Genomic DNA, 57,671 nt, shown 5'->3' with positions numbered 1-57,671 from the left:
TATGTTGAGTTTGACGTTATGTTAAGCGCGGATGGCGAACCTTTTGTTTTCCATGATGAAAGCCTTAAGCGAACCACCAATGGTAAAGGGGAGTTGGGTCGAGTCGAGGCAGAGTATTTACAATCGCTCGATGCAGGCCGCTGGTTTTCCAGCAATTATTCTGGCGAAAAGATTCCGCATTTTCGTGATGTATTGCAATGGTTAACGTTTACTGATGTCAAAGCCAATATTGAAATAAAACCTTATCCTGGCAGTGCTGAGCAAACAACGGCTGTTGTTCTCGCTCATATCCATCGCTACTGGCCCCGCGGTAAACCCTTACCGCTGGTATCCAGTTTTGAATTGTCCGCATTGAGTCTATGCCGTACACTCGCTCCGGAAATGCCTTTGGGTTTACTTTTAGATGAGTGGGATAAAAACTGGTTAAAAAAAGCCAAAGACCTGCAATGTTATTCCGTGCATGTTAATAAACGAGCCCTTAGCGCTGCTCGAGTCAAGCAGATTAAAGAGCAAGGTTATGTCTTGTTTGTTTATACGGTGAATCGCAAAAAGGTGGCAAACAAGCTTTTCGATTGGGGTGTTGATGCGGTGTTTAGTGATTATCCTGATCTCTTGTCATGCCGCTAGATTTCTTACGAAGCTCTACTGCAGTGTTGTATTGCTTCGTTGGCAGCGTGTTCGAATCGTCATGGGCTCATAGGTCAATGCCGGTTATGCGCTCTATTTTCCCCTGCCCAACGCCTAAGGCAGTGCGTTTCAAAAGACGTTTATTAAGTCTCTTCTCCGTATTATTTTTTTTAATTCCCTTTAGTAGTTCAGCAAAAACCGACCTGGTGATGTGGTACTCACTTGCCGGGCATTTGGGTGCTGAAGTGAAGCGTTTGGCAACGGATTTTAATCATAGCCAAAATGATTACACGGTAAAGCTGGTTTACAAAGGAGAATACATCGAGGCGATAACAAGTTTTGCGGCGGCTTTTCGCGCTAAACAACCGCCTGCCATCGTACAAGTTTTTGAGGTGGGTACCGCGACCATGCTTTATCCATCAGGCATTATCAAGCCTGTGGATGAGCTGATGCAGGAACAAGGGTTTAATCTGCCCAAAGACCATTTTCTACCGGCGTTGCGTGCTTTTTACAGTGAAGAAAACCGCTTGCTGGCGATGCCATTTAATACCTCTATTCCGGTTATATTCTACAATGCGGACGCTTTGGCGAAAGCGGGCTATTCCGTGTTTCCAGAGACTTGGGAAGAGATGGAAGTTCTGGCTGCGGCATTAAGGAAGGCTGGTTATGCCTGTGCTTATACAACCGCGTATCCTGCCTGGGTACAAATAGAATCCTTTTCTGCTATTCATGGTTTGCCAATGCTTGATGCAGAACGAGCGGTAGTGAGTTATAACAATCCAGCGATTATCAGGCATCTTGAGCGATTAAAGAAATGGCAGCAAAAGCATTATTTTGAATATGGGGGGCGTACCAGTGACGCAACCGTTTTATTTACCAGTGGCAGATGTCCTTTATTCAGCCAGTCATCGGGTGCTTATAATAGTTTATCCGAATTGGTCAGTTTTCGTTTGGGGGTAGCTGCACTACCACTGGATACACAAGTCAGTTCAAGACGCTACAATAATGTGACAGGAGGGGCTGCTTTGTGGGCAGTTGCAGGCCAGAAAGCAGATGTTTATCGGGGGATTGCTGCATTTTTTTCTTATATTGCCCAACCTAATGTACAGCAGCACTGGCATCAAGAAACGGGTTATTTACCGTTGGGAATTAGTGGTGTTTATGCCGGGTTGGCACAAGAAAGCCAACATCCTGTGCTTAGGCTTGCCCAGGCTGATTTAATGGGGCAACAGGCTAAACAGGCAAGAGTTAATTTTGGTCCCCAGAATCAAATTCGGGCCATTAATGATGAGGCCTTGGAAGCCATCTTTTCTGGCATAAAAACCCCTGCTGAAGCGGTTCGAGACGCTGAAAAACACGCTAATTACGCGCTGATGCGCTTTGTACGTATTACGAAGGAATAACGCTCGCTCTTGTCAGCCTCAATGTGCTTCAACGAGAACAAGCGTTGGTTGCAAATTAAAAACTAGGCTTGTAGTAAGCCGGATTATCAGGAAAAATTTCACCTGTTTCCATTTGTTCCTCAAGTGTCGGGAGGGGTAGTGGATAATTGAGGGCGTGTTTTCTTTCATTAATAGCTTGCCTCAGTGTTTGTTGGTCTTGCTGAAGGCTGTTTTGTATCTCTGCAAGATAGTCATTAATAAATTTAACCTGCGTTGGTGTCAGTTTTTCGTTCTTAAACTGCAAGAGAATATTACGCTCCAAACTAACATGGAGTTGTACATAGTTAGTCCATGTTCGCTCTATTCCTCGCATAATAATCTCCCTGCGCGGATCGTAGTGCCCTACGGAGGCTAAAAATTTTTCAAAGAAAGGCACAATTGCGGTGTTCCAAAGATTATTGAATGACGCAAAATGTTGTTCAAATAATTCGTTTTTCATGGAGGTAACTCGGCAATTGGAAGGGGGCAGATAATAACAAAAATCAAAAAAAGATCAAATTGGCATTTATTTGATTATCATTTTAGTCTTCAGGATGTCTGCCTAGTGGGGGGAATTCGAGTTTTTATTCAAAACTGATACTATGATAGATGGCATTGTCAGGAAAAATTTGATTAGCCTCGATCTGTTCTTCAAGAATCGGCATAGGTAGTGGTGGATTATTGAGTTGTCTTTTTCTTGCTTGCACAATTTGGTTAAAGGTCTGTTTATCGTCTGTAAGACTTTTTTTCATGAAAGTAACCAGTTCATTATAGCGTGCTTTTTGTTGAGGACTTAATTCATCTTCTACCACTTTTAATTCCGTATAAATTTTTTCTGCTAGAGTTCGATGGAGATAAGCATAGTGAGTCCATCCTTGCTCTACATATCTAAAAATCATAGGACTGCGTGGATCGCAGGTTTTAATATAGTCCAGGAAATTATTGTAGTAAGGAACGATTATTTTATTCCATTCGTTTGCGCATTCATCAAATTTTTGGTCGAATAATTCATCACTGTACATCGCTGGTTTTCCGTTACTAATGAAAAAAGCGCCTATGGTAACAAGAAATAAAAAAAGTGCACATGTATTTTATTGGTTAAAAATAGTTGGTGAGAGTTTTTGATTGGCAGTGGCTTAGAGATTGTTTGCAGGTCGTTTGCCCAGCTAAAATGGCAATCTTATTGAAGGCATTGTCCTGGAGCAGGAGGAGGAAATAATGCGCAATTATTTATGGAAAATTAAAAAAATCATTTTATCAATGCTGGGTCATAAAACGGTTGGCGCAAGGGCTTTGGTTATTAATGACGACAAGGTGTTGTTAGTTAAACATAGTTATACGCCTGGCTGGTATACCATTGGCGGCGCAGTGGAAAAAGGGGAAACACCGGTAGAAGCGGTTCAACGAGAACTTCTTGAAGAGGCAGGCGTGAAGTGTTTAACGTTGCCCAAATTATTCAGTGTTTACCATAATCATCGAGAAAGAAGAGATGACTATGTCGTGTTTTATCTCGTCGATAAATTTGAAAAAGAAAGGGTTAGTTCGGCCGAAATTTTGGATGCGCAATGGTTTGAACTACAGGCACTTCCGCACGACATTTCGCCTGCTACGCAGCGTAGAATTGACGAATATATTGGGACTCGCAAAGTGGACGAGCGCTGGTAAGTTTAGATTGTTGGCTTTCCGGCGCAGGATCACCTCGTCCTTTTCCAGGAAAGGACACCAAGTCTGTCCCGTGCCCAACCCAGCTCTTAACCATTTTCGATTACTTTCTTAACACTCTGTTAATAATTTACAGTTTATAATGCTCCCTTATTCGTAGAAACACGATAGGAAAGCTGTATGCCTATTACCGTCACTATTCCTCGTCCTCCTGTTACTATTCTCGTTTTGAGAGGGGATGGTATTAAAGGAGTGGGTTATGTGGGTGCCTTACAAGTTCTCAACGAAAAAAATGTAATACCCAATTTAACGACTGTGGCCGGAAGTTCGGCCGGTGCGATCACCGCGATGCTGATAGCACTGGGATATAGTCAGCAAGAAATTGAAGATGAGTTGAAGACCCTGGATTTCAGTCGATTCATGGATCATCCTAATACCTTTCTTAATCGTGTTACCGGGGGTGTTTTTTCTGGATTGAAAGGGCTTTTGGGCTACAAACACGGGTTTTATCAGGGAGAAATATTACGCCAGTGGTTGGAAGAGAAAGTAGAAGCAAAACTCGGTAAAAAGAACGCCACTTTCCAGGATCTGCAAAATGCAATTAAAACTAATCAGGAAGAACAAAATTTAAAGAGAAATCAGTTTAAAGAATTAATTGTTACCGGAACCAATTTGCAAACTGAAAAAACGGATATCTTTTCTGCGGCGACAACACCTGACTTGCCCATCGCCCACGCAGTACGAATTTCCTCGTCGATTCCTGCTTTTTTTGAAACAGTTTATATTAATAAGAAAACCGGTCAGGTTGAGCACGACATGACTGCTGAAAAAGCAAAAGATCCCAACTATGTCCCTTATGTGGATGGTGGGCTATTAGATAATTTTCCTATCGAATACTTGTCCGATGAGCGATATGCTTCCTTATATGAAATAAATAATGGCATTAATCCCAGTGTTTTGGGGTTACGGATTGATAGTTCTTTTGAAACCAATGCTATTTGGAACAAAACTTCGAAAAAATCCCAGGAATGGGATTTGTGGCGCTGGTTGCAGGCTGTTATCTCAAGTCCAATGGAAGATACGCACAAATTGGATAAATATGGGTTTCAGATTATTTCAAGTAATGATCTGAATATTAGTGGTACTGATTTTGCGCTGAGTAAAGAAGGCAAAGAACGCTTGATTCAAAAAGCAAAAGAAGCGACTGCCGCCTATTATGACAATTATATTGAAGGCTGTGCATATGAAATACTGACTTTCAAGACCAAAGAAGAGCTGGAATATCACTATAATGCTGCGAAAAATGAATTAACCTATCTTGAAGGCTTAAAATCATTTCGCTCTCTGAAACCAGATGAAGAACGAAGAGCCAGCTATTTAAACGACATTTTAATCCCTGCTTATAACAAAACACGGGATACGTTGATTGATTCTGCAAAAGAAGCGTCTTCACAAGACATAGCCCCTTTTGGAAAAGAGCAACCTTTTGTGCCAGAGACTCCCAAGGCTGCAGCTGTGTCGCTAAAGCAACTCCCCACTTTTTTCCAACCTCTTCAAGCCAAAGCAGTACCGCTTGTTGAACTGGAGAGAATCGAGGTTGTGTCCGCAGCGCCAGCGGCGTAGGTCGGGCCAGAAGCCTACTCTCCAGGATGTCTAAACCCGTTTTCAGTTTGGCTCGGGAGTAAATACCTTGATTACGCTACGCTGCATCAAGGCTACTGACTACTGACTGGTTGATGGGTAGCTTGGGTGCAAGCCGCAGGCTGTAACCCGGGATTTTCCACTGTTCCAACAAAAGCCGCATAAACGCACTTAAATCCGTTCTTTCCCGCGAGTAATATTGATCACAATAGTAGCCTTGATGCAGCGTAGCGTAATCAAGGTATTTATTTAGTTTAATTCTTTAATTAATATTCTCCAATCCAACCCATCAAAGGAAGATAGCATGGTGAATTATCGGAGAAGTTTCATTCCCGGAGGCACTTTTTTCTTTACGGTGACACTGAGAAATAGAAAATCATGCCTCTTGGTAGATCACATTAATTTATTGAAAGACGCCGTTCAAACGGTTAAAGCGCAACATCCTTTTCTGACCAAAGCTTATGTGGTTTTACCTGACCATCTTCATGTAATTTGGCAGTTGCCACCAGGGGATTCGGATTACTCTCAACGGTGGAAAAAAATTAAAGCTCTGTTTTCAAAATCAATCCATAAATCGGCTTTACCCTTAATGAGAACAAGACACAATGAGTATTGTCTTTGGCAACGCCGGTTTTGGGAGCATGCAATTAACGATGAAACAGATTTTGAAAATCACGTCAATTATATTCATTACAATCCCATTAAACATGGCTTAGTGGAGTCTTTGCATCATTGGCCTTATTCTTCGTTTCATCATTATGTACGTAGTGGGCGATTATCTAAAAATTGGGCTAACTCGATCCCTGAGCCAATAGAGAAGTTTGGGTTTGGGGAATAAATACCTTGATTACACTACGCTGCATCAAGGCTACTGACTACTGACTGGTTGATGGGTAGCCTGGGTGCAAGCCGCAGGCTGTAACCCGGGATTTCTACTATTACCATAGTAAATACCTTGATTACGCTATGCTCCATCAAGGCTACTGACTACTGACTGTTTGATAGGTAGCCTGGGTGCAAGCCGCAGGCTGTAACCCGGGATTTCCACTATTACAATAGTAAATCCCTTGATTACGCTACGCTGCATCAAGGCTACTGAACTACTGACTGTTTGATGGGTAGCCTGGGTGCAAGCCGCAGGCTGTAACCCGGGATTTTCCACTATTACCATAGTAAATCCCTTGATTACGCTACGCTGCATCAAGGCTACTGACTACTGACTGGTTGATGAGTAGCCTGGGTGCAAGCCGCAGGCTGTAACCCGGGATTTTCCCCTATTACCATAGTAAATCCCTTGATTACGCTACGCTGCATCAAGGCTACTGACTACTGACTGGTTGATAGGTAGCCTGGGTGCAAGCCGCAGGCTGTAACCCGGGATTTACTACTATTACAATAGAGGCTGCATAAACGCACTTAAATCCGGTCTTTCCCGCATGCGATATTGATAAACAGCATAAAAGGCAATGACGTTCTTCAAGTAATTGCGTGTTTCATGCCAGGGAAGGGTTTCAATCCAGATATCGATTTGTTTGGGTGGATGGTTCCTAAGCCAATAATTCACTCGGCTAGGACCGGCATTATAGGCTGCCGCGATTAACACGGGATGTCTATTAAAACGATTGGCTAATTGTTTTAAATAGGCAACACCAATGTTGATATTTTTTTGAAATAAAAACAGCTGATCTTTATCGCCATAAGCAATTTTTTCGCGTTTTGCTACCACCTTTGCGGTAGCAGGCATCACTTGCATTAGACCACGGGCACCCGCTGGTGAAATGACATCCCGACGAAAACCGCTTTCCTGCCGAATAATGGCATAGATAAATTCACGGGGAATTTGGTAATTTTTAGCATATTGGCTAATAGTGGGTTGATACGCCAAGGGGAAGCGTAACACCAATTGATTATTTAACTCGTCAGTATTGCTTAAATAAACTGATTTACCATGCCACTGCAAATTAGTTGCGATCCAATATATCAGGGCACTCTTATCCTCTTTGGGGAGTTCGCTCATAAAATCATTGAGGAGCCTCGCGGCTTGTAACTCCTGTTTGGATTGATAGAGGTATTTAATATTATCTGTAATGGGTTGGTAGGGTTTTAAGATAGCCATATTGGATATTGGCGGCTCATTTTCAAAGCTTGGAGCCTGATTTAACCGCAGGCTGGCAAGGAAACCATAGTAATTCCTTGATTTTGCAACTGACTTATAGAGCGCTTGGGCTTGATCTTTTTTCCCTCTGGCCTCCAGGGCGCGGGCCAACCAGTATTGCCAGCAAGGTTTATCTTTATCAGGAGAATGATTGATTAGGTACTCGACTTTAGACCATTGCTGGCGCTTAAGCGCGTAACGGATTTGCCAATCAAGCAGAACGTCGTTGTAATAAGCCGGGTTTATTTTGTTAAACCAGTATTGCGTATCTTCATGATTACGCATCGCTTTATAAAGTGCCAAATGCGCAAGAAAGGCTTGTTGTTGCGGTTTGGTCAATAATTTTTTAGTTTTGATATGTTGCCAATATTTAATGGCTTGATCCATGTTAATGGATACCAGCCTCTTTAAACCATAAAGATAGAAATAATCGTGCAACTCACCAATCTCAAGCTGAGTAATACGGGACGGACTCTGGTAAATAGCGGCCAGTAATTGTTCGTCTTTGAGACGAGGCTGTTTATATTGTTTAAGTAAATAGCGGGCTAAAGGCAGATTGCGCTTGTCGAGTGCCAGGATAATTCGCTGAGTAATCAGTGTTTCATCAAAACGGTCGCTTTTCACCAGCAGGTTAAATAGCTCATTGCAAGCAGAGGGTTGAGAACTTCCTGATAGCCATAAAGGCTTGGCTGCTTCCAGAGCCTCTTGGGTTTTTCCTTCATAATAGGTTGCCAGGAGGTTATAACACTGCAGATTAATATCGTTTGAGTTTTGATAATGCTTAATGTAATTGGGCCAATCTTTTTGATGGGCTAAATGGTATAGCCATCTTTCACGTAATCTTTTGGCCAGCGGCGTATCGCTGTCAATAAACGCATAAAAATCGGGACCCGGCTGTACAGGCAAGTTTTGGCTCCACTGTGTATAAGCCATAAACCGGTTTAAATACGCCTCACCCGATAAAGCATGAATCATCGCTGATGAATACATCAGGACTAAAAAAAATAATACTTTTTTCATAAGCTCTCAGTTACCACAATTGAGGATCCCTTCAAATGGTCCGATCCCTGTTGAGTTGCCTTATTGCTACAACCCAAGTTAAGAGAATATAAACGTTGCTATAGAATCATTATAGTTAAATTGATGCTAACTGAGTACGCATGGCTGTAATCGTTGTTGCATAATCACCACTGGAGAATATAGCAGAACCAGCCACAAATTGGGTAGCTCCCGCTTGTGCTATACGGGCAATATTTTCTGTGCTGACGCCGCCATCAACACAAATAGGGAGCGTGGGATAGTGCTGTTTTATCAGACTGATTTTATTAATTATTTCCGGAATCAAGGTTTGTCCGCCAAAACCAGGATTAACGGTCATGACCAGAATAAAATCGAGGCGATGGATACACCAGGCCAGGCAATCCAGTGATGTCGCTGGATTGAGTACCAGACCTGCCTCACAACCTTGCTGCTGGATAAGTTGCAAGCTGCGATCGAGATGGATTGTCGCATCAGGATGAATACTAATTCGTTTGGCACCCGCTTTGGCAAATTGGACAATCAGATCGTCAACCGGTTTTGCCATCAAGTGCACATCAATCGGAACACTGGGAAAACGATGATGCAATGCCTGGCAAATAGGGGGGCCAAAGGTAAGATTAGGGACGTAATGGTTATCCATGACATCAAAATGAATCATATCGGCACCGGCCTGCATGACTGCAGTGACTTCTTCGCCAAAACGTGTCATATCGGCTGAAAGCAACGAGGGTGCAATAAGGTAGGTCATTATAGGCCCTAAACGAAATAGAAGACATTATAGTAGGCATTCAATGGTGAGTTGAATGCCCGCCAGACTAGGACCCTAAGCTTCACTGAACGTGTAGTTAAAAAACAAATTCAGCGTATGAACCTGGAACCGTGTGTCAAATGCACTGATGGTTCTTGTCGACATATAACGATAGTCGAGTCCGAAAGACGTCTCATCACTGTAGAAATAACTTAAACCAAGAATGATTTGCCCAACAGGGGTATTGGTACTTGTTTTCCCGCCCGTGATGAAAAATTCATTGGATGGTTGGGTTACTGTAGGGTTAGCGATACCGTAGAAATTAAGTTGACTTGAAATATGTGCATAACCGATCCCTAAACCAATGTAAGGGACAAAACTTGGATCATCATCTTCGTCGTAAATGTCATAGTAGCCATTAATCATCGCGCCACCGAAACTCGTATTGCCTTTAATTTGTATTCCGGGTGTCCCGCCAGAGGTAGCAAAAGGAGCCAGTGAGTTCACAACAAAAGCATTGAAGGGAACGAAATGTCGTTTAAAGGACAAGCCATCGACAGTCAGTCTGGTAACAGGGTTGTAATCGAAAAATAATTCCCCTTCAACGCGGAAATAACAGATCCGATAGCCAATCTGACCACCGCCGCCACCACCAATACTGTAAGCGAGTTGTGTGCCTGCGAGATCAGAAACGACTCCCCTTGGACGAGGATGCGTGCCGGCATTGATTCTGGGAGCATAAGACACTATCCCCGTTGCACCAGCGTACCAACCTTCAGCCGGAACTGCTGAAAACACAGACCAACTAGCCAGCAATAAACCGGCGAAGCCAATATGACGTAATTGTTTCATGTGCGCTATCCTTATTTATAACTGCTTTGATCAAAGCGGTATGTGACTCCAATGCTGGCTATGTGGATCTGGACGACTTTACCAAGGTGATCGGCACGATCAGTTCCAACATAACGGTAGGCAATGTCAGCAGAATAATTTTCAGCAAAATTATACATTAGGCCGGCAGTAGCCTGATAAGCAAAAACATTATCCGAGCGTTTGAAACGGGTTCTAAAAGGGGCTTCACTGTCCAGTTCAGATTGAACCCAGCCGTAACCTAAACCAGCACCTAGAAAGGGTGCGATACTAGGAACCATTTCTGGGAAATCATAATAGACATTGGCCATGCCTAAAGCCGCATTGAATTGCCCATCAATGCCGAGCTGTCTTATACCCATCACTTGAAAATGGCCAAGATCGGCACGAACATAAGTAAACTCGGCTTCATAACGTAACGGAGTGCTTTTAAAGCCAACGCGGCCACCTGCATTATAACCGCCATTGTAGGAGGCGCGTGTACGAGTCCAGCCATAATAGCTATTGCTGATATTATCGGGTACATAGCTGTAGCCACCGAAAACGCTTGAATACCAGCCATCAACAGGCGCCGCTGCTGCTGCAAGGCCGGAAGCCAGTAATGCGGCAGAAAAAAGTGCAATTCTCATGACATACCTTGTTATTTTTATTATTTATATTTAAAGCAATCCAATGTTAGCGATTTGCGTTTATTTTGCAAGCAACTTTTGCTGCTTGTATTACCTCATTGATGAGTTAAGATGATAGATGCCTATGGACAAACGGAGCAAGGATATGCCGAGAATTATTGATCGCCTCGAGGACTTTGGTAAAGAACTTATTGATTTTATTTCAGATAGTTCTGAGGAAGGTAATAAACGTTTACAAGAAATCTTTAAACAGGCAAGCAAAGAATATAATCAATATCAGGATTCTTATTTATGGTCTTGGCTTTATTACTATACTCGCCAGCGAACCGCAGCATTTGAAAAAACCATTTCAGCGTTAACTACTGTTGTTGATCCCATTATACAGTTACAAGAGTTTAGAAAGTTTGTCAGCGAAGGAGAATGGAAATCGACTTCAGCCAATATTGATCTCTACATTTTTTTAATTCGTTCCATACAAGGCTATGAGCCCGAAGAGGATCATGTCTTACGTACAGTCATCATACCGCGCTTGAACCAGTTGATCTGCAAGGATATTGATAACCTGATTAAAGCCCATGAGAAAGCGATGCTGGAAGCTGAAATGCGGAAAAAAGACTTGGAAGCAATGCTGGCGGGAAAGCGCAAAGAGATGGAGAATGTTGTCCTCTTGGGGGCTGAAAATACAGCAAAGGAAACGGCGGTAGAATGCCCCGAAAAACAGGTTTTCTCCCTGATCAGGCTTTCTCCGGAAGCAGAAAGCTCAGACTGGCAATTAACCTGGTATGATTCGACTGGAAAAGCAAACCGATTAGAGATTTACGGTGAATTAAAGCAATTGCTGCAGGAAATAAAAGTATTGCCGGAAGAAAACTCAAGCCGTCAGTTTAAAATAAAATCCGCTTGTACCAAATTAGTCGATGAACTGCTGGCGAAAACACAGGTTCTGGTGAACCCAGCCCCGGAGCTCTTGAAAGATCTCACTTCGACTTATGTGCTCTCCACCAAACCCATGCAAATTGTTTGGTATGATAGTCTGGGCAATCACCAACCTTTAAATTTACATAAATACCCTCAGCTGGAGGCGTGGTTAGGCCCTAAAACCGAGTTCACAGAAAAAGAGTTACCTCGCCTGAAAATGTATTTACGCCATATTGTAGTACGGCGTGAAGTCGATGAAGATAAACAGAGCAATGTCTTTGAGCTCTTACGTAAGAAGCATGGAGAGACGTTAATAGCAACGAATAATATTGCTGCTGTTCCACCTTACAAGCTTACAGCAGGGACTTATTTATTAATTCGTGAGCCCGATGCAAAAACCGGTGCCTGGGTTTTATATCAAAGGCAAAAGGGAGGAATCAATCAACGGATCAATACCGATAATTGGGAAGCCTTTCATGAAATTCTTGCTCAAAATAAAGATTTTTCAGCTGCCGAATTAAGCTTGGTTGAAAAAAATAAACTGCGTGAATGCATCAAAAAAGCCGATACAATTTTAGTAAAAAGTAAATCGTTGTGCGTTGCAGTGAATCATTTTTCTGCAGACAATCCGGGAACTTATGATCCAGGTACCTTTATTGTGACCAAGCAAAAAGAACAATGGCAGTTGTTCTATATTGATATGTTGCAGAAAGCCATTGAGGTGGATTTAACCCAGTGTAGTCAGGTTAAGCCTCTTTTCGCACAGTGGTCTGGTTTACCCGAGGTTCTTGGAACAGTACAACTTGGCGAACTGTCTAAATTACTTGCTGATTTTAAGCCTGCTGCCCGTCTTAAGGGGGTCGATGTTTCTGAATTGGAACGATGCCTGGCAGCTGGAAAGCAAAAAAAGGAAAAACAAGGAGCAGAAGAGCCAAACTTAACAACACAAACCCTTACTTCTCCTGAAGTACCCAGTAAATCGTTATGCTTGGCAGTGAATCATTTCTCACCTGCCAATGCGGCAGGTTATAAACCCCGTTCATTTATTGTCACCAAGTTGGAAGACCAATGGCAACTGTTCTATATCGATAGCTTGCAAAAAGTCATCCCGGTTGATTTGGATCAATGTAAGCAGGTCAAGCCTCTTTTTGCGCAGTGGCTTGCCATGCCCGAGTCTTTGGGAGAGGATGAATTAGAGGCGCTGTCTAAGTCGTTAGGTAATTACAGACCTGCTGCCCGTCTTCCGTCTCAGGATCTTTCTGCAGTGGAAAAATTTTTGTTTGGTAGGCAACAGGCACAAACACACCCACAGCCGACAATGGTAGACTCCCCTACCATACCGGAAAAAATGCAGCAGGTGAGTCAGCCCCGGTTATTTAATAATATGGCTAAAATTCCCCCGGGAAGCGATGACATAGACTCGCCTGTTTTTACAGTGTAACCGCTTACCTGTCTCGGCATGTCCGAGACATCCAGCTATCGGGGACTCAGGGTTATATCGTAACAGGGTTAATAAAAAATTTTTTTTGCAAGCCACTCAAACATCATGGTTTGGGTGGCTTTAGACGCAGTATCCATACTTTGCATACAAACAAACGAAACATTCTCTTTTTTGTCCGCTTGAGCCAGCTTATTTCTAATTTTCGTGAGATTATGACTAGCCGGATTTATCGTAATGGTTGCCAGGGAATTATCAAACACCACCGTTTTTGCTTTAATTTCTAAATGGTGTGACAGCGAAATCGGCCAAAATTGTCGTTGATCACGCAATGGATGGTTGAGGTTTTGAGCCAATAACTCGGGTTGTTGGAGAAAAAAATTTTCGAGGGTCGCTTTCTTTATTGGAAAGGGGGCATGAGGCAGATGAAAAAACTTCCTTTGCGAGCCCGCTAATCGGGCACTGTTTTCTTGTACTATCCGATGTTCATTTTGTTTGGGTGTTTTTACTAGTTTTTTAAAATAGGTTAGCCATTTTTTGTCTGTCTGCGTTTTCCAATTTCCCCGGAAGACAAGGTTACTGCCACGAAAAAAATCCTCATAGTGAACCGGGCGAATTAAGAAACAATCATCATTAAAATAAATAAAATGATTGGCTAACCCGTTGATTCGCCATAAGGCAGATTCGATTGCCAGGCTGTTAAAAGTAGGTAAACAATGTTCAAAACCAAAAAAAATTTCACGATGATCAATGAGTTTTACTTTGTTTTCATAAGGGGTGCCGGCAAACGTTTTCATCAGGGGAGGCGTTTGTGCATCGGTAACAATATAAATAGTTCGCAGCCAAGGTGCAAACCGTAGCAAGGAGTGGACACAGTAATCCAGTTCACCTTGTTGGTTAAATCGGGTAGGCGCTGCTGCTTCAGGTCTTTTATCAAGGCCTCTTTTAGCAAGATAGGAGGCCAGTTTTTCTGCATGCGCCTGATCGTAGCCATCTACCCAGGTGATCACGGCATCGACTGGTTCATTGATTGAATGACTACTCATTTAAAATCCAGAAGTAATGGGGTATCGCCAATCACGCCCAAAGGCTCTGGGACTGACTTTAACACCAGGAGCAGCTTGACGTCGTTTGTATTCATTTCGCTTGATCAAACGAATCACTTTATTGACATCGGTAGCAGGAAAACCCATCTCAATAATCTCCTCGGCTGCGAGGTCATTTTCCATATAGGCTTTAATGATTGCATCCAAAATAGCATAGTCGGGTAAACTGTCTTGATCAGTTTGGTTTTCTGCAAGTTCTGCACTTGGCGGGCGGGTAATGACTCGCTCAGGAATCACTGCTGATAAACGATTGCGGTAGCGAGCCAGGGCATAGACCTGGGTTTTCAAAACATCTTTCAATACCGCAAAGCCGCCGGCCATATCGCCATATAAGGTCGCATAACCGACAGACATTTCACTTTTGTTGCCTGTTGTTAAAACCATCTTGCCCGTTTTATTGGATAGGGCCATTAACAAAATACCCCGAATTCGAGCCTGTAAATTTTCTTCGGTGGTGTCTTCAGGCAGTTGGGCAAAGGATGGCGCCAAGGTCGTTAAAAGACTTTTAAAGGCTGGTTCGATAGGGAGTAGGGTGCTTGTTACCCCTAAGGCCTGCAACTGTAATTTGGCATCTTCGAGACTCATGTCAGCGGTGTAGCGAGAAGGCATCATGACAGCATGGACTCGATCAGCACCTAAGGCATCGACGGCAATTGCTAAAGTCAGGGCTGAATCGATTCCTCCTGATAAACCAAGCAAAACCCCTGGGAAACCATTTTTTTCAACATAATCGCGTGTGCCGCAAAGCAAGGCTTCATAAATTAATGACTCTGGTTCAAGAAGTGGTGTGATGTGCCCTGTTATTTTTTGTTGCTCAAGAATCACTGTCTCCAATGACTCACTGAAGGCTGGGGCACGTGTACAGAGCGAACCTTGTTGATCAAAGGACATCGATTGACCATCAAAAACCAATTCATCCTGGCCGCCTGCCTGATTAACATAAAAAATGGAGATACCACGGCGGGCATGTGCCTGCAATAAATTTTCGCGTAGACGTTGTTTTTCATAATCAAAAGGGGATGCATTGATGCATAGCAGGCCATCAATACCTGCTTTGAGCAGTTGTTCAACCGGGCCTTCCTGCCAGATATCTTCACAAATACAGAGGCCAAGCTGGTAGCCTTTGACTGTCAGGATACAAGGATTTGCTACCCCTGGGGTAAAATAACGTAACTCATCAAACACCCCATAATTGGGTAAACGCTGCTTATGGTAGCGGGCAATAAGCTTGCCGCGATAAAAAACGCTTGCTGCATTAAAACATCGCCCTTTTTCCAGGCTAGGATGGCCAACAATGACATGAGAATTATCGGTATTCGCCTGAATAGTTTGTAAGGCCTGCTCAACTCGTTGATGCAACGTTTGCCGAAAGAGTAAATCCTCGGGTGGATAGCCGGTAAGAGATAGCTCTGGAAAAAGAATGACATCATGTTTTTCTTGTTGGGTTTGAATCACATGGACTAGTTTTGCGGTATTCGTTTCAATTGCACCAACTGTAGGATTAAGTTGAGCAAGCAAAATGGTTAACGTTTGATGCATATAGTTTTGATACAGGCGCGACATAAATAACGTAGTTTATAACATCAGGCTGGTTCTGTCGTTAATTATAGCCATTATATTTAGGACATCGACTTCATTTGAAAGTATAAATTTTAAACGGTTTGTAAATATTAATATTCTGTTAACAATTCATAGGTATAAATACTAACCACAAAAATACATTCTAGTAGTTGGAGTTTAAATTGAGACGTTCTTTATCAGAGTTAATATGTGATGATTTGGCTGACTTAGCTAATTTCGAGTCTGATTATATAGCGAGTGAAGAAGCAATACGCCTTATGATTGATCTATATAACAGCGCCAAAGGACTTAATATACGTTTGGTTCACAAGGAACAGTTTGAAGATTTTCTTAGAGAAAAAATGGAAAGTACTGCTTTTTCGACGGAACCAGGACATTATCAATTTATGATTGAGGTGGGCGAGCGAAGTCAATTAAGTCAACGAGCACCGGACACTATTCACTATTGTGCAGTTGATCTGTTTATACGTCCCGGTAAAGCCCCGTTGGCTTTTGTGGCTGATCATTACAGAGGCCATGGGGGGTATTATTCCGAATTTGGCGTAATTGCACAGCAGCTTGGCGTTCAGTTTGCAGTAGTTGGCGGCGCCACCTATCAGGCAGATAGTGTGCATTGCCCAGTTTTCTCTTTACAGCATTTATTATTGACCGCGAATGACGATAGCATCCTCCCCATGTTGGAAAAAATAATTGACTCATCCTCCACAGCGTTGACTGAGTTGAATTGGGAAAATCTAAACCCTATGTACATGGTTTATTCACAGAGTGTTAATACCTTATTCAAGTACATTAAAGATGTTAAGGAACGTGAGGGGACTCCTGACGAAGTCGATAGTAAATTGCTTGCGACTTCCGAATTTTCTCAACATCTGCAAGGTACTTTGTATCCAATGCCTAAAGGTGCTGAACGAGGCAAGATTCGTAACAAGGCGATAAAATACCTTAGTGCTTTCCATGCAGGGGTTGCTGTAACTGCGCTTGAAGATGTATCGACTATGTATACTACAGAGAAACTCATTGATGTTTGTTATAAAGAGCGCTATCCACTCGTCCATCAACTACTTTGTGCTGCATTTCAGGTAGAAAAAGAACACCCTTTCATTACAGAGGACGGTTTGAATACGTCGCATCCGCTTTTTGAATTGGCTTTTTATCACGCACACATTATCGAAAATTTCCTGGAAAAGGAAGAACTTAAAGGAATTTTTGCTGATAAAAACCTATTGATTTTAATGCAGAAAGGATTGATCGATCCAGTAGCTTTGTTTACTGCTCTTACTGAACGAGGTCATCATTTAAGCTTAAATAAGGCTGCTTGCCGTAATGTCCTATCAAATTTAATTCTTTTAAAGACAATAGTAGAAAGTGAGCTTGATAATAAGCTTTTGATTACCTCGTCAGATCTGATTGAATTATTAACTGCCGGGAAAACTAAAAACTTTTTTCAAAATCAAGTATTGAGTGCTTTGTTTGAGAAAGGATTGGTTACTTTAAAATTGTTGCAGGCAATTTCTCCCAGCAAAATCGAAATGTCTGTTTTCTCATCACTGGGAACTGATGGTGACAAAGTTGAATTCTTGTCAGGGCAATTTATGTCAACCAAAGAAAAGAATATCGATGAAGTCAGTGACTCAGGCGATCTTCTTTGGGGTTTTGGGCAAGAAGACGATATTGGTGAGACAGTGGGAGTCAATGATAGTAAGGATATGGGTGGAGATGATGAGGGAATTATGGCAGTGTTTGACGAAGATAACCATTCTTCAGAAACAGAAACCGTTATAGCGGGTGATTTATTTACTGTTCCCGAAGTACAGCCTGTGAGCATCGACCCCCATTCAGATACAAAACCTAAGGTAAATGTTGGATTGTTAGTGCAGGCAATGAGTAAATCTGTTTTCACCACAAGCCCTGAGACAGAAGCGGATCCCAGCAGCGTACATACTACACGACAAGAAGGTATAATAGTAAACCTGTAAAGGGATGAGTTTAGTGAGGTTAAAAGGTCCCAAGCCTGTAATGGCTTGGAGCCTTTAGTAAAAATTTTTTCGTCAAGTCAAGAAATTTTTGGGGAATCGCACGAAGTTAGCGGCACTCCATTATCAAACAAGTTTTTGATGCCATTCATCGCTTCATCTGGTGTTGCAAAGTCCATGGTATTGCTGGCGGCCAAGCCGACACCAAGGCTTGCATTAAAAATCGCCGGATCGTTTTCCTGGTATAATTTTTTTGCATGAGTACAAGCAATAATTGCGCTTCTTTCTGCTTTTATACGTTGTTCCGGATTTAGAAAACTGTATCGGACGTATGCTTCAGCCAACATCAGATAAGCATAAGAAGTATAATAGGGTAATAAGTCTTTAATGCTTCCTATAATATCCGTTAAAAACTCTTCTGCCTCTTTAACCTCAAGTTGATTCGTTTCTATTAGGTTATAGACATAACGACTATATCTTTGCAAAGCGTGGATTGAGCCATATTTTATCGCTTCTTGTAAATAAGTTAGCTCGGCCTGGGAGTCGATTTTCTTAATAGCTTCTGCGTGGGAGACGGCCTCATTGTAAAAATAAATACCCAGGAATAAATCAAATACATGCTGGCACGATTGCCTTGACAACGCACCTTTAGTCTTGCCGGTAAGGATAATCCCGAAAGTACTCCACAATCCAAGCCAGTCTTCAGAAAAACCAGGATTAAGACAAATTTCCCGAAATTCTTTACTGGCACAAGCTAATTTAACAATAAAATCAAATTGATTTTCGGAGAGTAATGCTCTGATTTTGGCAATTTTTTCAGAGGGATTCATTGCGTTGAATTCAGATAGGAATAGATAGTCTGCAACGTTCAGACGTAGAAAATCATGGAGTGAAAGTAATGATTTTTGAAAGAACATATCTGAAAAAGTCCCTGGTTTCGATAATGAATTGTAAATAATTTAATCAGTTTGTCAAGTAGAGCCTGTGTTTGATATCAAAAACAAACCAACTTCGTTATAATACCGCGTTTTGGTTTTGTTATAGAAGATCGCTTATGCTAAAAGAAGCATTATCACGGATGGCTGATGTTTTTTTACCTGCCGTGTTGATGCATGGTCAAGAGTACCAACAAAAAGCACATGTACTCAATATTCGTCTCAGTGATGGTTTGCTGAAAGCACGTGTAAAAGGGCATTCTGGCCAGATTTATGATGTTCATATCGATCTGAAAACCTGGCCGGCAAAACCGGCTCACTGCAGTTGTCAATATAAGACTAATTGTAAGCATGCCGCAGCCAGCCTGTTTGCTTTACAAGTGAGGGAAAACTACGAAATTCCTGCTCCCTCAGGGAATAAGCGCGAGCAATCATTAAATACCTGGTTAACCACTTTACGTGAAAAAGAAGTAAAAAAAACGCCGGCAGACAGCTCACATGAGATTATTTATTTGCTTGAACCCCAGTTTGGCGGCCATGAACATCGAATGGTGATAAGACTGGCAATCGCAAAACGCCTTAAAAAAGGAGGGGTAGGCAAAAAAATAATCCTCAATAGTATATCAGAGGGAAAAAAACAACATTTCGCGGCAGAGGATAATGAAATTATCACTTCTTTACTGGTGAAATGTGCAGTTCAGGGTGGGTTCGAACGCTTAACTATTCGTAACAGTGATTTAATAGAGAAAATTCTGGCTACTGGAAGAGCTTATCTCAATGCGGATGAGGAACCCTCGGTAACCCTGGGCGAGCGGTTGGATGCCAATTTTTGTTGGCAATTAGAGGCGACAGGCCAACAGCATTTGGTTTTAGAGGTTAATGGTCAACAAGTACTCCCTTTATTGCTTGATAGGCTTTTATATTTTGATGAAGAGAACCATGTCATTGGTTCTTTAAATAGTCCCTATAGTCTTGGCGAATTAAAAAATATAGTAAATATCCCTGTCGTTGGTTTACACCAGGCTTCAGCGGTCGCGATGAAAATTGCTGAAACTTACCCGCAGTTACCCCTGCCTAAAATTTATGACTATAAAGAGGTTCGTACTGTTAAACCCAAACCGGTGCTCATTTTTGATGCAATCGAGTTAGACGTTTCTTCAGCGGCAGATCAAAATCTACATCCGATTCTTTTAGTGATTGATGTGCTTTTTGATTACGAAGGGGTAAGAGTAAAAATTGACGATGTCTGTCCTACCCTGGTGCGGGAAGAGAATGGACGTTTGGTTGCTATTCAGCGTGATTTGGTTGAAGAGAAAGAAAAAAATAATGAAGTAGAGCAAATTCTTAAACTTCGTAGCGCAACTTTTACTGAGAAATTGCATTCTCCTTATGAATTACGTGATGAAAAAATATTGGCTCATTATAGCAACACGGATGATTTACCCCGTTTATACAATCAGGTTATTCCCCTGTTAAAAACGAAAGGATGGGAAATCGAGTTTGCCCATCCTTTTTATGAAGAAATTGTTGATGCTAATGAGGTGGAATGGTTTTCTGAGCTGGCTGAACGAGGGAATGATTTTTTTTCATACCAATTAGGTATTCTAGTCGATGGAAAACAGGTCAGTATTGTACCTCTGGTCGCTGAGCTTATTGATCGATTTGATAAAGATAGTATTGATAATTTGCCAGACGATGAAAAAGTGAGATTGCGTCTACCAGATGGGAAGGCCTTACAGGTGACCTTGGGACGAATCAAACCATTGATCCGTTTTCTTTTGCAGTATGGTACTCGTCATATCAGAGATGCCCAACCCTTAGAGATAAGCCGTTACCAATTAATCCTGATGCAAGAAACAGAGCGGGCAATGACGGCCGTTTCTGCTCGTTGGCAAGGTGGTGAGAAGTTTAGGGAACAGCTGCGGCAATTAGTGACATTGGCTGGCTTGCCAATGGTTGAATCACCAAAAGGGTTGCGTACTCTTTTGCGCGATTACCAGCATCAAGGATTGAATTGGTTGCAATTTTTACGTGTGTGTCGTTTTGGCGGGGTATTAGCTGATGATATGGGGTTAGGTAAAACGGTACAGACTTTAGCTCATCTGCAAGTTGAGAAAGAGGAGGGGCGTTTAACCAAAGCCAGTTTAATTGTTGCACCAACGAGTCTTGTCGGTAATTGGTATGAAGAAGCAAAGCGTTTTACGCCAGAATTAAACGTTTTGGTATTTCATGGCCTTGAACGCCATGAGGATGTGTTTGATGATTATGATTTAATTATTTCGACTTATGGGTTGATTCAGCGGGATAAATCGCGTTTTATTGATTATCCTTTTTATTACCTTATTCTTGATGAAGCACAATCAATCAAAAATGCACGCACTAAAACAACGCAAATAATCCAGCAGATTCAAGCAGAACATAGACTTTGTTTGTCGGGCACCCCTTTGGAAAATCACCTTGGTGAATTATGGTCTCTCTTTCATTTTTTAATGCCTGGGTTATTAGGCGACGCCAAACAGTTTAGGCAGTTTTTTAAAACACCCATTGAGAAGCAGGCCGATATGGAGAGGCGAGCGCTATTAGCCAAACGGGTCCAACCTTTTATGTTGCGCCGTACTAAAAACCAGGTTGCCAGTGAGTTACCTGATAAAACGGAAATGACTCGGACGATTGAGTTGACTGGTGCTCAACGTGATCTGTATGAAGCAATCCGGATGAGTATGGAGAAAAAAGTACGTGAAGCCATCGCTAAAAAGGGAATGAGCAAAAGTCAGATAGTCCTTCTTGATGCCTTACTTAAGCTAAGGCAGGTTTGTTGTGATCCAAAATTGTTGTCAATGCCAGGCGCTGAGATTGCGCATGGGACTTCAGCCAAATTAGATACCTTGATGGAGTTATTGGACAGTTTAATGGATGAAGGGCGACGGGTTTTAGTTTTCTCACAATTTACGTCCATGCTCAAATTGATAGAAGAGCAACTCATTGAAAGAGATTACTCTTATCTAAAGCTAACCGGGCAAACTCAAAATCGGCAAGCGTTGGTCAATACTTTTCAACAAGGGAAGATTCCTATTTTTTTGATCAGTTTGAAAGCCGGTGGTACTGGTTTGAATTTAACCCGCGCTGATACAGTGATTCATTATGATCCCTGGTGGAATCCAGCTGTTGAGGATCAAGCTACAGACAGAAGTCATCGTATAGGCCAGGAAAATCCAGTGTTTGTTTATAAATTAATTACTGCGGGTACTGTCGAAGAAGCCATCTTGGCAATGCAAGAGAAAAAAAGACAATTATTTGATGGGATTCTATCTGACAAGTCGAGTGCTATGAGCACCTTGACTGATAGTGATGTTGAACAATTTTTTATGCCATTACCTAAACCATAAAAATTAAATCGCTGATTGCAAAGCTTCACATCATAGCCTATTCTAGCATATGAGAAAATTTATGGAGAAAACTCATGAGACAATGGAAGGCGTTTTTAGCATTGATTCTTACGGTATTATTTATACCTGTTGCCCTGGCGCAATCACCTGCTGGAACATGGACAACAATCGATGATAAAACAGGCAAGAAAAGAGCAGTTGTTCGTATTAACGTGTCTGGAAACACACTTAGTGGTACTATTGTGAATGTTTACCCACAACCAGGCGATACAGGGATTTGTTCAAAATGCCCAGGTGGCTTTAAAGACAAACCTATCAAAGGATTGCAAATTGTATGGGGATTAAAGGACAAAGGGAATGGTGAATGGGATGGTGGTCAAATCCTTGATCCAAAAACCGGTAAAATCTACCGTGCCAAGATGACTCTGAAAGGCAACAAGCTTTATGTAAGAGGTTATATTGGTGTTTCAGTACTTGGCCGTACTCAAGTTTGGGTTCGCTAAGAAGGTAGTTTTAGCAGAGTTTTGTCCTTTTTATAATCTTAATGTTTAAAAAGACACACTGAAGTGTGTCTTTTTTTTGTTTGATATTACAAATAATTCTCAAATTATAGCGGTTTACCAAAATCATGGCAGAAGTACAAACACGAAAAAATACGGCAGTGGATCCATTGAAGCGTCCTCCACATTCGGCAGAGGCTGAGCAAGCCATTATCGGTGGCTTGATGCTTGATAATCAGGTTTGGGATAATGTGAATACAAAATTATGCGAGGCAGATTTTTATCGCACCGAACACCGCATTCTTTATCGTGCCATTACCGAATTGGCGAAAAAAGAACATCCTTTTGATGTTGTCACGCTGTTGGATACCCTAAAGTCAAACAATGAACTGGATGATGCCGGTAGCGAAACCTATCTCTTTGAGTTGGCTAATAATACCCCCAGCGTAGCCAATGTCTCTGCTTATGCAGATATCGTGCGTGAGAAATCAGTGCAACGCCAATTAATTGCTGTTGCCGGACAAATTGCCGATGCGGCTTATAATCCAGGTGAAAGAGAAGTCACTGAACTGCTTGATTTTGCTGAAACGAAGGTCTTTGCTATTGCGGAACAAACGGGTGGTGATAAAGGACCTGAAAATATTAAATCAATTCTTGCCAAAGCAGTGGAAAAAATTGATACACTTTATCACAATGGCGATGCGCTCACTGGACTGGCAACAGGACTTAGTGATCTGGACGAAATGACTTCAGGTTTACAACCTTCTGATCTGGTTATTGTCGCCGGTCGGCCTTCGATGGGTAAAACAACCCTGGTCATGAATATGGCTGAACATGCAGCGATCAAATCCGGGAGGCCGGTATTGGTTTTCTCCATGGAGATGCCTGCCGATTCGCTTGCCATGCGGATGATGTCATCTCTGGGACGCATTGATCAACATCGCATTCGTACTGGTAAGTTAGATGATGATGACTGGCCGCGTGTTACGTCTGCTGTGCATATGTTATCTGAAGCGCCTCTCTTTATTGATGATACGCCGGCACTAAGTCCAGCGGAAATGCGAACTCGCGCGCGGCGTTTAGCCAAAGAGCATGGTCGCTTGGGGCTGATAGTCGTGGATTATCTCCAGTTAATGAAGGTGCCTGGCTTCAAAGCGGATAATCGTACGGCAGAGATTTCAGAAATTTCACGGAGTCTAAAATCATTGGCAAAGGAATTGGAAGTTCCAGTTGTTGCCTTGTCGCAGCTTAATCGTAGTCTGGAGCAGCGTCATGATAAAAGGCCAGTGATGTCTGATCTGCGTGAATCGGGTGCGATTGAACAAGACGCCGATTTAATCTGCTTTATCTATCGTGATGAAGTTTATAATGAAGATAGCCCTGATAAAGGGGTGGCGGAAATTATTATTGCCAAACAACGTAATGGTCCGATTGGCAAAGTTCGTGTTGCCTTTCTTGGTAAATACACGCGTTTTGAAGATTTGGCTTTTAATGGTTACCAAGGGGTAGATTAACGTGGCTAGGCCTACTCGAGTTCAAATTGACTCAACAGCGCTTATACATAATTTGAATCAAGTTAAGCATCATGCGCCCAATGCCAGGGTTATCGCGATGGTTAAAGCGAATGCTTATGGTTGCGGTATACCAGCGGTAGTACCTGTGCTTGAAGGGCAGGTCCATGCTTTTGGTGTTGCTTGCCTGGAAGAGGCAATGGCTATTCGTGCTTTAGGGGTGCGTAGTGATTGTGTACTCTTTCAAGGGGTATTCAGTGCAGATGAGTTATATACTGTTGCGGCGCATCACTTTCAATGTGTGTTGCATCAACCGCATCAGTTACAGTGGTTATTGGCTACGCCGCTGCCTTCTAAAATCAAAGTATGGGTTAAAGTGAATACCGGTATGCATCGCCTGGGTTTTGCACCTGGCGATATCTACGAAGTCATGAATGCTTTGCATAATTGTCCCTGGGTTGATGATGAAATTGGTTTAATGACTCATCTTGCCTGTGCTGATGAACCGGACCATCCAAGTAACCAAAATCAATTGCGGCTCTACAAAGAACTTGATTTACCACCATTAAACATACTACGCAGTATCAGTAATTCTGCTGCCATACTGACGTTACCTGAAACCCACGAAGACATTGTGCGGCCTGGCATCATGCTCTACGGCGTGTCTCCCTTTGGAAATAAAACTGGCCAGGAATTGGGGTTAATGCCAGTCATGCGCTTTGTTTCAGCAATAAGTGCTATCCATCATTATCCGGCTCAGGCCAGAATTGGTTATGGTGGCACTTGGCAAACAGCGAGACCCTCTGTTGTAGGTGTAGTGGCGGTAGGCTATGGTGATGGTTATCCTCGCCATATCGCGCAAAATACTCCGGTTTGGATAAACGGCTATCAAGCTCCCATTATTGGTCGGGTATCGATGGATATGCTAACTGTTGATTTAACCGATTGTGCAGAAGTAAATATTGGTGATCTGGTTGAGTTGTGGGGACAACATATTGCGGTAGAGACTATTGCGTTGTCAGCTGGTACTATTGCTTACGAATTGCTATGTCAATTTTCTCCGCGGGTACGTCAGGATAAATTGTTATAGCATTAGGGGCTGTTTGCATTTCTTATGGCTTAATGGTTGCGCTTCGCTGCTCGAACATCAAGCGATAAGCCCTTAAGCGAGCGAAATGTAAACAGCCCTATTGTGGTTGTGGATAATATCTATACGTGATGGTAGAATAGCAACCGATTTTACAACGATTACGCAGGTGAATTCGCATGAAAAAATTAGCGTTGGTATCACTCTCCCTATCAGTGTTTATGACTGGTTGTGCCCAAGTAAACAATGAGGGAATAGGAACGGTGACAGGGGGTGTTGTTGGCGGTCTTATTGGTAGCCAGTTCGGTAGTGGTTCAGGCAAAGTTGCTGCAGCTGCTGGTGGCGCATTATTAGGAGCTTATCTGGGTGGTAATATTGGCCGCACCATGGATCGTCTTGATCGCTTGGAAATGCAAAAGGCGTTGGAAACTGCACCAACAGGACGAGCAGTAAATTGGCAAAACCCGGATACTGGTAATCGTTATACTGTTCAGCCGACAAGAACATATTATACGAATCAACAACCTTGCCGCGAATACATTACAAAAGCAATTATTGGTGGTAAAGCGCAACAAATCTATGGCAAAGCTTGCCGACAAGCGGATGGTTCTTGGCGCGTAGTAAGCTAAGATCTAATCGGTTATCTAACTAAGTCGGGCCCCTTGGCCCGACATTCTCACTTATGACTAATGCACCCTAGTGAGCATACCAAATGCTGTTGTTATATCCATCAGGGTAAGAGACGCCATACCACTTATTAGGTTCATTATATCCATAACCAGCGTAGTAACCGTTATCGATGTAAGAGCCATTTTCATAATAACCAACAGCGATAGGATCATAGGCTGGGCCACTACTTTGGTAAATGGTGCAACTACTCAACAGGATAACGGGCAAAAAGACTACTAGTAGTGGAACAAGTTTCTTCATGATGGCATCCAAGCATGGTCTATGTAATTAAAAGTATAGCTAAATTACTGGGATAATTTGGGCTGTCTCAACTTGCGATGCTACAGTACGGTCGTCCGGTAATTCGATAGTGAGTTTCTTTCTGGTTACTGGTGGCGCTAAAAAGGTTATGCCAAGTCAGTCTGAAATGGTTAACTTCTTGAGAGATATAGACGCGACAGGATCCTGAGCCATTAATTCATTTGCTGCTGTTAAATCCCGTCTTGACTCCGCTACGGGTGATATAGAGGCTTCTGACATTTTGCGCCTGTTGAGTGTCGGGAGTAGAAGTGGCAAAACGTCCTGAGCTGCTTTCTCGTTACTGAGAGGCGCTAAAGGGGGTGAAAAAGGAATCACCGGCGAAGTAAATTTTAGCTGTGCACCAACGACCTTATCTCCTCGTGTACAATTTTCAATAGAAACGGCAGTGGCGTTTTCTGCTACATCATAGAGAGCCTTTGATTGGTTTGGCCCTTCTAGTAAATGACCCGTTAACAAGAGATTCAAGATAATTGCCAGTCCTTTTCCGGCACCCCCAAAATAATAATGCGCTATCTTATCTTTGCTTGAAGTGAAGGTATTGGCATGAGCGGCACTGCTAAGGCTGCGCTTTTTGTAATCATGATTTGCAATATAGGCAGGAAAATTTTGGATATAATTATTGGGAAAGCCACCGCTATTGTCTTTAATAACTACTGAAACAGTGTCCTTGTCATTCAAGTCAAGTTCAATACTCATTTCCAATTGAGTCGTCAATTGCTGACTGTCTACATAATTCTTTAAAATGGCATCAACACTATTTTTCAAGAGCTCAATAAAAAAACGATCAAGTGTATCAATAACCAGTGGAGCAGGCTCCTGGTAGTTTGCGTTTAAAAAATCAAAACCTCTTTCTTGGGCTGGCTTAGCCCATAATGCTTTGATAGCTGGCCAGTGCAATGCTCCACCTACGCCAGTTAATGTCTCCCCAATCAGGGTGCGAAGCTTTTTAAATTGGGTGAATAACTCTTGATTAGCCGGTTCGGCTGCATGCTTAATGTAAGCTTCACAGTAACTTTTTAAATCTAAAGATAATTTGACGACAAATGGATTATTGGTAGGAGCAATTTTGATTGTAGTCATCGTGGGAAGTTAATTTAAGCTCAAAGTGCGCGAATATTATCATGTTGATCTTAAAAAGGGCATCTTTATTGATTTTGCGAGTGACTGATTTGGACTGACTAGTCAGAAAACCAAGACAGAAATTAATAGAACCCGCTCTTCGAGTAACGTATTATGCTTTGTTTGTTTCCGTAGAGACTGTTGCGCATAGAATGTCCAGACACTATTTGTGCTATATTTAAACAGTATCTGATACGTTGCTCAATCTATTTTTGTCGGTAGAACAAAGTAGGCGGATGAGAGATTTAAATTACAACATTCTTTCAGGGAGCGAGTCATGGCCGACCTAATTTTTTCCGCTTTGCCACAACCAAGGCGTCCTATTGCTTATGTTCATCCTTATGTCACAGTAACCCAGTGCGTTGAAATGATGACTAACGATAATATTGGTGCCCTTGTTGTATTGGATGATGATACAAATTCTAATCTTCTGGGAATGGTGACAGAGCGAGATATCATTAGATCTTGTCTGTTCCGGGGTTTGGATCCTAAAAAAGCAACTGCAGCCGATGTACTTTATTCGGATGTTAGTGTCTTAAATTTATTTGACCCTATTGAATTGGCTATGGAAACCATTACCAAGACAAAGAGACGCCATGTTCTAGTCGCTGAACAGGGTAATCTGGTTGCTATTCTTTCAATTGGTGATTTGTTGTTTCATGTACTTGAAGACAAAACACGCGTCATTGAACACCTTGAAAATTATATTCAGACCTCTTATTAGAATTCATCAACTTGTACTGCTACAGAATGCCGGATAAATCCGGCATTCGCGTCTTCATGCGATCTATTTCGATAACCCAACTAATTCGCTTCGGTAATTGGTTTTGTCCTTGCGGCCAGGATCATGCTGGCAAGCTTTTTCAGATCAAAATTAATATTGAGATAGGGTTTATTCGTGAATGAAATGAGACCAATTTCAGCACTGGGAGTGAGTTGGATATGACTAGTGACACCATTGACCCAACCATTTTTGGTCAGTTGGACGGGAAGACCCTGGGCTGGAAAATCGACGGTCCAGCCTAGTGCCATGGCATCTTTACCAAAATCCAGGGGATTATCAAATTGGGATTGATAAACATAGCTAGCCTGGGCAAGAATCGTATCTTGTAGAGCTGCTGGTGATTTACTCAATTGATAACGGGTGAACTTTAACAAATCAGCCATTGTTGAATAAATTCCACCACTGGGTTGTTCAAAACGAAATTCCCAATCTTTTTTAATCAAATCGCCATTCAGCCAATAACTGGCTACTTTACGTTGGGTCTGTTCTGGGGATAAGGTGACCGTGGTATCGACTAATTTGAGTGGTTTACTAATGAGTAGTTGTAGTAAGTTGCCATAATTAGTATGCATTTCTTTTGCTAGTAATTGACCCAGTAGGCCGAAAGCAACATTGGAATAAAGGTAATGGGTTCCAGGGGCATAAGTGGGTTTATAACTTTCATACCAACTGAGGAATTGGGGCATGTCGTAGGGATAATTAGTTTGATAATCATTATCCGCCGGAAGAGTTGGTAACTGCCGCGGAAAACCAGAACTATGGGTTGCTAAATCCAGCAAGGTGATTGGATGTATTTGTTTCCCTGTTTCGTTGAGCAAACTGTCAATAGGCGTATTAAGTCGTACCGCACCCTGATTGACCATGTTGGCGAGCATTTGCGTAGTAAACACCTTGGAAACTGAGCCAATAGGCCATACGGTATTCATCTTGGGACGTTGACCATTATTTTTTACTGTTTCACCACAACTAATCACTGCTCTTTCATTGCCAGAGATAATTCCAATCATGAGCGCTGGAACACTACTCTGTTCAAAAATAAACATTTGAATATAGCTGGTCATTACAGCCAGGGGGAGTGTTTTGATGTTCTGTTGTTCTATAACCTGGCATTCTGGTATCGCTGCTTCGGCGAGGAGCGGGAGAAATAATCCGAAGACAACGCTTAACATTCTTGTAATCATAAAATATCCTTGCCTTTATAATAGCTGGATTTGAAGATAGAACTTAATGTACAACTTAACAAGATGAGTTGTATAGTGATGACATTATTGCAAATGAAGGAATGAGCATGCGGATCGCATTAAAAATTATTTTGAGCGCACTTCTTTTTTGTTCTGTTTCGATTGGATTTGCTGAGAGAGCTGCGCCTGCCTGGTTTAGTCTGGATAAAAACAAGCAAGTCAAACTGCGGGTCGAGCTGTTTCTTTCTTCTTCTTGCCCTCATTGTAAGAAGGCAGATGAGTTTTTTCATACGTTGGAAGCAAAGGAATCCTGGATTGAAGTCCATCGTTATATTATCAACGAAGATAAAGTAGCGTTAGCGTTTTTTAATCAGCGATTGCAACAACAACAGGTGGATAGTTTTGCTATGCCAGCCATATTTTTCTGTGATTCTCGCTGGGTGGGATTTGATAGCGCGGAAAATAGCGGTAAGGTGTTATTGCGGGCTTTGAATTATTGCCATCAGCAAATTGTTGCAGCGGAGCAATTAACACCGTTAACTCGCAATCTGCTGAAACAGTGGGCGACCGCGAGTTGGTACGATATGAGCATTGATTACAAGCCTTCTCCGGCCCTTTTTATTCCTATGATGGCTTTAACAGATGCCTTAAATCCTTGTGCAGCATTTTGTATAATGGCTTTGTTCGCATTTCTGTGGTTAACACCAACTCAATTAGCCCAATTCAGCTTGGGTATTGCATTTATTGTGGCAGTCGGTTTGGTACATTTTATCCAGCAAGCCTATACTGCTGCGTTTTATCACACCTGGACTTGGTTATTTATTTTCGCAGCTTTGCTTGGTTTAGGGCTTTTGGCCTACGTGGGTTCTAATTATTTTAAGGGTAGAACTGAAAAACCAATTTATATCACAGGTATTTTAGTCGTGCTTACAGCCATGTTTATACAGGCCTATCAGCAAACCTGTACACCCAACTTTGCGCTTGTATTTGAACAGTGGCTTGCTGCACAGCCTGTATCATCTACAAGACTGGCGCTTTATCAATTTAGTTATCAAATGATCTATTTAATGCCTTTGTTTGTATTAATGGTTGTTTTTTCTTTTTTGAGCCACTCAAAGTCTCTGGAAAAGCATCGTTTGGTCATTACTCAGGTATCGTGGATGATTTTGACGATTATTGGCTGTTTCTTCATTTTTTACCCCAAGGGCTTATCAAGTCTCTGGATTTCTTTTGTGGCGTTGGCGGTTGCCATATTACTAGGATGGCTGACTGCAAAGCGAGGTGCTTAACTCGTTTTAATAAGCTATCTAAAATTGATTTTATTATCTAGAGTTATATAAACCGCTATGAATGTTGGCGAATAAAATGGCTAAACCACCTTTTTTGCCGATTCCTTGTGATGTGGAGCAGGGAAAAACTTATTTCTGGTGCGGTTGTGGGAAGAGTAAGAAGCAACCTTTTTGCGATCGAAAGGATTGCGGCGATAAATGTGTTCCTTATAGGGCTATACTTACAGAAACGATTTTTTTTTGTAGTTGTAAACAAACAAAAGAACCACCCCTCTGTGATGGTTCGCATGCCCAGCTGGCACTTGACTACTTAAAGAAACGTAAGCAGCAACTTTGAAGGGATACTATCATGATGGATCAGCAGTTAAAAAGGAAGGTGGTTAAAACAATTACTCAATACGAGCAACAATACGACAAGTTGCAAATGGAAGTTAATGCCCTTAAAGGCACCCTTAATGAATTGAGTTTGCAAGCATTAAAGGAAACAGAGCAACTAGAATCTGGGATCAAGATCAAGATTAAACAAATTAAACAGCATATTAACCACTCTAACTCCATTGAAGATTTAGCTCATAAAATCCAAGAAAATTTAGTCGTGATGGAAAAACAATTGAAAGACTATAAAGCAAATGAGCAAAAGCGTTGGCAAGATAATGAGCAAAAAATGATGGCATTAGAAGAGAAGCTCATTAAAATAGAGCGGAAAGGGGAGGAAATTAAACATCTCTTATCCAATGAAAAAATTAATTTAAATCGAGATAGCTTAACGGGTCTGCCAAATCGTACTTTGTACTGCGAATATATCTCGTATGCCTACTATCGTTGGCAAAGGGGCTTTGGTGATTTATCGCTTGCCTTGGCAGATATTGATCATTTCCGGGAGATCAATGAAAAATATGGTCATTTAACTGGCGATAAGATACTGCGGGAAATAGCCACTATTTTTAAAACCTCCATTCGTCGTGCTGATTTTTTGGCGCGCTATAGCGGTGAAAAATTTATTTTCATATTTGAGAGAACTCAGCAGAAACATGCTGCGATGGTTCTGGAAAGTCTGCGCAGAGCAATCGAAGAATGTCAATTTTTTCATGATAAAACAAAGATTGGCGTGACAGTCTCCTTTGGCCTTACTACTTTAACGCAAGGAGATGAGTTGGAAGGACTTTTGAGCAGGGCAGATAAAGCAGTTGATCAGGCAAAGCTGGGTGGTCGGAATCAAGTAACAACACTTTAGTTGCCAATAGCTATAAATAATCACCTACTATTAAAAAACTTGATCTAAACTAGTTGATTTGGGATCATCAGTGCATTCAGATAGGTGAGTTTTTGTATGAGTAAGTTAATTGATATTCCAGTTGTCGTTGAAAGCGGCCAAAAATACAAAACACCACAAGGTTTTGTTGCTATTAAAGACGGGGTTAAATCGGCCGGGTTATCTTCTGAGCGTTTACCCAAGCCTAAATGGTTGCGTATCGTTAATCAGACTACACCTGCTTACAGTCAAGTAAAAGAACAAGTTGTAAAACACAGACTTGCTACCGTTTGTGAGGAAGCAAAATGCCCTAACATTGCCGAGTGTTGGTCTCATGGTACAGCAACGATTATGCTGATGGGCGCGGTATGTACGCGAGCCTGTCGATTTTGTGCTGTAGATACGGGAAATCCGCATGGCTGGCTTGATACTGAAGAGCCTGAAAATACGGCTAATACCGTTGCGATTATGAATCTTGATTACGTGGTGCTCACGTCAGTAAATCGAGATGATCTGGCTGATGGTGGTGCCAAACATTATGCTGACACGATCCGGGCCATTAAAGCACGAACGCCAAAAACAAAGATTGAGGCATTAACTCCCGATTTTCAAGGAATAGAAAAAGATATCGCTGTTCTTTTGGATAGTGGTGTGGATGTTTTTGCACAAAATGTTGAGACAGTGGAGCGCTTAACGCACCCTGTCAGGGACAACCGTGCCGGTTATTGGCAAACTTTGAATGTTTTGGCCTATGCCAAACAATATCGGCCTGATGTTTTAACAAAAACCAGCCTGATGCTTGGCCTGGGGGAGACGGATGAAGAAATTCTCAAGACAATGGATGAGTTGCGAGCACAAAAAGTGGATATCTTAACCTTGGGACAATATTTACAGCCTACCAAAAATCATTTGCCAGTTGCTCGTTACGTCACCCCAGAAAAATTTATTGAATTTCGTGAAATTGGTTTACAAAAAGGATTTTTCGAAGTGGCTTCGGGTCCTTTGGTGCGTTCAAGCTATCGCGCAGATCGGGTGTTTAAGCGAGATAATCTGGGTTTATAAAGGTTTTTTGAAGAGTAAGTTATTTTTAGTCATTGCGAACAACGTGAAGCAAGCCAGTACAGATTTCTCACAAAGCATGGTTATGGGAAGTTTCGCAATGACGAAATTTACATACGCCGTGAGCGCTTACGCAAAGGATGCTGTGGCGCAGATGAGAGGCAATGAAACCCGTGATTAAGAATTGGCAACGATTATTTTTTGTACTTCTCACCGTTATTTAATACCACACACCTGACACGATTGATAAAAACCAACAATGGTGAACTCATCTTCTGCCAGGCGGTTTAGTTCTTGTCGTTGTTCTTCCCAATCTGCTTCACTTTGTCCTTGAGCAAGTGCAGTATTTTTATAAGCATCATGTCCAGCCAGGAGCAGTTTTTTGCTGCGCTCTGTCGTTAACAGGGGTTGTATGAGATTAGCATCTTTTATCTTAAATCCGCTTTTTTTCATCCAATAGACAAGCTTCATACCAAAGTCGCCATCTCGCTGTACACCATCAACGTCGTTATCAGGAGAGGGTATGTCTTGACGATTGTAATGCCAGGCTTTGGATGGGGGATAGGAAAAGGCTGCACTAATAATGCCTTCTTCTGCTATATAAAACCCGCCTTTGTTTAAACGATCATAAAAAAGCTTGATCGCTTCCCGCGGACTGTGTAAATGATGCAGAACGAAGCGGCAGTATATTAAATCAAACGTCTCATGATGTTTATCCAAATCATAGACAGAAAGTTCTTTAAAAAGTATATTTTTGTCATCCTGCCGATCACAATATTGTTTGGCTCTTGCCAATTGTGCGGCACTGATATCAACCGATAAGACCTGACCCTGTTGGCCGACCTGTTGAGAAAGGTAGTGAGTCATAAGGCCTGAACCACTGCCAACATCCAAGACACGCATTCCCGGCTTAATCCCATTTCGCTCAATAAATGCCTGGGTAGTTGGATTAAAGGATCGATCAAGAATATCGTAATCCAAGCCTTCTTCGGTTATTTCAAAATCATAGCGCTCTTCATGGTGATTGCTCATGGTGTCTCCCTATCCTGCGCAGGCCGAGCTCCTAGCCCGACATAAGCTTGTTGCTTAAGTGAAGTATGTCGGGCCAAGAGCCCGATCGACGTTATCCTTTTATATGGTAGTCAACCATTTGTTGCAACTGTTCCTTCATCGTATAGGGAGGTTCCCAGGCTAAAAGTGTTTTGGCTTTATCAGAATTAATCTCTAAATTATTCAATAATTGCTCGGCCAATTTGGCTTTACCAATACGGCGAAACCCCCATTCCAACAGGTTATGCGGTATAGGCAGAAGGACGGTCTTTTTACCCATGGCTTTGGCGAGTTGCTGCAGTAATTGAGTCGTAGTGACTACTTCCCGATCAGCAACCAAGAACAGTTGATTAGCTGCTTTAGGGTCCTCAACGCATCTGGCAATAAAATCAGTGAGATTGGCAACTCCAATAAATTGACGTCTGTTTTTCACTTTGCCAAAAGGAAGAGGGAGTCCTTTATTGACAAGATTTAACAATTTTTCGAAATTACCTTTAACCCCAGGCCCATAAACGAGAGGGGGTCTAATAATAACCAGATCCATGGACGTAGCGAGTTGCTTTAAACGCTGTTCTGCTTCCCATTTGGCTTGTGCATAAGGTACCTGAGGATTGGGCTGTGAATTTTCATTAAAAGGATTGGCGTGGCTAGCATTTCCTAACACACCGATACTACTGATAAAAATAAAGCGTTTAACACCCAGACGGTTTGCTTCTTTGGCCAAATGCTCGGTAGCCTGACAATTGACTTGCCGAAAGGTTTCCAGGGGATTATCGCTTGTCTCGCGCAGAATATGGGCTCTCGCTGCACAATGAACAATGGTATCCACACCCTGGATGACTTTGTCCCAACTGGTCTCAGCACTTAATTCACCCAAATTATAGATAGTCAGTTCGTCCAGTTGCAGCTGTTTCTTGAGTTGCGAAACTGACCGCAAGGCTGACTCTGAGCGAACAGTGGCTCGCACTTCATAGCCATTTTGGCCTAAAGTTTTAATTAATTCCTGCCCTATAAAGCCGCTCGCACCAGTAACCAGAATTATCTTATTGGACATATTCGTCTCTTTTGCGGTATTGCTGAATACGATCAAGCAATTTACTGCAAACCATTTTCACTGGTGAATAATCGTAATTATGGCTCTTCAGGGCGCGCATTATCTCTTTATTTTGATTGAAAATATTTTTTAGCGATTTATTTGTAGTACCGCCTAAGCGCATTTTTATCATAACTTCAGGAATATAGCTGACCTTGATGTTATGTGAAAAGAGAAGACGTAATAACAATTCGTAGTCAGCGGCTAATTTATAATCCAGATTGAAAAGCATGCCATAGTTATCATGAACTTCCCTGCGTGCATAAAAGGTAGGGTGGGCAGGAATCCATCCTTTGGCAAGGAGGGCTGAATTATAAGGACTGGAACGCCAGTAGCGCGCAACCTGATTGATATTATCCTGATTCACGTAAACCAAATCCCCATAGCAGGCATCTACTTCAGGATCTGCCAGAGCGTTTACTACGTTACTAAGCACATGCTTATTAGCAAGCATATCATCTGAATTCAAGAGGCCAATGACATCGCCAGTTGCTTTTGAGACGCCTTTATTCATTGCGTCATAAAGGCCATTATCGGGTTCTGAGGTCAGGTAGGCAATGTGCTCGCGGTTTTTTTCAAGAATTTCTAGCGTACCATCAGTAGAGCCGCCGTCAATGATGATATGTTCAATGTCTTGATGGGTTTGCATTTGAATTGTTCGCAAGGTGTCACGAATTGTTGCTTCGCTATTGTAACATGCGGTAACAATGGAAATTTTCATAGTAACCTCAAATTAAGATTGTAAAAGTGGGAAAGGGCGTATCGTTCTTTGAACCATCACAACGAAGGCATAACCTAATAAAACCAAACTTGCACCGGCTGATGACAGCGCGGCTCCTACGAGCCCATAGTTTGGCACTAAAACGGCATTACCTACAACCATGATAAAAAAAGAAGCAAGATTGATTAACAGGATCAATCGATCGCTGTGTTGGGCATAAAGCGTATACAACGGCACATCGGCGACGCTGCGACAGGCAGCACCAAACAATAGGAAATAGAAGATAGGCAAATTAGCCAGATAAACCGATTTATTAATAAGGTTCACGAAGGGGTAGACAAGCGCTATGCTTAAGGCAGAAAACACGAGGACAAAAGCAGTCGTGTATTTTAGCATATGCATTGCTTCACTATGGAAAAGCTGGCGATCATTTTGTTTCCACGCCGCTAACAATTGTGCCAACCGCATTTTTGACACCCCGGTATTGACCAAATTGTGTAAAGTTACACTGAGGCCAGCATAAAAGGTATAGATTCCAACGGCTTCCATTCCGCAATAATAACTCACAAAAAAGCGCTCTATGTACAGGAGGCTCAAAGCCGAGAATGCGGTTACCAAAAAGGGCCGTGAAACTTTCAAACCTTGCCACATTGTTTTCCAGCGCACGGGATGGATCCACATGCTCTTCCACGGAAGGTTGTAGAGGGCTGTGAACCCTATGAAAATACTAAAGGCTGCTCCTGTAATCCATACAATAAAAATAAGGTTGAAATAGCGGCTGGCAGGAAAAAAATAGAACACTGGCAGCAAGATATAGATCCAGAGTCCCTGGCGAAGAAAATAAATGAAATTGGCTAAATAAGGACGAGACAAGGCAATAAGAATCCGCATCAACTCGTTGGACGCGTGCTCGAATATAATAAGGATGAAAAACCAGAAACACAGGGAATAGGGTACGAGATGCAAATAGAACAGGATATAAAAAGCCGGGGCGCTCAGGACGAAGGTAAGGGCGTAGAGAATGAATTGATCTCTTATGATAAGCACTTGTTCGATTTCGGAAGCGCCTACCAGTGTCCTGGATGTGTAGTTATAAAACTCCAGACCAAGAAAGAAAAGGGCATAGGCTACTATCGCGGCCATAACACCGTACAAGCCCAGTTCGCTGGGTTGGAAATACTGCACTAAACAGATTACTAATAAAAATTTTGCTGCTAGAGTGAGACCCCTTATAGCAATTGCTGACAAATTGTAAAACCAAGAAAAACGCATCAATTAATAACATCCTTAAATGGGTTTTGGCCTGCTTTTCCCTGTTTCGAACGATGAAAATCAGCAAAAAGAGTTTGAATTATCCTGTAGAGCTAAAGGTTTGGCAATCATTTTATAATAGGTAATACAGCTATGGCTGTATTTTTTTTGATTATTTATCGGACGAGGGCAGCAAGACGGTAAAATAGTATAAAAATAAGACAATTCGAGATTTTTTTTGTTGTGAATGATACTATCGCACATGTTCGAGGATGCCTAGGATCAGGTTTAGTGAATTTAAGGAGTAAATGTGAGAGGACAGCAAACTGCGGCAGTTTACAGCAACGATGAAATTAATGTGGTAGCACTCTTGCGTCTGTTATGGCAAAAAAAATGGGTTATCTTTTTCGTCATCGTCTTAACTACAGCAATTGGATGTTTGAAGATTTGGAATACCCAGCCAGTCTTTGAGGCTAAAGCCTATATTGTACCGCCAACAGCTGGGGATATTGCTCCTTTTAATTATGGCCGTTCGTATGACAAGAATTCATTATTAAAACCTTTCCAGGTAAAAGATGTTTATCAGGTATTTGCCTCTTCCTTGTTATCCCAGGCAAGTATGTGGACTCTCTTTAATAAAGCCTATTTACCCACATTGCCAGTTAAACCACGCAATAAAGCAGCTTTAAACGCACTTTATAAAGGTTTCAGTAGTATCTTGACCGTTAAAGAAGACGTTAAATCTCCGATTAAATATACGGTGGTAGCCAGAAGTACGAATGTTGCAGAAGCAGCAAAATGGGTAGAACGTTATATTGATGTCGTTAAACAAGATGCAATCAGTAACATGCTTAACATTGTCAAGAGCGAAAACCAAAGCCTGGCTCATGATTTCGAGCAGAGAATCAATACCGTGCGTGAGATAGCAAAAGAACAACGTTATGATCGCATTAAGCAATTACAAGAGGCCTTAAATGTTGCTCAGGTAATGGAGTCAGAGGGTAAATTGCCGCCCCAAACCGGTTCTTTGAAGAACGCCAGGTTGTTAGGGCGTAGCAGCAAAGTACTGAAGGCAGAAATAGATACCCTCAATGCACGGCAATCTGACGACGCTTTCGCGCCGGAATTGCGTAAGTTAGAAGGTGAATATAATTTTTTACGTAAGATTACTATAAACCCTGCGGATGTTGCTGTGTTTCGCCTGGATGGCAATATTGATATTTCGGATACCCCTATAGCGCCGAGGAAACGCTTGATCCTGGCTTTTTCTCTAACGCTGGGTTTCGTGCTGGGTGTGGCATTGGTACTTATGCAAGCAGTCTTTGCAACAAATCGTGCAAATGAATTGGCAGAAAAATAACTGCAAGTTCGCCAAAGCTGGCTAAATCACGTTATTGTTCTGAATTGGTTCATGGCCGGAGCCCTGCTTCGTGCCATGATTTTTGTTATCAAGAATTGAATTTGAAATGAGGATAGTTGGATGAAAGCGCTCGTTACCGGTGCTGATGGTTTTATCGGATCTCATCTTACTGAGTTATTAGTGAGGGAAGGTTACCAAGTGAAAGCACTCTCTCAATATAACTCATTTAATTATTGGGGTTGGCTTGAAGACATTCATTGTTTAAATGATATTGAAGTCTTAACAGGGGATATTCGTGATCCTCATTATTGTAAACACATTACCAAAGGCGTGGATGTTGTATTTCACCTGGCGGCATTAATTGCAATTCCCTATTCTTATGTTGCGCCAGACAGTTACGTCGACACCAATGTTAAAGGTACGTTAAATATTTGTCAGGCTGCCCTGGAAAACGAGGTTGGGCGTATTATCCATACATCCACTAGCGAAGTTTATGGGACGGCAAGATACGTACCCATTGACGAGAAGCATCCTTTACAAGCGCAATCCCCTTATAGCGCTTCTAAAATTGGTGCAGATGCAATGGCAATCAGTTTTTTTAACGCCTTTAATCTGCCATTAACGATTGCAAGACCTTTTAATACCTATGGGCCAAGACAATCTGCGCGTGCAGTCATTCCAACAATTATTGCCCAAATTACCAGTGGCCGGGATCGAATTGAGTTAGGTGATGTGACTCCAACACGCGATTTTAATTACGTTGAAGATACTTGCCGTGGTTTCCTCGAGTTAGCCCGTTGCGACAAGGCTGTCGGTGAGGTTGTGAATATTGGCTCAAACTATGAGATTTCTATTGGCGATACACTGAATCTTATTCGAGAGCTCATGCAGAGCAACGTTGAGTTTGTTCTCGATGAGCAACGTTTGCGGCCGGAAAAATCAGAGGTTTCCAGACTATGGTGCGATAACAGTAAAATTCGTAATCTAACCGGGTTTGCCCCAAGGTTTTCTATCAGTGAAGGGTTACAAAAAACAATCGAATGGTTTACTTCGAGTGATAATTTAGCCAAATACAAGGCAGATATTTATAATGTTTGAGTATTATTATGTTTAATTTCCTCATTCAGTTTATTCGTGAACAATACCGCACGGATGATTTTATCCCTTTGCATGCACCCAAATTCATTGGCAATGAACGCGATTACGTGCTTGCTACTATTGACTCGAGTTTTGTCTCTAGCGTAGGTGCCTACGTTGATAAATTTGAACAGGAAATGGCTGCCTACACGGGTAGCCCCAGTGCGGTAGTCACGGTCAATGGTACCAGTGCCCTGCATATGGCTTTAATTCTAGCTGGCGTCAGTCAGGGGGATTATGTGCTGACCCAGCCATTGACCTTTGTCGCGACCTGTAATGCTATTAGTTATTGCAAGGCAGAGCCAGTATTTTTAGATGTCGATAAGCGAAATCTCGGTTTATCACCACAAGCGGTTGATGCCTGGCTGGACGAGTTTGCTTTTATTGATGAGGCAGGCCTTTGTCGTCATCGAGCAGATAACCGTATTATCCGCGCCTGTGTGCCTATGCATACGTTTGGGCACCCGGCAGATATTGATGGTTTACTCGATGTCTCGGAACGCTGGCATGTGCCGATCATTGAAGATGCTGCTGAATCGTTCGGTAGTTTATACAAAGGCCGCCACACAGGTACTTTTGGGAAGATAGGGGTTCTGAGTTTTAATGGAAATAAGATCATCACCACCGGTGGTGGTGGGATGATTCTAGCAGATAAAGAGCTGGGTATTCGGGCAAAATATTTAACAACAACGGCTAAAAAACCTCATCCCTATGAATTTTTCCACGATGAAACAGGCTTTAATTACCGTATGCCCAATATCAATGCAGCATTGGGGTGTGCCCAATTAGAGCAACTGGATTCTTTTATAGAAAGTAAGCGTTTGTTAGCAAAAAATTATGCGGCGCTTTTAGCAAATACCTCGTTACAATTTATATCCGAGCCTGAGGGTTGCCGTAGTAATTATTGGCTTAATGCGGTGATATGCGAGAATCAGCAACAGCGTGATGAGTTGCTGAAAGCAACCAATGAGGCCGGGGTTATGACCAGGCCGATCTGGCAACCTATGCATCAGTTACCGATGTTTAAAAATGCATTGAGTGGTTCACTCAGTAACGTAGAATGGTTTGCTGAGAGAGTGGTTAATTTACCAAGTTCTGTTGTCATTCAGAGAGATGTCCATGCGTAAGATCGCGGTTTTTACAGCTACAAGGGCAGAATATGGCTTATTGTATTGGCTCATGAAAGCAATTCAGGACAGTAGTGATTTGGACTTACAGCTGTTAGTAAGTGGTATGCACCTGGCTCCGCAGTTTGGAGAAACCTGGAAAGAAATTGAAGCGGATGGCTTTAACATTGATGAAAAAGTCGAAATGCTACTGGCTTCCGACTCCCCTGTGGGCGTTGTAAAGTCAATGGGTCTTGCCACTATCGGTTTTGCGGATGCCTTGTCCCGCCTCAATCCGGACATTTTATTTTTATTGGGTGATCGGTTTGAAACCCTGGCACTTGCCCAAGCTGCATTAATCATGAAAATCCCTATTGCCCATGCCCATGGGGGTGAGTTAACTTTGGGTGCCTATGATGATTCAATACGGCATGCGGTTACCAAAATATCATCCTTGCATTTTGTGGCGGCTGAAGAGTATCGTCGCCGCGTAATACAAATGGGGGAGGAACCTGGCAGCGTATTTAATGTGGGTGCACTGGGGTTGGAGCACACGATAAAAACAGCTTGTCTTTCATCGGCCGGATTGGCAGGTGAATTGCAAATTCCCCTTCATGAGCCTTATTTTTTAGTGACTTATCATCCTGCAACCAATGCAGATGAACCTGTGGAAGCCGCTTTTAAAGCCTTGTTACAGACACTTGATGACTGGCCGAACCATCAGGTACTTTTCACGTATCCTAATGCAGACAATGGCGGCCACATTATTATTCAACTGTTGGAAAATTATTGTAAAACTAATCCGGGACGAGCTTTTGCAGTGAAATCACTTGGCTTTAAAAAATACCTGAGTGCTGTCGCACATGCTGAAGCGGTGGTTGGTAACTCGTCAAGCGGTATCATTGAGGTTCCTGCTTTTGGGGTGCCAACCGTAAATATCGGTTTGCGGCAGGAGGGACGGTTGGCCGCTGATTCTATCGTTCATTGCAGGACTGATTATCCCGCAATTAAAGAAGCCTTGGGTAAAGCATTAAGCCCGGCGTTCAAGGAAAAATGCCGTCAAGTCATTAATCCCTATGGTAATGGGGAGGTATCAGGACGAATTTTACCTGTGCTTAAAAACTATCAATTATCAACTGTAAAACACTTTCAAGATTGGAATTTTCACTATGCATGACCATAAAAAACCGGTTTATATTATTGCTGAAGCGGGTGTAAATCATAATGGCAGTCGAGATCTTGCTTTTCAGTTGGTCGATGCGGCTGCTGAATCGGGTGCTGATGCGGTAAAATTCCAAACCTTTAAGGCAAGCAGACTAGCCAGCAAAAAAGTTGAAAAAGCTAACTATCAAAAATCAACGACCGATAAAGCAGAATCTCAATTGGACATGCTCGCGAAACTGGAGTTACCCGAAGCCTGGCACAGCGATTTGCAAAAGCATGCCAGGGCAAGAGGGATTGAATTTTTATCAACAGCATTTGATGAGCAGTGCTTACAATTTTTACAATCACTCAATTTACCGGTTTATAAAGTTCCTTCAGGTGAGTTGACCAATGCGCCTTTACTGTGGCGTTTTGCTAAAACAGGTAAGCCGCTGATTATTTCTACTGGAATGGCTACGTTGGCAGAGGTTGAGGAAGCATTGGCGATTGTAGCCCATGCGTTGCAATTCCCAGAGGAGCCGCGCAGAATCGATGAGGTCTGGCAATGCTGGTCTAATCCTCAGAGGCGGGAAATGTTAAAAGGCCATGTGACTCTACTCCACTGTACTTCGCAATATCCTACGCCCTGGCATGAAGTGAATCTGCGTGCAATGGATACTCTGGCGGCAGCATTTGGTTTGGATGTTGGCTATTCTGATCATACTGAAGGAACAGTGATTCCGGTTGCAGCTGTTTCTCGTGGTGCGAGAGTGATTGAAAAGCATTTTACCCTCGATAGGACGTTGCCTGGACCTGATCATCAAGCCTCTATTGAGGTGGATGAACTCAAAAAATTAGTGTCTGATATTCGCGCCCTGGAAATTGCCTTAGGCAGTCCCATCAAGGCACCACAAACCAGTGAATGGGATACACGACGGGCAGCCAGGCAATCGATTGTTGCCGCCCACCATTTACCGGCGGGTAAAGTCATTGAGCGTAGTGATTTAACTACAGCAAGAACTGGCGGCGGTTTACCACCTAATTTGTTTTGGGAGCTAATTGGTTCTACCAGCAGTAAATCGTATGAACCTGGTGAGGTTTTGAATTATGATTTTAAATAAGTTTCAGAGGCCTTTAATTTTACTTGGTGCCGGAGGGCATGCTAAGGTTTTGCTCTCGTTGGTCAGGGCGCTGGATTTACCTGTATTGGGCGTATGTGCTCCTGAATTGGTAAATCAAGGAGCAAATTTCTGGCGGGATATCCGAGTTCTTGGGACTGGAGAGGATTTAACTGCATTCAATCCTGACGAAGTTGCTCTGGTCAATGCGGTTGGGCGGCGCGTGGGAGATACGAATAGCAGGCAGCGTATTTTCGAAACATTGAAAGCAAAAGGTTATTATTTCCCTGCACTTGTGCACCCGGCAGCTTGCGTCGATCCGGATGCCCATCTGCAGGAAGGGACACAAATTATGGCTGGTGCAGTGATCCAGGCTGATGCAAGGATTGGTAATAATGTGATCATTAATACGCGCGCCTCTGTTGATCATGATTGTGTCATTGAGGATCATGTTCATATTGCCCCAGGTGCGGTATTGTGTGGCAATGTATACGTTGGTAAACGTGCTTTTGTTGCCAGTGGAGCTACCTTGATTCCGGGAACCAGGGTAGGTAACGATGCAGTAGTGGGGGCTGGTGCTTCTATTGTACGGGATGTAGCACCAGGACAATTGGTCTTACCGGCCTTAATACGCCGGACAGAGTTCAGCCTAGAAACATATTGCGGTGATGAAAAATGATAAATTGGGAAACCTTACTCATAAAACCCGATACAACAATTAGTGAAGCAATAGAAATTCTTGATCGAGGTGCACAGCGAATCGCCCTTGTTGTGGATGAACAAAGCCGTTTATTAGGAACGGTAACGGATGGGGATATACGGCGTGCCCTGATTAAACATCTCGCTTTAGATTTGCCAGTACGAGAGATGATGTGTGAGACTCCCAAAAAGGCGGATGCTGATTGGAGCAAAGAACTCATCCTGGCAACGATGGAAAAATACCAGCTTCTGCAATTGCCCATTGTAGCTCCTGATGGGCGAGTGGTCGGCTTGGAAACCTTGCATGATATCCTAAGAAAACGCCATCGCGATAATCCTGTTTTTCTCATCGCCGGTGGATTTGGTACGCGTTTACATCCCTTGACGCAAGAGTGTCCAAAGCCGTTGCTTAAAGTGGGTGACAAAGCTATTTTAGAGCTAATTATTGAACGTTTTATTGATGCGGGTTTCCATCGCTTTTTTATTTCGACCCATTTTATGCCTGAGATGATCAAAAAACACTTTGGTGATGGTAGTCGCTGGGGGGTTACGATTCGCTATGTGCATGAAGAACACCCACTTGGTACCGGTGGGGCTTTGGGGTTGTTACCTCATGACGAAATTGATTTACCCATATTCATGATGAATGGCGATTTGCTAACTTCCCTGAATTTTCAGAATTTATTGGATTTTCATAACGAGCATGAAGGGGTAGCAACTATTTGTGTGCGTGAGTATGAGCATCGAGTACCTTTTGGTGTATTGAATTTTCATGGCCATCGAGTCACTTCAATTGTTGAAAAGCCGGTGCATCGTTCTTTCATTAATGCGGGAATTTATTTACTTTCTCCTGACTTTGCGCGTAGTGTTTTACCGGGTGTGCGTATTGATATGCCTGATTTGCTCCAACATCACATTGACAAGGGAAAAAGTGTTAATATGTTTCCCATCCATGAATATTGGTTAGATATTGGGCGTATGGACGATTTTAAAAGAGCACAGGAAGAGGTTAGTCTGTTAGGTTTTTAAGATGATTAAGCAAAAAAAAGTTTTGGCAATTATACCGGCCAGAGGCGGAAGTAAGGGATTGCCTGGGAAAAATATTCGCCCTTTAAATGGAATTCCTTTAGTCGCTTGGCCTATAAAGACAGCGTTAAGTTCTCGCTATGTTGACAGGGTTATCGTCACAACGGATGATCCAGAAATAGCTAAAGTAGCGTTAGCGTATGGCGCTGAGGTGCCTTTTATGCGCCCAGCCGAATTCGCCAGGGATACTTCGCCTTCCTCAGAAGCAGTCATTCATGCCATTAAATTCTGTGCTGAGACGGATGGGCCTTACGATTATTTTGTCTTGCTGGAGCCGACTTCCCCTTTAACGGAAGCGTCCGATGTTGACGAGGCTCTGGAAACGCTGGTGGCTGGTGAGGGATTATCAATCGTTGGAGCAAGTAAAGTGGAAGCTTCGCATCCTGTCTACTGTGCAACAATAGGGGATGATAATTTTTTGCGGCCTTATAACCGGGAAAGTTTTGCTAAACCTATCCGTAGGCAGGATGTGGATGATGTGTATTTTTTTGAGGGTTCGCTTTATATATCAGACATTAAAAAATACCTTGAGACAGAAACTTTCTACCACGAACGCACGTTGCCTTATATCGTTCCTGCATGGAAGTCTTTGGAAGTTGATACGCTATTAGACTTCTTAAAAATAGAAACCATATTGAAAAATAAAGAGTTATTAATTTAAAACCAGGAGCTGTTTACATTTCTACTATCTCGGGGGACTCATGGCTTGATTTTCTGCGCTCCGCTGCGATGCCCGAAAATCAAACCATAAGCACTCCAACTAGCGAAATGTAAACAACCCCTGGCCATTGAATGGAATAAAAATGAAAAACGACTTTAAATCGCGTCTGTTGCACGTAATTCCTGGTGGCGCTCATACCTATTCGCGCGGTCATGACCAATATCCTGAAAATGCACCGCAAATTATGGTACGCGGAAAAGGGGCCTATACCTATGATGACAAGGGGATTGAATACCTGGATTATGGTATGGCCTTGCGAGCAGTCAATATTGGCTATGCAGAAGATGAAATCGATCAGGCCGCTTTTGAGCAGATTAGGAATGGTAATAATCTGACCAGAGCGTCGATGATCGAATTGGAAGCCGCTGAATTATTAGTGGATCTGATTGATAGCGTTGACATGGTGAAGTTTACTAAGAATGGCTCAACAGCTGTTTCAGCTGCCGTTAAATTAGCAAGAGCTTATACTGGTCGCGATTTGGTAGCACGTTGTGCCGAACAGCCTTTTTTTTCCTACGATGATTGGTTTATTGGTTCCACGCCGATAAAACGTGGTATACCTGCTAATGTCATTGAGCAAACCAAACTTTTTAGCTATAACGATCTTGCTTCATTGGAAGCGCTTATTGCGGAATATCCGGAGCAAATAGCCTGCGTGGTTTTGGAGCCAAGTGCTATGCAGCATCCAGCGCCATCGCTTACTCACGCCGGTGAAACCTATCTTCATGATGTTCAGCGCTTATGCAAGAGGCATGGTATTGTTTTTGTCCTTGATGAAATGATCACCGGGTTTCGTTGGGATCTGAAGGGTGCGCAAAATTATTATAACGTTCAACCGGATCTTTGTACTTTTGGCAAAGCAATGGCGAATGGTTTTGCTGTAGCAGCGATAGCAGGCAAGCGTGAAATTATGGAGCTTGGTTCAATTGAATTTCCTGGCCGTGAGCGTCTGTTTCTACTGTCGACAACCCATGGTGCTGAAATGTGCGGCCTCGGTGCTTTCGTAAAAACAGTGGAGTTTATGCAACGGCATCAGGTTGTGGAACATATATGGAATTACGGTAAGTCTTTAATCGCGTTAATGAATCAGAAGGCTGCAGAGGCAGGTATCGCCGATTTCTTTAAGGCAGGTGGGATAGAATGTTCGCCCTGGTATGCAACGTATGATGCGAAAGGGGAGACTTCTTTAGCATTCCGTACCCTATTTTCGCAGGAAATGATCAAGAACGGGGTGCTGATGCCCTGGATCGCTTTGAGTTATCGGCATGGTGATAACGAGTTACAAAAAACGGCAGCAGCCCTTGAAAAGACTTTTAAAATTTATGCGCATGCTATTGAACAAGGTTCAACGGAAGGTTATTTGCAAGGTGAGATCATCAAGCCGGTCTTCAGACGTCATAATTAAAAATGGGTCGTACAGAGTAGATTTATGAATCAGGTACTAAACGATAAAGTTGTTGTTGTTACTGGCGGAGCAGGCCTTTTAGGAGCCGAATTTGTTCAGGCAATTGCCAGGAATGGCGGTATTGCTATCATTGCTGATCATAATAAGGAAGCAGCACTCGATGTTGTAGAAAGGATAAGTCAACAGAACCCGGAAGGGCGGGTTGATTTTGTAACATTGGATATTACAGATAAAACTTCCATTCTTGATGCGGTTAAAACAGTTTCGGAAAAATATGGGAAAATAGACGCGTTGGTCAATAACGCTTATCCGCGAAATAAAAATTATGGCCGGCGATTGATGGAGGTCGAATATAGCGATTTCTGTGAAAATATAACTCTTAATTTGGGGGGATACTTCCTGACTTCCCAGCAATTTGCTGCTTATTTTATGCAGCAGGGTTATGGCAATATGATTAATATTGCCTCTATTTATGGTGTTGTAGCGCCCAAATTTGAAATTTATGAGAATACCGCGATGACTATGCCTGTTGAATACGCTGTAATAAAATCGGGTATCATTCATTTGACTAAGTATTTTGCAAAATCATTTAAAGGTAAACAAATCAGAGTTAATTCTTTAAGCCCCGGAGGCATTTTGGATGCTCAACCCGCTTCTTTTGTAAGCGCTTATAAAGAGGAGTGCCTCAATAAAGGGATGTTGGATAAAGGCGATTTATCTGGCTCCTTAATTTATTTACTGTCTGATCTGTCGAGCTATGTTAATGGCCAGAATCTTATCGTAGATGATGGATTCACAATTTAATTAGGTGTTTTATGACTGAGAAACTTAAGCGTTGTTCTAATTGTTTACTACCAGAAACTTACGAAACCATCGAATTCGATGAGCATGGATGTTGCAACATTTGTAACTCAGCGAAAATTAAAAAAGAAAAAATTGATTGGGTAGCCAGGAAAAAGCTATTGGATCAATTGATAGAGAAATACCGTGGCAAGGGTGATTATGATTGTATTATTCCTTTTAGCGGCGGGAAAGATAGTACTTTTCAACTCTTATACCTGATGAAGGAATACAAGATAAAACCATTGGTTGTTCGCTTTAATCACGGTTTTATGCGTTCGGTGATTAATGAGAATAATCAGCGGACCTTCAAGAAATTAGGGGTTGATGTGATCGAGTTCACGCCTAATTGGAAAATCGTAAAAAAACTCATGCTCGAATCATTCATCCGTAAAACGGATTTTTGCTGGCACTGCCATACCGGCATTTATTCCTATCCGATGCAAATCGCCATTAAATACAATGTTCCACTTATTTTTTGGGGTGAGCCCCAGGCTGAGTTAACCGCTTACTACGATTATCTGAACGACGAAATCGAGTATGAGGATGAGAAAAAATTCAACATGATTAGAAACCTCGGAATATCAGCCGATGATATGTACGGTATGATTAATACCCCTGAAGATCCAATCGATCGGCGTGATTTGAATCCGTTTACTTATCCTAAATTAAGTGAATTAAAAAAACTGGGGTATGCATCAGTCTGTTTGGGAAGTTTTATTCCCTGGGATTATGAAGCCAATACCAAGTGGATTAAAGAGGAACTTGGCTGGCAGGCAGATGAGTTAGAAGGTGTGCCCAACGAAGTGAACACCACCGGTGAGAAGATTGAGTGCTTCATGCAAGGTACCCGTGATTACATTAAATACATCAAGCGGGGTTATAGTCGTATTACGCAAATTAATTCAATTAAATTACGTAACAACAAGATCACCAAAGAAGACGCTGAAAAGTGGAATGCGATGGAAGGGCAACGACCTGAATCGTTGGATGTTTTTTTAAGCTATGTTGGTCTTACTGAAGAAGAATTTAATACAATTGTTAAACAAATGGCCATACCGCCTTATGAGCATGATTTTGAAAATAATCCGAAAGCGAAACCGGTATGGGATACGATTAAGTGGTATAGAGAAGGTGAATGGATAAAATAATAGGCATCTTAGATTATGGCATGGGGAATATTAATTCAGTTTATAATTCCTTGAGCTATTTGGGCTATGAACCTGAAATTGTGAAAACTGCCCAAGCAATTGAGCGCTGTTCCCATCTGATTATTCCAGGTGTTGGTTCTTATGCAGTTGCTATGGCGAATATTGCGGCGCTTGAAGTAGACACAGTCATAATGAAACATGTACAAGAAGGAAAGCCCTTACTTGGAATTTGTTTGGGTATGCAGATTCTCTCTACAGAAGGTGAAGAGGGTGGCTACTCTAAAGGCCTGGGATTGATTGATGGCAAGGTTGAGTTTCTTGATCTTCCTGATTTGCCAGTTCCTCATGTTGGCTGGAATTCCCTGACCTTTAATTTTGACCATCCCCTTTGTAACAACCTGAAAAAGCATGTGGATTTTTATTTTGTTCATTCTTATTTTTTCAATGCCAGTGATACAGGCAATGTGTTGGCTTTAACTGATTATGGTAAGCAATTTCCCGCTATTGTAGTTAAGGAAAATGTAGTTGGTATTCAATTCCATCCTGAGAAAAGTCAAGATAACGGTTTGTTATTGCTTGAGAATTTTTGTGAGTGGGGTGGGGCATGTTAAAAAAGCGAATCATTCCAACGCTGTTGTTGAGTAATGGCAGAATGGTTAAAGGCAAACAGTTTGAGAATTTTCGTGACACCGGTGATCCGGTATCAGCAGCAAGAATTTACAATGCACAAAATGCGGATGAATTATTTTTTTGGGATATTGATGCTAATCGGAAAGGCAGTGCTTTTGACATTTTGGAGAAAACGGTCAATGCGGTTTCAGCAGAATGTTTTATGCCTTTGTCAGTAGGGGGGGGTGTTGATTCGATTGAAAAAATGCGCCGCTTACTGTTGGCAGGTGCAGATAAGATTTCGATTACTACTGCAGCGCATACCACACCCGATTTAATTGGCGAAGCAGCTAATTTGTTTGGCCGGCAATGTGTGGTAGTAGGCTTGGATGTCAAAGTGGATAATGGAAACTATTCTCTTTACAGCCATTGTGGTATGCAAAAATCAACCAAGTCGTTACGTGATTTTGTCCTGGAAATGACTGAACGAGGTGCTGGCGAATTTGTTATGAATTCTATCGATAACGATGGCATGATGAATGGTTATGATTTGCAATTAGCCAAAGAGGTGAGACGCTATACGGATCGACCCCTTATTATTGCCGGCGGCGCCGGTACTTTTATGCATTTGGTTGATGCGTTTAAAGAAGCCCAGGTTGATGCGGTTGCCTGCGCGAGCCTTTTTCACTTCGGTGATAATAACCCAATTCGTGCCCGCTCCTATTTGTTGAATCAGGGCATCCCCATGAAGCTGACTAAATGAAATTAACCATTGAACTACACTCGCTCAGTGAGTACCTGGCAAAACAATTACAAACGTTTTATCCCGATGGGGTGCCAGTAAAGGATAATATCACCCAGATAATGCCGACAGTGATTGAACGGCTGGATTACTGCTTTTCTCATATTCGCAAAAAATATTATTTCGATGAAGGGCAGACGGTATTTAATCATTTGAATTCTGATCACTATGCCATGTTTTTGTATTTCGTTGCCAATGAAGCCTATCGGCAGCAATTTATCAATGTGGCGGAAAAAGCATTTTTACTGAATAAAGCCTTACATGGGATTGATGCTTTTTATTCTATTGCGCTTCCAAAGGTGTTTTTGTTTGTCCACCCGGTAGGCACTATTCTTGGAAACGCGCATTACTCGGATTTTTTGGTCGTTTATCAGAATGTCACTGTTGGAACGGATGTAAATAGTGTCTATCCTCGTTTTGGTCAGGCAGTCGTGCTATATGCTAAAAGCTCGGTGATCGGTAAGTGCCATATTGGTAATAATGTCAGTATCGCCGGTAATACCTTTATAAGAAATACAGATGTGCCCGATGATTCCGTTGCCGTAGGTTTATACCCTGACGTTAAGATAAAGAAGAATAGTAAGAATAATAAATATGATTTTTTTCCTAACCAATAGGGTCTGTTACCGTTTCTACTATCCTGGCCGAAAAGCTGGCGAAATAACGACGGACCGCAGGCAATGGTATAAAACAGGATTTTGTAGGAAATTGACAAGTATAAATTTTTTTATAATAATCCGCTTTTTTTCGCGCAGACACAACTCGCGTCCACAAGATTGTACACATAGTCTCGTTAGCCTCTATTCCTCAAGGTTATGTGAGCGCAGTGGTCAGTGTGGATGTATTCTCAGTGAATTAAGAGCAAGAAACAAGGAGTGTCAATGCGTTTGATACCGACAATTCTATGTGGTGGAGCAGGTTCCAGGCTTTGGCCGGTTTCCCGTGAATTGCATCCTAAACCATTTATTCGCCTGGCTGATGGGCAAAGCCTATTGCAGAAGACTTTTCTGCGGGGAGCGGCTTTATCCGGCGTTGAGGAAATCCTCACAGTCACCAATCGGGAACTGTTTTTCAAAACAGAAGACGAGTTTCGGGAAGTGAATGCAGCTGGCCTGACCATGTCTTTTATTCTCGAGCCTTTTGGTCGTAATACAGCCGCTGCTATTGCTGCCGCAGCCTTGCGCATCACTAATGGGTATAATGAAGATACACTGATGCTGGTATTGCCTGCCGATCATCTTATCTCCGAACAGGAAGCGTTTGAGGTAGCAATTGCACGAGCGGTTGAGCTGGCTGAACAAGGCAAGTTGGTTACTTTTGGTATTCAGCCTGATCGCCCTGAGACTGGTTACGGTTATATCGAAGCGGATGGCACCAATGTATTAAGTTTTGTTGAAAAACCTTCCTTGCTAAAAGCACAAGAATACCTTGATTCAGGACGTTTTCTGTGGAATTCAGGGATGTTTTGTTTTTCCGCTGGGACCTTATTGCGGGAGATGGAGCATTATTGCCCGGATATTCTTCTCGCTACTAAAACGTGCCTGGAACAATCTCATACGGCAACAGGAAAAGGGTTTTCACAACTGGAACTGGATGCCCAAAGTTTTAGCACCGTTCCTGAAAACTCAATTGATTATGCCATTATTGAAAAGTCAGCGCGAGTTGCTGTTGTGCCGTGTAGCATCGGTTGGAGCGATATTGGCTCCTGGAATGCGTTAGGTGATTTGGCTGAGCCTGATGCACAGGGAAATCGTATTGAAGGCGAGGCACTGCTCCATGACGTATCGAATTGTTATATTCGCAGTAAAGAACGCTTGATTGGAGCGGTGGGGGTTGAGAATCTATTCATTATTGATACGCCCGATGCGTTGTTGGTCGCGGATAAATCACGTGACCAAGATGTGAAGCGTATCTATGCGCAGTTGAAAGCACAAGGTCATGAAGCACATAAACTGCATCGTACAGTGCATCGTCCCTGGGGAACCTATACTGTGTTGGAAGAGGGGCCACGTTTCAAAATCAAACGTATAGAAGTAAGGCCGGGAGCAAGCCTTAGTTTACAAATGCATCATCATCGCAGTGAGCATTGGATTGTTGTGAGTGGTATGGCCAAGGTCATCAATGGCGAGGAGGAAATGTTTGTCAGAACGAATGAATCGACTTATATTCCTGCTGGTCATAAGCATCGTTTGGAAAATCCTGGTGTGCTTGATCTGGTTATGATTGAGGTACAGAGTGGGGAATATATGGGCGAAGATGATATTGTCCGATTCCAGGATGTTTATGGTAGGGTGTGAACTACTTTTACTAAAAGTAGTTGTTAGCCAGCCATAAATTTAAGAACAACGAAAGAACAATCAATTAGGTTTAGGGCCAGGTAAAACTGAGACTATTGAATTTGTTTCGTAACTGACAGATATATCACGAGGTGTTTGGTGAAAACGGCATTAATTACAGGGGTTACTGGTCAAGACGGTGCCTATTTAGCAGAGTTCCTTATCAACAAGGGCTATACAGTACATGGCATTAAGCGTAGATCGTCCCTACTGAATACAGGTCGAATTGATCATTTGTATCAAGATCCCCATGAAAAGGATCTTCGCCTTATTCTCCATTATGGTGATATGACTGACAGTACTAGTCTAATCCGTATCATTCAACAAACCAAACCGGATGAAATCTATAATCTGGCTGCGCAGAGTCATGTCTCTGTTTCCTTTGAGGAGCCGGAATACACTGCCAATTCGGATGCTTTAGGCGCATTGCGTATTTTAGAAGCCATTCGGATCTTGGGTTTTGAGCAAAGAACCAAATTTTATCAAGCGTCTACCTCTGAATTATACGGTTTGGTTCAGGAAACCCCCCAAAAAGAAACGACACCTTTTTATCCTCGCTCACCTTATGCTGTTTCTAAATTATATGCCTATTGGATAACAGTGAATTATCGTGAAGCCTATAATATGTTTGCCTGCAATGGTATTTTGTTTAATCACGAATCACCCATTCGCGGTGAAACCTTTGTGACGAGAAAAATTACACGAGGTCTTGCGCGTATCAAATGTGGTTTAGAAGGATGTTTGTATTTAGGAAACATCAATGCCAAGCGTGATTGGGGGCATGCCAAAGACTATGTTGAGATGCAATGGTTGATGTTGCAGCAAGAAAAGCCAGAGGATTTTGTCATTGCAACCGGTGAACAGCATAGTGTACGTGAATTTATCAATTTGGCCGCGAAGGAAATTGATTTAGAGCTTCATTGGGAAGGTGAGGGGATTAACGAGAAGGCTTACGACAGTGATGGTGTATGCCGAATTGCCATTGATCCTCGCTATTTCAGGCCTACTGAAGTAGATACTTTATTGGGTGACGCCAGTAAAGCGCGTCAGAAATTAGGTTGGGAACCACGAATTCAATTTCATGAGTTGGTAGAAGAAATGATTCGCGCAGATTATGAAATCGCTTGCAGAGATAAATTTATTAAAGAAAATGGTTATGAAAAATGACCTGCGCATCGTGGAAGAGGGCTTCCAGGGGCTGTTGCCAAGCCAGTAGATAGGGTAACAGACCCAATTTTACGAATTGTAATGAGTGAGTGAGATATGCATCATAATGCCAAAATATATGTAGCCGGACATCGTGGGTTAGTGGGTTCAGCATTAGTTAGAGCCCTGGAAAGGCAAGGCTATACGAATCTGTTACTCAGAACGAAGAGTGAGCTTGATTTAACAGACCAGGCAAAGGTTCATGCATTTTTTGCTCAGGAACGTCCTGAATATGTCTTTATGGCCGCAGCAAAGGTTGGTGGTATTGTTGCCAATAATACCTATCCTGCTGATTTTGGTTATCAAAACCAAATTATTCAAACTAATCTTATTCATGCTTCCTGGGAAAATAAGGTCAAGCGCTTATTGTTTTTAGGCTCTTCTTGCCTTTACCCACGGGATTGCCCACAACCCATGTGCGAAGAGCATTTGTTAACCGGCCCGCTTGAGCCTACCAACAAAGCGTATGCGCTCGCAAAAATATCAGGCATTTCAATGTGTGAATCGTTTAATCGACAATATGGCACCAAGTATTTGGTCGCTATGCCGACAAATCTCTATGGTCCAAATGACAATTATGATTTGCAAGCTTCTCACGTCATTCCGGCCTTAATGCGAAAAATTCATGAAGCGAAGATTTCTCATGCGCCGTTTGTTGATGTGTGGGGTTCTGGTGCACCTAAACGTGAGTTTATGCATAGTGATGATATGGGTGATGCAGCGGTATTTTTATTAAATTTACCGGATGCCCAATATGATGAATTGCTTCACTGCCCGGTAAGCGGCCCACTGGTCAATATTGGTTATGGCAAAGATATTTCCATTAAAGAACTGGTCGAGTTACTTTGTCGAATTGTCGATTATAAAGGTGAGGTCAGATGGGATAGCTCCAAACCTGATGGTACGCCGAAAAAACTATTGAATACGGACAAAATCAGTAAAACTGGATGGCAACCGAAGTTGGTTTTAGCGGATGAATTAAAGAAAATATATTTGGATAAGTTTGTTAGTGAAAATAAAGTTTCTTTGGCAGGTACTGTATGACCCGGTTTTTTTTTACAAGACCTAGCTACTTTCTTTATTTAATGTGGTTGATGTTACTGGTTGTTTTTTATATTCAACCGATTGAGTATCTGAAACCAGTTGGCTTCGGTGTTTGGGGTTTCATCCTGGGTGGATTGCTGGTTTTTACTCTGGGCGAGCGATCTGCCCGATTTTTCCCCGTCCGTCATGAGGCTGCTGTTGTGGTTTCAACGCAACACCTTAATCGGGTTGTTCTTTTTTCTTCTCTGCTTGGTTTATTGGGTATTTTGTGCCTGACTTATGACAAGCTAATATTGAGCGGCCTGGATTATTCCCATGGCTTAGCGTTTATCCGTGAACTGCGTGTTCAGCAACTTGACAAGGGTGTGGATGTTCACCGTTCATTTTGGCTGTATTTGGGCTATCCATTTTTCTCTTTTAGTTACCCGGCTTTAATGCTGCTGGTGATTAATGCAGCCGAGATCAAACCTTCAGTAGCCCGTTTTGCCCAGCTGTCTGCCAGTTCACCCATCATCTATGCTTTATTGTATGGCGGGCGGATGCCAATATTTATTTTATTCTTTCTTCTGTTGACCTGCTGTTTTATAAGAAAATTTCATGGGAAAACGTTTTTCCCCAGAGAACATGCCTTATTGGCGAAATTGCTTATGCTGGGGATTTGTTTTGCTTTATACAGCAATCATGTCCTGGTTGAGCGTAGACAGAATTCCAATCAGACTTCTTATAATGACTTTATGAACTTTGTTGTTCAGGAAAGTTGGGGGGCTGCGCCAAAACAATGGATAACGACACTCATTGAGGATGATATAGTCAGTAAAGATACGGCGATGACACTTATGACAAATTCAATGTATCTCACAAATGGGGTGGTTAGCTTAAGCAAGATAATAGACAATCATAAAACATACACACCCTATTGGGGAACTTACCAGGTTGGTATTTTATCGCCTTTATTACGTGTTTTTTACGCTAATAACACCGTCTTGTCTACCATGAAAGAGAATATGGTTGATACTAAAATCTATGGTTTTTATACGACTGCCTGGGGAGCCTGGTTCCTGGATTTCGGACTGATAGGAGCAATTCTATTTATTGCAGCCTGGGGATGCGTCAGTGGTACTAGTGCCAAGTATGCCAGAGATCCGGCTCGATTAGGTTCGCAGCTAATTTTAGCGTTTTGCTATACCTCGCTTGTGGTCAGTATCTTTAATGGACCCTTGGGGGTTTCTAATAGTTTTCTCATTTTTGCTTCTCTCGTTGTTGTGGCAGTCATGTTAAGGGGAGTTGGTGTGAAGCCTATTGCTCAAAGCAAATTGAGCTCCTGATTTTTTAGTTATAGGATAAATAATAATGACCGATGTAATGTTTTTTTCTCACCATAACACTGGCCCTTGGTGGCAGTATTTGGCGGATAGCTTAAACTTTACAAAGTCTGTTTGCCTGGTAAGTGATTTGCGTGGTGAGGGAGATATTTGTATCGTTGATGATTTTTATGCCAATCTACGTGAAAAGGATTGTGCTCAGATTGCCATCCAGCATTTTTCCCCTGCACTTTGTGATGATATCATTCGTCGTTGCCGAGTTTTACGCAATCAACAAAAAGCTCAAGCCTTAGCAATGATAGGTGCGATGTGGCTAACCTTCGACGCATTAATAAAAAAGGAAAAACCAAAATTACTGATTACTTTTATTATTGATCGTTATGTTTTGGATGTTTTAAACCGAGTATTGCAATCTTACAATATACCGTTTTTGGGTTTGACAGCATCGATTGTACCCGACCATGTTATGTTTATGGTAAGAGGGAAATTGATTCATTTACGTGAACCTGAGATGCAGGAAATTGAGAAAGCCAGAAAACAATTAGTCAATGACTCATTTACGCCATCCTACGTGAACAATAGTAAAAAATTTGGTCGTCTGCAGTATTGGCGTACCTTTTTATACTTTAAATTACGTGGGGCAGCGTTCGAATTGATCCGCCATTTAAAGCGCGATAAATTGAATTTGCATTATCTCGAAGCTTTAAATCGCCTGGATCATAAACCGCGTTGGCCTGATTATAAAGTGCTTAACCTATTACATGAGGACTGGGAAAAGCGATTGGCTGAGGTCGCCCCTGATAAGCGGGTTTTTTTAGCATTACAATTACTTCCCGAGGCTTCTCTGGATTATTGGCTTGATGATCTTGCCCTGCTCAATAATGAACAAGTAGTCGAGGAAATTTCTAAGGTTCTTGGTCAAGCGGGCTATACTGTTTTTGTTAAAGACCATCCCTTGCAATTTGGTTTCAGAAAACGGGAAGTTATGCAGAGGCTGGCAAAATTACCTTATGTTGTTCTCGTTCCTTATGCTGCTCCAGCGACTCATTTAATTAAAGAATGTCCAATTACAGTGACGTTTACCGGTACTATTGGTTTTCAAAGTGCGCTCGCTGGTGCATGTTCAATTGTTAGTGGCGCATATTATTCAGACGAGCAACATTTTGTGCATTTCCACAATTTACATGATATCACTTTGTTACCGCAAAAAATCGCAGCCTTTCAAAAAGACAAACCACAAAAGATTAGTGATGCGGCGATAGATAGCTTATTAACTAACCTTTTATCAGCCAGTGCGCCGGGAGATCTGTTTAGTTTCCGACGCTTTGATAGGAATCAGCCCCAGCACGTAGAAAAAGCTGCAACGTTGGTTGAGTCATTGAATAAATACCTGCCACAGTTCTTAGTCGCCAGAAAAGAAAGTGAAATAAAAGAACCTTGCTCCGTGTAGTCCTGTAACCCGTTTGCAAGCAACTGTCTCTTGATCAGATGTCTGCCGATTTTTTGTACAACAAGTAACCTTCTAAACGCTCTTGGAGTTTAAACCATCCCTCCCAGAGCGTTTTCCA

The 57,671-nt window shown here is 42.3% G+C and carries 53 protein-coding genes (1 of these 53 running past the window's edge); 36 read left to right on the top strand and 17 right to left on the bottom strand.

Annotated features, from left to right (window positions below; translation table 11 throughout):
* Window positions 1-627 carry the 3' portion of a glycerophosphodiester phosphodiesterase gene (gene ugpQ, locus ACN4Z1_RS12295; protein WP_228364453.1) on the top strand. It extends 108 nt beyond the left edge of the window, so 627 of the gene's 735 nt are visible here — the last part of the coding sequence; the start codon falls outside the window, past its left edge; its stop codon occupies window positions 625-627.
* Between the two features lie 86 nt (window positions 628-713).
* Window positions 714-2,030, top strand: a complete 1,317-nt coding sequence (locus tag ACN4Z1_RS12290; RefSeq protein WP_228364452.1) for an extracellular solute-binding protein — start codon at window positions 714-716, stop codon at window positions 2,028-2,030.
* A 55-nt stretch (window positions 2,031-2,085) separates the two neighbouring features.
* Here ACN4Z1_RS12290 and ACN4Z1_RS12285 read toward each other — a convergent pair whose 3' ends face one another.
* Both ACN4Z1_RS12285 and ACN4Z1_RS12280 read right to left on the bottom strand, forming a co-directional pair.
* Complete coding sequence (locus ACN4Z1_RS12285) at window positions 2,086-2,508, bottom strand: hypothetical protein (protein ID WP_228364451.1); 423 nt, start codon at window positions 2,506-2,508, stop codon at window positions 2,086-2,088.
* A gap of 124 nt (window positions 2,509-2,632) precedes the next feature.
* A complete protein-coding gene (locus ACN4Z1_RS12280) occupies window positions 2,633-3,070 on the bottom strand; it encodes a hypothetical protein (protein ID WP_228364450.1) in 438 nt (145 codons plus the stop codon).
* A 196-nt stretch (window positions 3,071-3,266) separates the two neighbouring features.
* Between ACN4Z1_RS12280 and ACN4Z1_RS12275 the strand changes: the two genes are divergently transcribed.
* From ACN4Z1_RS12275 to ACN4Z1_RS12265, 3 genes are all read left to right on the top strand, one after another.
* The gene (locus tag ACN4Z1_RS12275) at window positions 3,267-3,713 is read left to right on the top strand and encodes an NUDIX domain-containing protein (RefSeq protein WP_228364449.1); all 447 of its coding nucleotides are present in this window, start codon (window positions 3,267-3,269) and stop codon (window positions 3,711-3,713) included.
* A 177-nt stretch (window positions 3,714-3,890) separates the two neighbouring features.
* The gene (locus ACN4Z1_RS12270) at window positions 3,891-5,333 is read left to right on the top strand and encodes a patatin-like phospholipase family protein (protein WP_228364448.1); all 1,443 of its coding nucleotides are present in this window, start codon (window positions 3,891-3,893) and stop codon (window positions 5,331-5,333) included.
* 325 nt (window positions 5,334-5,658) lie between these two features.
* A complete protein-coding gene (locus ACN4Z1_RS12265) occupies window positions 5,659-6,189 on the top strand; it encodes an REP-associated tyrosine transposase (RefSeq protein WP_419388260.1) in 531 nt (176 codons plus the stop codon).
* Window positions 6,190-6,315: 126 nt separating this feature from the next.
* On the opposite strand, the gene ACN4Z1_RS12260 is transcribed toward ACN4Z1_RS12265, so the two are convergent.
* The 5 genes from ACN4Z1_RS12260 to ACN4Z1_RS12240 form a co-directional block, all read right to left on the bottom strand.
* On the bottom strand, window positions 6,316-6,522 hold the full coding sequence (locus tag ACN4Z1_RS12260; RefSeq protein ID WP_228364446.1) for a hypothetical protein: 207 nt from the start codon (window positions 6,520-6,522) through the stop codon (window positions 6,316-6,318).
* Window positions 6,523-6,741: 219 nt separating this feature from the next.
* On the bottom strand, window positions 6,742-8,526 hold the full coding sequence (locus ACN4Z1_RS12255) for a transglycosylase SLT domain-containing protein (RefSeq protein WP_419388242.1): 1,785 nt from the start codon (window positions 8,524-8,526) through the stop codon (window positions 6,742-6,744).
* Between the two features lie 115 nt (window positions 8,527-8,641).
* Window positions 8,642-9,295 carry a ribulose-phosphate 3-epimerase gene (gene rpe, locus ACN4Z1_RS12250; protein ID WP_419388243.1) on the bottom strand — a complete coding sequence of 218 codons (654 nt, stop codon included), beginning with the start codon at window positions 9,293-9,295 and terminating at the stop codon, window positions 8,642-8,644.
* Between the two features lie 75 nt (window positions 9,296-9,370).
* Complete coding sequence (locus tag ACN4Z1_RS12245) at window positions 9,371-10,147, bottom strand: outer membrane protein (RefSeq protein WP_115220810.1); 777 nt, start codon at window positions 10,145-10,147, stop codon at window positions 9,371-9,373.
* 11 nt (window positions 10,148-10,158) lie between these two features.
* Entirely contained in the window at window positions 10,159-10,794 is a 636-nt protein-coding gene (locus tag ACN4Z1_RS12240) for an outer membrane protein (protein WP_419386997.1), read from the bottom strand.
* Between the two features lie 145 nt (window positions 10,795-10,939).
* Here ACN4Z1_RS12240 and ACN4Z1_RS12235 point away from each other — a divergent pair, with 145 nt between their 5' ends.
* Complete coding sequence (locus tag ACN4Z1_RS12235; RefSeq protein WP_419388244.1) at window positions 10,940-13,153, top strand: hypothetical protein; 2,214 nt, start codon at window positions 10,940-10,942, stop codon at window positions 13,151-13,153.
* A 68-nt stretch (window positions 13,154-13,221) separates the two neighbouring features.
* Here the strand turns inward: ACN4Z1_RS12235 and ACN4Z1_RS12230 are convergent, their stop codons facing one another.
* Together ACN4Z1_RS12230 and ACN4Z1_RS12225 are read right to left on the bottom strand one after the other, a co-directional pair.
* Entirely contained in the window at window positions 13,222-14,196 is a 975-nt protein-coding gene (locus ACN4Z1_RS12230) for a stealth family protein (protein ID WP_228364441.1), read from the bottom strand.
* Window positions 14,197-15,795 (bottom strand): NAD+ synthase, encoded by a 1,599-nt coding sequence (locus ACN4Z1_RS12225; RefSeq protein ID WP_228365056.1) that lies wholly within the window; start codon window positions 15,793-15,795, stop codon window positions 14,197-14,199. It abuts the gene before it with no gap.
* A gap of 203 nt (window positions 15,796-15,998) precedes the next feature.
* Here ACN4Z1_RS12225 and ACN4Z1_RS12220 point away from each other — a divergent pair, with 203 nt between their 5' ends.
* Window positions 15,999-17,813 carry a hypothetical protein gene (locus ACN4Z1_RS12220; RefSeq protein WP_228364440.1) on the top strand — a complete coding sequence of 605 codons (1,815 nt, stop codon included), beginning with the start codon at window positions 15,999-16,001 and terminating at the stop codon, window positions 17,811-17,813.
* A 77-nt stretch (window positions 17,814-17,890) separates the two neighbouring features.
* On the opposite strand, the gene ACN4Z1_RS12215 is transcribed toward ACN4Z1_RS12220, so the two are convergent.
* Window positions 17,891-18,727, bottom strand: a complete 837-nt coding sequence (locus ACN4Z1_RS12215; RefSeq protein WP_419386579.1) for a DUF5630 domain-containing protein — start codon at window positions 18,725-18,727, stop codon at window positions 17,891-17,893.
* Between the two features lie 137 nt (window positions 18,728-18,864).
* On the opposite strand from ACN4Z1_RS12215, the gene ACN4Z1_RS12210 reads away from it, so the two are divergent.
* The 5 genes from ACN4Z1_RS12210 (at window position 18,865) to ACN4Z1_RS12190 (ending at window position 25,858) form a co-directional block, all read left to right on the top strand.
* Window positions 18,865-22,131 carry an SNF2-related protein gene (locus ACN4Z1_RS12210; protein WP_419388245.1) on the top strand — a complete coding sequence of 1,089 codons (3,267 nt, stop codon included), beginning with the start codon at window positions 18,865-18,867 and terminating at the stop codon, window positions 22,129-22,131.
* 74 nt (window positions 22,132-22,205) lie between these two features.
* The gene (locus ACN4Z1_RS12205; RefSeq protein WP_115220815.1) at window positions 22,206-22,634 is read left to right on the top strand and encodes a DUF2147 domain-containing protein; all 429 of its coding nucleotides are present in this window, start codon (window positions 22,206-22,208) and stop codon (window positions 22,632-22,634) included.
* A 125-nt stretch (window positions 22,635-22,759) separates the two neighbouring features.
* The gene (gene dnaB, locus ACN4Z1_RS12200) at window positions 22,760-24,145 is read left to right on the top strand and encodes a replicative DNA helicase (protein WP_115220816.1); all 1,386 of its coding nucleotides are present in this window, start codon (window positions 22,760-22,762) and stop codon (window positions 24,143-24,145) included.
* Window position 24,146: 1 nt separating this feature from the next.
* Window positions 24,147-25,232 carry an alanine racemase gene (gene alr, locus ACN4Z1_RS12195; RefSeq protein ID WP_228364437.1) on the top strand — a complete coding sequence of 362 codons (1,086 nt, stop codon included), beginning with the start codon at window positions 24,147-24,149 and terminating at the stop codon, window positions 25,230-25,232.
* A 176-nt stretch (window positions 25,233-25,408) separates the two neighbouring features.
* Window positions 25,409-25,858, top strand: coding sequence for an RT0821/Lpp0805 family surface protein (locus tag ACN4Z1_RS12190; protein WP_115220818.1), 450 nt, complete (start codon window positions 25,409-25,411; stop codon window positions 25,856-25,858).
* A gap of 67 nt (window positions 25,859-25,925) precedes the next feature.
* Here ACN4Z1_RS12190 and ACN4Z1_RS12185 read toward each other — a convergent pair whose 3' ends face one another.
* Entirely contained in the window at window positions 25,926-26,159 is a 234-nt protein-coding gene (locus ACN4Z1_RS12185; protein WP_115220819.1) for a hypothetical protein, read from the bottom strand.
* Between the two features lie 156 nt (window positions 26,160-26,315).
* Entirely contained in the window at window positions 26,316-27,299 is a 984-nt protein-coding gene (locus ACN4Z1_RS12180) for a hypothetical protein (protein ID WP_419388246.1), read from the bottom strand.
* A 316-nt stretch (window positions 27,300-27,615) separates the two neighbouring features.
* On the opposite strand from ACN4Z1_RS12180, the gene ACN4Z1_RS12175 reads away from it, so the two are divergent.
* Window positions 27,616-28,062, top strand: a complete 447-nt coding sequence (locus ACN4Z1_RS12175) for a CBS domain-containing protein (protein ID WP_115220821.1) — start codon at window positions 27,616-27,618, stop codon at window positions 28,060-28,062.
* 80 nt (window positions 28,063-28,142) lie between these two features.
* Here the strand turns inward: ACN4Z1_RS12175 and ACN4Z1_RS12170 are convergent, their stop codons facing one another.
* A complete protein-coding gene (locus ACN4Z1_RS12170) occupies window positions 28,143-29,303 on the bottom strand; it encodes a serine hydrolase (protein ID WP_419388247.1) in 1,161 nt (386 codons plus the stop codon).
* Window positions 29,304-29,410: 107 nt separating this feature from the next.
* Here ACN4Z1_RS12170 and ACN4Z1_RS12165 point away from each other — a divergent pair, with 107 nt between their 5' ends.
* The 4 genes from ACN4Z1_RS12165 (at window position 29,411) to lipA (ending at window position 32,906) form a co-directional block, all read left to right on the top strand.
* On the top strand, window positions 29,411-30,592 hold the full coding sequence (locus ACN4Z1_RS12165) for a hypothetical protein (RefSeq protein ID WP_419388248.1): 1,182 nt from the start codon (window positions 29,411-29,413) through the stop codon (window positions 30,590-30,592).
* Window positions 30,593-30,668: 76 nt separating this feature from the next.
* Window positions 30,669-30,929 (top strand): CDGSH iron-sulfur domain-containing protein, encoded by a 261-nt coding sequence (locus ACN4Z1_RS12160; RefSeq protein ID WP_115220824.1) that lies wholly within the window; start codon window positions 30,669-30,671, stop codon window positions 30,927-30,929.
* A gap of 12 nt (window positions 30,930-30,941) precedes the next feature.
* Complete coding sequence (locus ACN4Z1_RS12155; protein WP_228364432.1) at window positions 30,942-31,826, top strand: GGDEF domain-containing protein; 885 nt, start codon at window positions 30,942-30,944, stop codon at window positions 31,824-31,826.
* Between the two features lie 96 nt (window positions 31,827-31,922).
* Window positions 31,923-32,906: a lipoyl synthase gene (gene lipA / locus ACN4Z1_RS12150; RefSeq protein ID WP_115220826.1), complete on the top strand. Its 984-nt coding sequence runs from the start codon at window positions 31,923-31,925 to the stop codon at window positions 32,904-32,906.
* 213 nt (window positions 32,907-33,119) lie between these two features.
* Here lipA and ACN4Z1_RS12145 read toward each other — a convergent pair whose 3' ends face one another.
* The 4 genes from ACN4Z1_RS12145 to ACN4Z1_RS12130 form a co-directional block, all read right to left on the bottom strand.
* Window positions 33,120-33,935 carry a class I SAM-dependent methyltransferase gene (locus ACN4Z1_RS12145; RefSeq protein ID WP_228364430.1) on the bottom strand — a complete coding sequence of 272 codons (816 nt, stop codon included), beginning with the start codon at window positions 33,933-33,935 and terminating at the stop codon, window positions 33,120-33,122.
* Between the two features lie 91 nt (window positions 33,936-34,026).
* Window positions 34,027-35,007 carry an SDR family NAD(P)-dependent oxidoreductase gene (locus ACN4Z1_RS12140; RefSeq protein WP_228364429.1) on the bottom strand — a complete coding sequence of 327 codons (981 nt, stop codon included), beginning with the start codon at window positions 35,005-35,007 and terminating at the stop codon, window positions 34,027-34,029.
* Complete coding sequence (locus ACN4Z1_RS12135) at window positions 34,997-35,767, bottom strand: glycosyltransferase family 2 protein (protein WP_115220829.1); 771 nt, start codon at window positions 35,765-35,767, stop codon at window positions 34,997-34,999. Before ACN4Z1_RS12135 ends, ACN4Z1_RS12140 begins: the two co-directional genes overlap by 11 nt.
* Before the next feature lie 12 nt (window positions 35,768-35,779).
* A complete protein-coding gene (locus tag ACN4Z1_RS12130) occupies window positions 35,780-37,039 on the bottom strand; it encodes a lipopolysaccharide biosynthesis protein (protein WP_228364428.1) in 1,260 nt (419 codons plus the stop codon).
* Between the two features lie 289 nt (window positions 37,040-37,328).
* Between ACN4Z1_RS12130 and ACN4Z1_RS12125 the strand changes: the two genes are divergently transcribed.
* From ACN4Z1_RS12125 to ACN4Z1_RS12035, 19 genes are all read left to right on the top strand, one after another.
* Window positions 37,329-38,378, top strand: a complete 1,050-nt coding sequence (locus ACN4Z1_RS12125; RefSeq protein ID WP_419388249.1) for a Wzz/FepE/Etk N-terminal domain-containing protein — start codon at window positions 37,329-37,331, stop codon at window positions 38,376-38,378.
* Between the two features lie 120 nt (window positions 38,379-38,498).
* Entirely contained in the window at window positions 38,499-39,476 is a 978-nt protein-coding gene (locus ACN4Z1_RS12120) for an NAD-dependent 4,6-dehydratase LegB (protein ID WP_419388250.1), read from the top strand.
* 8 nt (window positions 39,477-39,484) lie between these two features.
* Window positions 39,485-40,642: a LegC family aminotransferase gene (locus ACN4Z1_RS12115; RefSeq protein WP_419388251.1), complete on the top strand. Its 1,158-nt coding sequence runs from the start codon at window positions 39,485-39,487 to the stop codon at window positions 40,640-40,642.
* Window positions 40,635-41,798 (top strand): UDP-N-acetylglucosamine 2-epimerase, encoded by a 1,164-nt coding sequence (gene neuC / locus ACN4Z1_RS12110; protein WP_228364424.1) that lies wholly within the window; start codon window positions 40,635-40,637, stop codon window positions 41,796-41,798. The genes ACN4Z1_RS12115 and neuC overlap by 8 nt, the downstream gene beginning before the upstream one ends.
* Window positions 41,791-42,885 carry an N-acetylneuraminate synthase gene (gene neuB, locus ACN4Z1_RS12105; protein ID WP_419388252.1) on the top strand — a complete coding sequence of 365 codons (1,095 nt, stop codon included), beginning with the start codon at window positions 41,791-41,793 and terminating at the stop codon, window positions 42,883-42,885. Before neuC ends, neuB begins: the two co-directional genes overlap by 8 nt.
* Window positions 42,872-43,561: an acetyltransferase gene (locus ACN4Z1_RS12100; protein WP_228364422.1), complete on the top strand. Its 690-nt coding sequence runs from the start codon at window positions 42,872-42,874 to the stop codon at window positions 43,559-43,561. Before neuB ends, ACN4Z1_RS12100 begins: the two co-directional genes overlap by 14 nt.
* Window positions 43,558-44,610: a nucleotidyltransferase family protein gene (locus ACN4Z1_RS12095; RefSeq protein ID WP_115220838.1), complete on the top strand. Its 1,053-nt coding sequence runs from the start codon at window positions 43,558-43,560 to the stop codon at window positions 44,608-44,610. Before ACN4Z1_RS12100 ends, ACN4Z1_RS12095 begins: the two co-directional genes overlap by 4 nt.
* A gap of 1 nt (window position 44,611) precedes the next feature.
* Window positions 44,612-45,328 (top strand): acylneuraminate cytidylyltransferase family protein, encoded by a 717-nt coding sequence (locus tag ACN4Z1_RS12090; RefSeq protein WP_419388253.1) that lies wholly within the window; start codon window positions 44,612-44,614, stop codon window positions 45,326-45,328.
* A gap of 142 nt (window positions 45,329-45,470) precedes the next feature.
* Complete coding sequence (locus ACN4Z1_RS12085; protein ID WP_419386587.1) at window positions 45,471-46,793, top strand: glutamate-1-semialdehyde 2,1-aminomutase; 1,323 nt, start codon at window positions 45,471-45,473, stop codon at window positions 46,791-46,793.
* A 24-nt stretch (window positions 46,794-46,817) separates the two neighbouring features.
* Window positions 46,818-47,597 carry an oxidoreductase gene (locus ACN4Z1_RS12080; protein ID WP_419388254.1) on the top strand — a complete coding sequence of 260 codons (780 nt, stop codon included), beginning with the start codon at window positions 46,818-46,820 and terminating at the stop codon, window positions 47,595-47,597.
* Between the two features lie 11 nt (window positions 47,598-47,608).
* The gene (locus tag ACN4Z1_RS12075; protein WP_115220842.1) at window positions 47,609-48,784 is read left to right on the top strand and encodes an N-acetyl sugar amidotransferase; all 1,176 of its coding nucleotides are present in this window, start codon (window positions 47,609-47,611) and stop codon (window positions 48,782-48,784) included.
* Window positions 48,772-49,395, top strand: a complete 624-nt coding sequence (hisH, locus tag ACN4Z1_RS12070; RefSeq protein ID WP_228364418.1) for an imidazole glycerol phosphate synthase subunit HisH — start codon at window positions 48,772-48,774, stop codon at window positions 49,393-49,395. Before ACN4Z1_RS12075 ends, hisH begins: the two co-directional genes overlap by 13 nt.
* The gene (gene hisF, locus ACN4Z1_RS12065) at window positions 49,389-50,156 is read left to right on the top strand and encodes an imidazole glycerol phosphate synthase subunit HisF (RefSeq protein WP_419388255.1); all 768 of its coding nucleotides are present in this window, start codon (window positions 49,389-49,391) and stop codon (window positions 50,154-50,156) included. Before hisH ends, hisF begins: the two co-directional genes overlap by 7 nt.
* Complete coding sequence (locus ACN4Z1_RS12060; RefSeq protein ID WP_228364416.1) at window positions 50,153-50,812, top strand: serine acetyltransferase; 660 nt, start codon at window positions 50,153-50,155, stop codon at window positions 50,810-50,812. The genes hisF and ACN4Z1_RS12060 overlap by 4 nt, the downstream gene beginning before the upstream one ends.
* Window positions 50,813-51,076: 264 nt before the next feature.
* The gene (locus ACN4Z1_RS12055) at window positions 51,077-52,492 is read left to right on the top strand and encodes a mannose-1-phosphate guanylyltransferase/mannose-6-phosphate isomerase (RefSeq protein ID WP_419388256.1); all 1,416 of its coding nucleotides are present in this window, start codon (window positions 51,077-51,079) and stop codon (window positions 52,490-52,492) included.
* A gap of 138 nt (window positions 52,493-52,630) precedes the next feature.
* A complete protein-coding gene (gene gmd, locus ACN4Z1_RS12050; protein WP_202972487.1) occupies window positions 52,631-53,698 on the top strand; it encodes a GDP-mannose 4,6-dehydratase in 1,068 nt (355 codons plus the stop codon).
* Window positions 53,699-53,794: 96 nt separating this feature from the next.
* Window positions 53,795-54,781, top strand: coding sequence for a GDP-L-fucose synthase family protein (locus tag ACN4Z1_RS12045; protein WP_419388257.1), 987 nt, complete (start codon window positions 53,795-53,797; stop codon window positions 54,779-54,781).
* 50 nt (window positions 54,782-54,831) lie between these two features.
* Window positions 54,832-56,106 (top strand): hypothetical protein, encoded by a 1,275-nt coding sequence (locus tag ACN4Z1_RS12040; RefSeq protein ID WP_419388258.1) that lies wholly within the window; start codon window positions 54,832-54,834, stop codon window positions 56,104-56,106.
* A 25-nt stretch (window positions 56,107-56,131) separates the two neighbouring features.
* Window positions 56,132-57,553 carry a hypothetical protein gene (locus ACN4Z1_RS12035; protein ID WP_419388259.1) on the top strand — a complete coding sequence of 474 codons (1,422 nt, stop codon included), beginning with the start codon at window positions 56,132-56,134 and terminating at the stop codon, window positions 57,551-57,553.
* Window positions 57,554-57,671 lie beyond the last annotated feature (118 nt).

Origin of the sequence: Legionella sp. ST3F1 (assembly GCF_048553315.1) — a bacterium.
Classification (GTDB): Bacteria; Pseudomonadota; Gammaproteobacteria; order Legionellales; family Legionellaceae; genus Tatlockia; species Tatlockia donaldsonii.
Note: the sequence above shows the minus strand (reverse complement) of the source record. Positions and strands in the feature narration are given on the sequence as shown.

Excerpts from the sequence above, each read along its gene's own strand:
- dnaB (WP_115220816.1), top strand. The coding sequence starts at position 22,760 with ATGGCAGAAGTACAAACACGAAAAAATACGGCAGTGGATCCATTGAAG.
- ACN4Z1_RS12120 (WP_419388250.1), top strand. The coding sequence starts at position 38,499 with ATGAAAGCGCTCGTTACCGGTGCTGATGGTTTTATCGGATCTCATCTT.
- ACN4Z1_RS12060 (WP_228364416.1), top strand. The coding sequence starts at position 50,153 with ATGAAATTAACCATTGAACTACACTCGCTCAGTGAGTACCTGGCAAAA.
- ACN4Z1_RS12035 (WP_419388259.1), top strand. The coding sequence starts at position 56,132 with ATGACCGATGTAATGTTTTTTTCTCACCATAACACTGGCCCTTGGTGG.
- ACN4Z1_RS12175 (WP_115220821.1), top strand. The coding sequence starts at position 27,616 with ATGGCCGACCTAATTTTTTCCGCTTTGCCACAACCAAGGCGTCCTATT.
- ACN4Z1_RS12135 (WP_115220829.1), bottom strand. The coding sequence starts at position 35,767 with ATGAAAATTTCCATTGTTACCGCATGTTACAATAGCGAAGCAACAATT.
- ACN4Z1_RS12155 (WP_228364432.1), top strand. The coding sequence starts at position 30,942 with ATGATGGATCAGCAGTTAAAAAGGAAGGTGGTTAAAACAATTACTCAA.
- ACN4Z1_RS12245 (WP_115220810.1), bottom strand. The coding sequence starts at position 10,147 with ATGAAACAATTACGTCATATTGGCTTCGCCGGTTTATTGCTGGCTAGT.
- ACN4Z1_RS12270 (WP_228364448.1), top strand. The coding sequence starts at position 3,891 with ATGCCTATTACCGTCACTATTCCTCGTCCTCCTGTTACTATTCTCGTT.
- neuB (WP_419388252.1), top strand. The coding sequence starts at position 41,791 with ATGCATGACCATAAAAAACCGGTTTATATTATTGCTGAAGCGGGTGTA.
- ACN4Z1_RS12080 (WP_419388254.1), top strand. The coding sequence starts at position 46,818 with ATGAATCAGGTACTAAACGATAAAGTTGTTGTTGTTACTGGCGGAGCA.
- ACN4Z1_RS12275 (WP_228364449.1), top strand. The coding sequence starts at position 3,267 with ATGCGCAATTATTTATGGAAAATTAAAAAAATCATTTTATCAATGCTG.
- ACN4Z1_RS12210 (WP_419388245.1), top strand. The coding sequence starts at position 18,865 with ATGCTAAAAGAAGCATTATCACGGATGGCTGATGTTTTTTTACCTGCC.
- ACN4Z1_RS12260 (WP_228364446.1), bottom strand. The coding sequence starts at position 6,522 with ATGGTAATAGTGGAAAATCCCGGGTTACAGCCTGCGGCTTGCACCCAG.
- lipA (WP_115220826.1), top strand. The coding sequence starts at position 31,923 with ATGAGTAAGTTAATTGATATTCCAGTTGTCGTTGAAAGCGGCCAAAAA.
- ACN4Z1_RS12095 (WP_115220838.1), top strand. The coding sequence starts at position 43,558 with ATGATAAATTGGGAAACCTTACTCATAAAACCCGATACAACAATTAGT.
- ACN4Z1_RS12090 (WP_419388253.1), top strand. The coding sequence starts at position 44,612 with ATGATTAAGCAAAAAAAAGTTTTGGCAATTATACCGGCCAGAGGCGGA.
- ACN4Z1_RS12170 (WP_419388247.1), bottom strand. The coding sequence starts at position 29,303 with ATGATTACAAGAATGTTAAGCGTTGTCTTCGGATTATTTCTCCCGCTC.
- ACN4Z1_RS12185 (WP_115220819.1), bottom strand. The coding sequence starts at position 26,159 with ATGAAGAAACTTGTTCCACTACTAGTAGTCTTTTTGCCCGTTATCCTG.
- ACN4Z1_RS12290 (WP_228364452.1), top strand. The coding sequence starts at position 714 with ATGCGCTCTATTTTCCCCTGCCCAACGCCTAAGGCAGTGCGTTTCAAA.
- ACN4Z1_RS12055 (WP_419388256.1), top strand. The coding sequence starts at position 51,077 with ATGCGTTTGATACCGACAATTCTATGTGGTGGAGCAGGTTCCAGGCTT.
- ACN4Z1_RS12115 (WP_419388251.1), top strand. The coding sequence starts at position 39,485 with ATGTTTAATTTCCTCATTCAGTTTATTCGTGAACAATACCGCACGGAT.
- ACN4Z1_RS12085 (WP_419386587.1), top strand. The coding sequence starts at position 45,471 with ATGAAAAACGACTTTAAATCGCGTCTGTTGCACGTAATTCCTGGTGGC.
- ACN4Z1_RS12255 (WP_419388242.1), bottom strand. The coding sequence starts at position 8,526 with ATGAAAAAAGTATTATTTTTTTTAGTCCTGATGTATTCATCAGCGATG.
- ACN4Z1_RS12100 (WP_228364422.1), top strand. The coding sequence starts at position 42,872 with ATGATTTTAAATAAGTTTCAGAGGCCTTTAATTTTACTTGGTGCCGGA.
- ACN4Z1_RS12190 (WP_115220818.1), top strand. The coding sequence starts at position 25,409 with ATGAAAAAATTAGCGTTGGTATCACTCTCCCTATCAGTGTTTATGACT.
- ACN4Z1_RS12225 (WP_228365056.1), bottom strand. The coding sequence starts at position 15,795 with ATGCATCAAACGTTAACCATTTTGCTTGCTCAACTTAATCCTACAGTT.
- ACN4Z1_RS12140 (WP_228364429.1), bottom strand. The coding sequence starts at position 35,007 with ATGTCCAATAAGATAATTCTGGTTACTGGTGCGAGCGGCTTTATAGGG.
- ACN4Z1_RS12160 (WP_115220824.1), top strand. The coding sequence starts at position 30,669 with ATGGCTAAACCACCTTTTTTGCCGATTCCTTGTGATGTGGAGCAGGGA.
- ACN4Z1_RS12180 (WP_419388246.1), bottom strand. The coding sequence starts at position 27,299 with ATGACTACAATCAAAATTGCTCCTACCAATAATCCATTTGTCGTCAAA.
- hisF (WP_419388255.1), top strand. The coding sequence starts at position 49,389 with ATGTTAAAAAAGCGAATCATTCCAACGCTGTTGTTGAGTAATGGCAGA.
- ACN4Z1_RS12045 (WP_419388257.1), top strand. The coding sequence starts at position 53,795 with ATGCATCATAATGCCAAAATATATGTAGCCGGACATCGTGGGTTAGTG.
- ACN4Z1_RS12130 (WP_228364428.1), bottom strand. The coding sequence starts at position 37,039 with ATGCGTTTTTCTTGGTTTTACAATTTGTCAGCAATTGCTATAAGGGGT.
- ACN4Z1_RS12075 (WP_115220842.1), top strand. The coding sequence starts at position 47,609 with ATGACTGAGAAACTTAAGCGTTGTTCTAATTGTTTACTACCAGAAACT.
- ACN4Z1_RS12145 (WP_228364430.1), bottom strand. The coding sequence starts at position 33,935 with ATGAGCAATCACCATGAAGAGCGCTATGATTTTGAAATAACCGAAGAA.
- ACN4Z1_RS12040 (WP_419388258.1), top strand. The coding sequence starts at position 54,832 with ATGTTACTGGTTGTTTTTTATATTCAACCGATTGAGTATCTGAAACCA.
- neuC (WP_228364424.1), top strand. The coding sequence starts at position 40,635 with ATGCGTAAGATCGCGGTTTTTACAGCTACAAGGGCAGAATATGGCTTA.
- rpe (WP_419388243.1), bottom strand. The coding sequence starts at position 9,295 with ATGACCTACCTTATTGCACCCTCGTTGCTTTCAGCCGATATGACACGT.
- ACN4Z1_RS12215 (WP_419386579.1), bottom strand. The coding sequence starts at position 18,727 with ATGTTCTTTCAAAAATCATTACTTTCACTCCATGATTTTCTACGTCTG.
- ACN4Z1_RS12240 (WP_419386997.1), bottom strand. The coding sequence starts at position 10,794 with ATGAGAATTGCACTTTTTTCTGCCGCATTACTGGCTTCCGGCCTTGCA.
- hisH (WP_228364418.1), top strand. The coding sequence starts at position 48,772 with ATGGATAAAATAATAGGCATCTTAGATTATGGCATGGGGAATATTAAT.
- ACN4Z1_RS12205 (WP_115220815.1), top strand. The coding sequence starts at position 22,206 with ATGAGACAATGGAAGGCGTTTTTAGCATTGATTCTTACGGTATTATTT.
- ACN4Z1_RS12280 (WP_228364450.1), bottom strand. The coding sequence starts at position 3,070 with ATGTACAGTGATGAATTATTCGACCAAAAATTTGATGAATGCGCAAAC.
- ACN4Z1_RS12165 (WP_419388248.1), top strand. The coding sequence starts at position 29,411 with ATGCGGATCGCATTAAAAATTATTTTGAGCGCACTTCTTTTTTGTTCT.
- ACN4Z1_RS12230 (WP_228364441.1), bottom strand. The coding sequence starts at position 14,196 with ATGAGTAGTCATTCAATCAATGAACCAGTCGATGCCGTGATCACCTGG.
- ACN4Z1_RS12235 (WP_419388244.1), top strand. The coding sequence starts at position 10,940 with ATGCCGAGAATTATTGATCGCCTCGAGGACTTTGGTAAAGAACTTATT.
- ACN4Z1_RS12285 (WP_228364451.1), bottom strand. The coding sequence starts at position 2,508 with ATGAAAAACGAATTATTTGAACAACATTTTGCGTCATTCAATAATCTT.